The following is a 57,671-nucleotide window of genomic DNA, read 5'->3' on the forward strand; positions in this document are numbered from 1 at the left end:
GTGATAACTGTTTTTTTGTTGGACAATGTTCTTGAAAGATTAGGTAGAATACCTCTAAGACTCAAAGGAGGCTATTTACATGAATGTCAGAAAGGTTCAAAAGGTTTTTTTAATCACAACCACGCTAGCTTGTCTGTTCTTCGTTCCTGCTGCGAAATCGTATGCTGACTCTAAAATTATTCTTGGATATTATACTGGTGATTCTACAATAGAATTTCGCCAATTCCATACATACATGAATCAAATTTCTACTGATACGCTGAATACAGATAGTAACGGTAATATTGTAGGAAATGTACCAAAGCAAGCTGTCTCCTACGCAAATTCGGTAAACGTGTTACCATACGCTCTGGTGTCCAATTATGGAGCAAAAGGGTGGGATAGTAACATTGCACATCAAGTGCTCACTAATTCCAAAGCGAAAAACACCCTCATAAAAAATATGCTGTCTCTTGTGAAAAAAAATAAGTACAAAGGCATTAACATTGACTTCGAAGCTGTTTTGCCAAAGGACCGTACGGCATTGACTGCGTTCGTTAAAGAGGTTTCGAAAACGATGAAAGCCAACAACCTTCTAACGATGGTCTCCGTTCCAGCAAAATCCACAGACGATCCTTCAGATGACTGGACTGGAGCATACGATTATGAGGCACTAGGAAATGCTGCTGATTATATACAGGTAATGACTTATGATGAGCATGGGGTATGGAGTGATCCAGGTTCTGTAGCAAGTGCTCCGTGGATAGAATCTTCTCTCCAATTCTCAATTGATTATATTCCTTCCGAAAAGGTAATCATGGGTATTCCAGAATACGGAAATGATTGGAACTTATCTGATCCTACAAATAAAAGTAATTCTGTAGTAGAGTGGAAAAATATTTCGGAACTAATTGCCACGACTGGAGCAACACCAGTTAGGGATGAGGTTTCTGGTTCAATGTATTTCAATTACACGGATTCTGATGGATGTAAACATGTCGTATGGTATGAAGACGAAACAAGTATAAAAAATAAGACGCATTATACGCAAACATATGAGTTAGCTGGTGTATCGACATATGCGATCGGTATGGAAGATCAAAAATTCTGGGAAGCGATCTCTTCTGGTCTAAAATAAATCCATTTACTTACGTCGAATAAAACAAGAAGAAAAATGATGAACCAATTTCTTGCCTCTTGTTCACTGACTCCATGTATTTTTTGATAGGCGTGACAAAGAGTATTTTCTACATCCGTAGCCATTCGACTTCCATCCCCACATATATAAAGGTGGGCACCGTCATCTAGGTGAAGCTTAAAACAAGATAAACAATTTATAAAAATCCCGTATTTTTTATTGAATACGGGATTTTTATTTCCTGAATTTTAATAAGCTGGACCGATACCTTAACGAGACATTAAATGAAAAGCCTACATTCAAGCAGTAGAGATTGGCTCTTTGCTCGAAGATTATTCCTTTCGCAGCAGTTGAACTCTTTGTCGTAATTCCTGGTCTGTTAACGGCTCCAATTGCAACAAAGCCTCGTATGGATCATCACCCGGGATATGAAAGTATCGAGCAAATGCAGGCTCTGTCTTGATGCCGCTTTGCTTCAGAGTCCTGATATGTTTATACGCATCCAAGCCTCCTATGTCTAACAATCGTGCTTCGATGTCCATATGACGATAGGCGTTTTGCTTTTCGACAGCTACCTGTTGAGCAAACAATTCAAACCAAAAGCCAGCTGTGAAAAACGAGATAACGCACGTGGGAGTACTATTTACATCTAAGTGTGTCACTTCAAATCCGGGCAAGCAGCCAAATGCTGTACGAACAGCCTGCTCAAACTGCTCCAGATCATGACTCTCGCAAATAATATCCAGATCGCTTTGCACAACATCAATGTCCAATGGGATGGTTCCGGCAAGCACTGGGTGGTAATCGGATAGTACTTCCATGATGTTCGTCTGTTGAATCGCTTCCAACGCTGCTTTTTGGCGAATCGTCCCTCTGCCCAAGTAGGAGAGATCATGCCAATTTCTCATGAGACTACCTCCATGTCTGCTTTCTTTTAAAATAGTTTAGACAAAAGTGAATAAGTACGCAACGAAATCGATAATCACTCGTATACCTAAATGAAGGGAGTGTAGTAGATGGAAATATTTTTGTGGGTAGTGGTTGTGTTATTGTTCTTGCTAAGCATCGCAGGAATTTTCTTACCCGTTTTACCTGATACGATATTACTGTGGGCGGGCTTTTTGCTCTATCACTTTTTCATTGCAGATCCGGGAGCGGGATTGCCGGCATCCTTTTGGTGGGGAATGGTCGTTCTAAGCATTCTGCTTTACGGTGCTGACTTGCTGACAAATATGTACTTCGTAAAAAGGTACGGAGGGTCCAAATGGTCGTCCATCGCTGCTGCGATCGGTATTATCCTCGGGATTTTCGTTTTCCCACCGTTTGGTATGCTGATCTTGCCGTTCGTATTCGTCGTTCTTGTAGAGTTGATGGTACAGAAGCAGTCGATGGAGAGAGCAGTGAAAGCGGGCGTAGGCTCACTGATCGGATTTTTGGGTAGTGCAGTCGTAAAAGTCATCTTGCAAGTTACGATGATCATCTGGTTTTTTATCGCCAGATAATAGACAGAAAACAAAAAGGACAGCCTCGGCTGTCCTTTTTTACGTGGGAACTAGTGAATGAGTCGATAAACACCGATGACTTTACCGAGAATAGTGACATGCTCCAGGATGATCGGTTCCATCGTGGCATTTTCCGGTTGGAGACGGAAGTGATTCTTTTCTTTGAAAAATCTTTTAACGGTCGCTTCGTCTTCTTCTGTCATGGCTACGACGATGTCACCATTGTTGGCTACGTGCTGTTGGCGAACAATGACGTAGTCTCCGTCGAGAATCCCGGCATCAATCATACTGTTCCCGGAGACGCGCAGCATATAGACCTTGTCAGAAGTCACGATATTGTCTGGAAGCGGGAAGTACTCTTCTACATCCTCAATGGCAGTAATCGGTTGTCCAGCGGTTACTTTTCCGATTACTGGCACACGGACGACAGAGTCTTCGAAATTGTCTTGAAAACGATCTTCATCTGATAGCAATTCGATGGCACGAGGTTTGGTAGGATCTCGACGAATGAGGCCTTTTTTCTCTAAGCGTGCCAAATGCCCATGTACAGTTGAGCTGGAAGCTAGTCCAACTGCCTCCCCAATTTCACGTACAGATGGCGGATATCCTTTATCACGAACTTCCTTTCGTATGAACTCGATGATGGCTTGTTGTCTACTCGATAATTTTGACATAGAAAGACACCCCTGATTTCTCGAACATATTTTCCTATATTATACCATGGGAGCTTGCGTTCGACAAACATAAGTTCGATTCATCGTTGACATGAACATATGTTCTCATTTATTATGAGGCTACAAGTGATCAGAACGTATGTTTGCGAGGAGGCTATCATTATGAATTCATTGACAGTACGTAATCGTTTCGAGAAAAAAGAAGAACGTCGTGTTCGTTTTGGTATCACGAGAGGACAAGCTCTCTTGTTTCTTATTACATTTACTCTCTTTTTTTACCTGTTAACCGAACTAGTGTTTGCTTCTTCGCCAATGGAGGAGCCACAAGGCATAGAAGTAACTGTACAATCTGGAGATAGCCTATGGTCGTTAGCTGTTCAATACAATACAGATCAGATGGATGTTCGGGACTATATAATAGAAATTAAGGATGCGAACGGTTTAGAGAGCAACAGGATTTACCCAGGTCAGACTCTCATCCTTCCTGATACTCCGTAAGTGTTCGGCTGTCTTGCGGGATCATTCGAATGTGGTATAATGAAGCGGCACTACTACAGAGTGGGAGGAACCAGCAGTGGTATCTGACGCAGAAATTAAACGCATCAACGAATTGGTCAAAAAATCGCGCGAAGAAGGTTTGACCGAAGAGGAAAAGCTCGAACAAAAAGCATTGCGCCAAAAGTACATTGACGCCGTTAAGCTTTCATTGAGAGCAAATTTGGATTCCATCCGTTATGTGGAAGACCTTGAAGAAAATAAGCCAAAACAGTAAGATAACAATTACTGATACGACAGACATCCTCGCTTGACGCTAGGGTGTCTTTTTCTGTGACATACATAAGCTGTGATAGCCAGGGAGGGAAAGCGATGGCGTGGATAGCTGTGGCGGTTGGAGGAGCAGTTGGCTCTCTTTTGCGCTACCTATTGTCTTTGCTCGCGAATCAGCCGGGATGGCCGTGGGGAACCTGGATCGCCAATGTTTGTGGATCTTTGATCATCGGCATCTTGTTCGTGCTGGGGAAAGAACGTGGCTTTTTATCTCCGACACTCTACCTCTTATTTGCAACGGGGGTCATGGGAGGATTTACGACTTTCTCAAGCTTCTCCTTGGAAGTAGTCTCTTTTTGGGGAGAAGGCCAACTGTTACGTGGCACTTTGTACGCTCTGCTTAGTTTGGGAGTCGGTCTACTTTCTTGTGCGGTTGGAATATGGTTGGCCAGGCAATGGTCCTGAGTCGTTCAATGACACGATACATGTGAGGGGGAATGAATGTGAGTACACAGCATCGTGATTATGAATTGGAACAAAAAAAGCTGGATGAAACAATTTCAGCGATCGACGAAGAAATGGAGCAGCTTCGCAATGATATTCGCGAGGCAACAGATGATTATGTCAAACAGGTTGTTAACTATAAAAAGGCTAAGGAATTGAGCTACCTGGAAGATCAGGGTCGAGAGAAGCCATATTTCGGCAGAGTGGATTTCTTGAAAGATGAAATCTACGAGCTGGATGAGGTCTACATAGGAAAACGGGGAATTGTACGCAGCGATACGTTTGATTCTGTCGTCGTGGATTGGCGCGCGCCTATCGCCAGTCTTTATTATTCCGGTGAGAGCAAAGAAGCGTTTTACCGGATGGGACGCGAGATCGTGCGTGGTGAAGTTCGACTAAAGCGTAATTTTGCGATCGAAGACGGAAAGATCGTCGGCATCTATGATGGAGCGGTAAAAGAAACGATTAACCGCGAGATGGGGCATCCCGACGAATTTTTGCAAGAGGGCTTCATTGATGAATTCTTGGCAGCCAATCTGAATCAGGCAAACGATAGTAGGCTAAAAGACATCGTCGCTACGATTCAATCCGAGCAAAATGATATTATCCGAGCGGAAAAAGAACGGCCGATTGTTGTGCAAGGAGTAGCGGGGAGCGGAAAAACAACGATTGCTCTGCACCGACTCTCTTATTTGATTTATAACTACCAGGATTCCATGATGTCCAAAAAGTTCATGGTTTTTGCACCTAACCGGATGTTTCTTACCTATATATCCGAGGTTTTGCCTGAGCTGGGAGTCGATGATGTTCAACAGTCTACTTTTGTAGATTGGGCAGCGCGTCTTGTGAAGCCTCTGCTGCCAAAAGGATGGAGAATCGTGAGTCCTGATAAGCCTCTTCAATTGTTCTTCGAAGAGGGGCAGGATGAGCGCCAGCAAGAAATGACACGAAACAGGCTTCGCTTCAAAGGATCGCTCGCTTGTCGGGAGGCCCTGGAGCAATACATTCGGCATATCGTCGAAACAAGAATTCCTTTCAAGAAGCTCAGCTTTTTATACAACAAAACGAAGCAAGTATTTTCAATTCCGGGTGATTTTATTCGCCAATGCTTCTTGGAGCAATTCGCCAATATGCCGTATCATCGGCGGGTAGAAGCGCTTCGCAAGCATTTGAAACAAGAAATGAACAAGCAATTGTTTGCCCATTTGCGAGAGCGAAAAGTCGATTTGGACAAAGAAGGCTTGTACAAATTCGAGAAAATGCTGGAGCAGATACTAGATACGTACCTGACTTCGTTTCCGAGACTGGAAATCTTCGCAGCTTATCGCGAGTTGATTGCTGACGAGGAATTGCTGCGCAAGCTCGTACCTGCTGACATTTCAGACGAAGTTGTCCGTGATGTGACTCAGTCTAGCGCTGCATTGTTTGCAGAGGAGAGATTGGAGCCGGAAGATATCGCGCCATTGCTATACTTGCAGCATATTGTTGAAGGAATGAATAAGGCAGAGCATTTTGATCATACGGTCGTGGATGAAGCACAAGACTTGAGTGCGTTAGAAATAGCCGTCATTGCATTGGCAACTAAGCGAAACTCGCTAACGATCGTGGGAGATATTGCGCAAGGTATTCATAGCTACCGGGGGATTCATGCCTGGGAAGAGTTGACGAAGGGGATTTTTGCACAGCTATTTCCTTCCTATTATACGTTGTCACAAAGCTATCGTTCGACCATTGAGATCATGCGCTGTGCCAATGAAGTGTTGCGGCAAATTGATTTGCCCGAGACGGTATTGGCAAAACCGGTTTTGCGACATGGTGAAAAACCAATCATGGTCAAGGCTCGCTCACGAGCGCAACTGTGGGAGGACATCTCTTCGCGTGTGGTAGCCTACCAGTCGGAAGGCTTCAAAACGATTGCGATCGTAGCGAAAACTATTCAAGCGAGTAAAAAAGCACATAAAGGCCTGCAAGACAAAATAGCTGATTTAACCCTGTTAGGAACGAAAGATAACCAATTTCCGGGTGGCGTAACCATCATGCCTGCTTTCTTAACAAAAGGCTTGCAGTTTGATGTGGTCATTCTACTGGATGTAGACGCGTATCAAAATAATGAATGGGACGCAAAACTGTTGTATGTCGCGATGACACGTCCTGTCCATCGTCTTGTTATGACGCAGGTTGATGACGTATCTTCACCGTTGCTGAAAGATTTACCGACAGCGCTGTATAGTATGTCTACTGACGAATAAGATTCTCATCATCAAAGAAAACCCTCTGCCTGTAAAAAAGCAGAGGGTTTATCTGTATCATGCTTAGTGGTCGCCTGTGTTACCTTTGGAAGGGTTGGTAATAACAAAACCTTCTTGTGGCAAGAAAAGGTAATCAATGATGATGCCATCCAGCAATGGCTCATCCTTTTTCACAATCACATCGATCTCTTTGTCGGTCGAGATCACAACATCTTCTTCTGTTGGCTTGTCCAGAGCGAGTCCGTAGTGTGCATGATCACCGTGAGAGTGAGTAATATAAACGCGCAGTTTCAATTCTTTGTCTTCTTCTGCCTCGATGATTGGAGCCAATTGCTTGGCAGCGTTACGAGTGATTTTTAGTTTCACAGGTCAAATCCCCTAACTGTATGTAAGTTACCCCTCCATCTTAGCAAGAGGGAAAACAGGATGCAATGTTGAAAGTGTTACGATATGTCTAGAGAATGACAATACGGTGGAAGGAGAGTCATCTATGAAAATCGATTTGCGCAGCGATACCGTTACGAAACCAACCGAGGAGATGCTTCGAGCAATGGCGGAAGCGGAGGTTGGTGATGATGTTTATAGAGAGGACCCAACTGTCAATCGTTTAGAAGCGATCGCGGCTGAAATACTCGGAAAGGAAGCTGCTCTGTTCGTAACAAGTGGAACGCAAGGCAATCAGGTCGCTGTTTTGACGCATTGTGTTAACGGAGACGAGGTCATTGCGGAAGCGGATTCACACATTTTTTACTATGAGGGCGGCGCTATGTCGGCATTGGCTGGCGTACAAACAAGGACGCTGGTTGGAGAACGTGGTGCTCTACGTGCAGAAGATGTAGAGAGGGCGATTCGGGGCAACAATATCCATTTTCCTCGCACAAAATTGATCTGTCTCGAAAATACGCATAATCGCGCTGGCGGGGCGGTAATCTCTGTTGCGCAAATGAAGAGTGTCTATGATACAGCACAAAAACACGGTATTCCCGTTCATTTGGACGGTGCTCGTCTCTTCAATGCGGCTGTGGCTCAAGGTGTTGCAGTCAGTGAGCTAAGCGCTTTTGCCGATACCGTTCAGATTTGTTTGTCCAAAGGGCTGAGTGCTCCGGTGGGTTCCATTTTGGCTGGAGATCGTGCGTTTATCGAAGAAGCGAGATGGTGGAGAAAAAAAGTAGGAGGCGGGCTGCGTCAGGCAGGGTATTTGGCAGCACCAGGCATTATCGCTCTGACACAGATGGCCGAACGATTGGCAGAAGACCATGAACGGGCACAGCAATTGGCAAAAGGCTTGCGCCAGCTATCGCTTCAGGTCGAGCAAGTCGAGACGAATATCGTGCTGGTGAATACAGACTCGATTGGACAAACAGCTGTCGCCTTCTTGGAGCGTTTGGAGGAAAAAGGAGTGCTCGCTGTTGATTTTGACGAGTACGTCATTCGCTTTACGACGCATCGACACATTAGCGATCAACATATCGAGACCGTTGTGGAAGCAGTTGAGCAATTATTGGAAACGGTGTAATCGTTTCAACCGCTTGTAGCCAGTCGAAGGGAAGACTGGCTTTTTTATTTGTATCAACAGTTAATTCTAAATAGTTAGACAATTTGTACAAAATAAGAGTCTATATGCGCTCTGTTTTTCGCCATACCGTCTGATTTGTTTCGTCTACACTTGCGTTATCATGGTAGTGTGATAAAGCGATAGCGTTTACTGGTGTATGGAATCGAATGGAATCAAGGGGGATGGTCTCAATGAGAAAGAGGATGAGCTTCGTTTTGAGCTGCTTCTTGCTACTTCAAGTTTTAGCGGGCTGTAGTACAAGTGAAACGGCGGTAACGAACAAACCGAATGATCAGGCATCTCAACCAGCGCAGCCAACAGGAAAAGAGAGGGTACTGAATTGGAATGCAGACGGTGGAGAGCCTCCGACAGCAGATCCTGGACTTGCTTCCGATGGCACTTCCTTTGATGTCATTACTGCCTGTTTTGAAGGATTGACTCGCTATGGACCGGATGGGAAAATAGCCAACGCAATTGCCGACAGTTATACGGTATCCGAGGATTTGACGACGTACACGTTCAAATTGAAGGCGAATGCGTTATGGAGCAACGGAGATTCGGTAACCGCCCATGATTTTGAGTTCGCCTGGAAAAGAAATCTCGATCCGAAGACAGCATCCGAATATGCTTACATGCTTTATTTCATTAAAGGAGCAGAGGAATTCAACACAGGGAAAGGATCGCATGAAGACGTAGGGGTCAAAGCGTTAGACGATTTTACACTAGAGGTCAAGCTCAATTCGCCAGCTCCGTTTTTTTACGAGCTGACGGCTTTCCCGACATTGTTTCCTTTACATAAAAAGACCTTGGAGGCACATCCGAATTGGGCAGCGTCTCCAGACAACTACGTGGGCAACGGCCCATTCAAAATGGAGCTGTGGGAGCATAAAAACAAATTGGTTCTTGTGAAAAACGAGAAGTATCATGACAAAGATACCGTGAAGCTCGACAAAATCGTGTGGAGCATGATTACCGATACCAACACCGCTCAAGCGTTGTTTGATTCTGGTGATTTGGATTGGGGAGGGCATCCAACCTACGTGTTGCCCGTCGATGTGATCCCCGCTTTACAGGATGAAGGAAAAATCGTAATGGCGCCGTATCCGAATACAGTTGCCGTCACCTTTAATACAACCATGCCCCCTTTTACGAATAAAAAGATTCGACAAGCCTTCTCGTATTCCATCCAACGGCAGCCTCTCGTAGACGGAATCGTACAGACAGGGGTGCCTGCCGCTTTTGCATGGGTTCCGCCCTCTATGCAACTCAGCGTAAATGACTATTTTCAAGAGGATGTAGACAAAGCCAAACAGTTATTGGCGGAAGGGTTAAAGGAGCTGGGGCTTTCGACGATGCCAGAAGTGACTTACACATATGGATCAGGTGACGATCGTCAGAAAAAGCTGGCTGAAGCTCTTCAGGATCAATGGAAAAGAAGCCTAGGTGTTGATGTGAAAATCAGTGGCTTGGAGGAAAAAGTTTTTTTACAAAACAAGCGCTCCAAAAACTATCAGTTTGCCTACCGAAATTGGGGTGCTGATTTTAACGACCCCATCAATTTCTTGGAAATTTTCAAGGACAAAACAGTGGGGACGAACGATGCTGCTTGGGAAAATGCTAGATACCGAGAGCTAATCGTACAGAGTTACTTGGAAAAAGACCCGACGAAGCGTAATGCGATCATGCGTGAGGCAGAGACCATCTTAATGGAGGAAATGCCAATTGCCCCTGTGTACTATGGCGCAAGACCCTATATAAAAAATGACAAGGTCAAAGGATTTTTGATCAACCCGTTTGGTGGTAGAGATTTTAAATATACAACCATCGACCAATAAAAAAAGACGTAGTAAAGTCTTGCCGTGTCCGGAAAATGGGAGAGCGGCAAGGCTTTTTTTGGTTCCATTCGGTTGACTCGCTTGTGTGTAATTCAGACCCGCCAATGAAATACTATAGCTATCCAACATAGGGGAAAAGAGGGATGGATATGATCTCGGCTAAAGAGCGAGAACGCATTCTCAATCAAATGAAACGGGACGAGAGCAAGATTGTCAACATCGTCCTAAACGACGCCAATCAGGTTGCGGGCGAAATTGAAAAAGCCAACCACCAAGGTATTTTCCTGGTGGATGGCCGCTACTACGGATACGAGGATATTAAAGAAATCAATGGCTCGTAATGGTTACAGACGGGGAGGGGGGAAGAAGTAACGCAAGGCGTCAGGCAGCTCTTTTTGCCACAAACCCCAGACGTGATTCCCTGGTTTTTCTCGGTAGGACAAGGTAGCTTGTTTGTCCTCAAGAATCTGTTTTGCCTCGCGATTCCATTGCACGAAATCGAAGGTACCCGCACTTGTTTCCACAGCTGTCTCATCGAGGCCAACGACCATCCAGATTCGCAGCCAGGATAAGCTGGACTGATTCAAAAGCGGGTCGAGTGTCGTTTGGAAAAACGCCCCGGATAGCGCGAGTACCTGTGGAAAGAGGTCGGGGTTTTCCAATGCGAGATGCAAAGAAACGGTTCCACCTAAAGAGTCTCCTGCCAGCACACGTGAAGCAGGATCACGGCGTACAGGATAATGCTCCTCTATGTAAGGAATCAGCTCTTCAGTGAAAAAACGCTGATAAGCTGCGTTTCTCGACCCCGATGGAGAATACTCGCTCGTGCGCTTGTTGCGATCGACTGAGACACCGACGACGATGTAGGGTTCGATACCTTCTTCCAGAATCAATTGATTGGAGATGGTCGCGATTCGCCCCATCGTAAAAAAGTCGTTCCCATCCTGGCAATACACAACAGGGTAAGAAAGAAGCTCATTGTACCCCGGTGGTAGGTATACTTTGACCGAGCGGGGAGTGTCCACGTGGATGCTGGGCACTTCTTCTTTCATTATGGTTCGCTTTACATAGTCAGACATCGATTCACACTCCCTGTTTGCTCAATTGAAAAACTAAGCCTTGAAAAAAACTGATACAGCTTATATAGTAAATGATAACAGAGAGGAAATAAACCCTGTAATATCAATACTATAACACGTTAAACAGGTATTTTGACTGCAATATAACAGGGTGTTGCAAACGGGCTGTAAGCCCTTTCTTGCACCAGGCAACTTTCTTCTGGTTTTTATCAGGGTCACTTCCGCCGCGAATTGTACTCGTCGCTCATCGAGCAGATGCTCAGATTAAGGCGACAAAGGGCAACTCGGGAAAAGGAAGTCCCTTATTCTAGTGACGAGGTGAATGTGATGAGCGTATCCACTGCTGTTGAACAAACAGAGAACAACGCCCCGCTGCAAATTCTTGCCCCGGATGGTACGGTTGTTCGTCCTGACTTGATGCCTAAGCTCTCCGATGATGAATTACGTGAACTGATGCGTAAAATGGTATTTACCCGTGTATGGGACCAACGCGCAATTAGCTTGAACCGCCAAGGCCGTCTTGGTTTCTATGCACCAGTAGCTGGTCAAGAAGCAAGCATGATCGGTTCCGAGGGTGCTCTTTCCAAAGAAGACTTTGTCCTGCCTAGCTACCGTGATATTCCACAAATGGTATGGCATGGTTACCCTATGCACAAGGCATTCCTGTACTCCCGCGGACACATCGAGGGCGGCAAAATTCCTGAAGGTGTAAACGTATTGATGCCACAAATCATCATCGCGGCTCAATGTACACAAGCAACAGGTGTTGCAATGGGTTACAAGCTGCGCGGTGAAAAGAAAGTTGCGATCAACTACTTTGGTGACGGTGCGACCTCCCAAGGTGACTTCTACGAAGGTATGAACTTTGCAGGTGTATACAAGCTGCCTGTTATCTTCTTCTCCCAAAACAACGGTTATGCGATCTCTCTGCCGTTCGAAAAACAAACGGCTTCTGAAAATATCGCAGTCAAAGCAGTTGCGGCTGGTATTGCTAGCGAACGCGTTGACGGTATGGATATTCTCGCAGTTTACTACGCGGTTCAACAAGCAAAAGAGCGCGGCGTGAATGGCGAAGGTGCGACTCTGATCGAAGCAATGACGTACCGTTATGGTCCTCATACCATGGCTGGTGACGACCCAACTCGTTACCGTACAGGTGAAGAGCAAAGCGAGTGGGAACTGCGCGATCCACTGATCCGCTTCCGCAAGTTCCTCGAAGCGAAAGGCCTCTGGAGCGAAAAAGACGAAGAAGCTGTAATCGAAGAAGCGAAAGCAGCTGTTGCGGACGCAATCAAAAAAGCGGACGAAACACCTAAGATGAAAGTTAGCGAACTGATCGATGTAATGTTTGAGACACTGCCGCCTGCACTCGAAGAGCAAAAGGCAGAATTCCTGGCGAAGGAGTCGAAATAAGCCATGGCACAAATGACAATGGTTCAAGCCATTACGGATGCAATGCGCGTAGAGTTGAAGCGCGATGAAACCGTTCTTGTCTTCGGTGAAGACGTAGGTAACAACGGCGGGGTGTTCCGTGCAACAGAAGGTCTGCAAGCTGAGTTCGGCGAGCAACGCGTTTTCGATACGCCACTCGCTGAGTCCGGAATCGGCGGTTTGGCTGTTGGTCTTTCCGTAAACGGCTTCCGTCCAGTAGCAGAAATTCAGTTCTTTGGTTTCGTATTTGAAACATTCGATGCTATTGCATCTCAAGCTACTCGTATGCGTTATCGTTCCGGCGGTCGCTTCACGAGCCCAGTTACATTCCGCTCCCCATTTGGTGGCGGTGTGAAAACGCCTGAGTTGCATGCTGACTCTTTGGAAGGCTTGATGATGCAAACTCCGGGTCTGAAAGTAGTTATCCCTTCCAACCCGTATGATGCAAAAGGACTGTTGATCTCCGCGATTCGCGACAACGATCCAGTTGTATTCCTCGAGCACATGAAGCTGTACCGTTCCTTCCGTCAAGAAGTTCCAGAAGGCGAGTACACGATTCCACTCGGCAAAGCAAACGTAGTAAAAGAAGGTAGCGATGTTACCATCATCACCTATGGTGCGATGGTGCATACCAGCCTGAAAGCAGCAGAAGAAATCGAGAAAGCGCGTGGAGCAAAAGTAGAAGTAATCGACCTGCGCACCATCAGCCCACTCGATATCGATACCATCGTGGATTCTGTGAAGAAAACAAACCGTGCGATCGTCGTTCAAGAAGCACAAAAAACGTCTGGTGTTGCGGCAGAAATCATCACGCAAATCAACGAGCGTGCGATCCTGCACCTCGAAGCACCAGTACTGCGTATTACAGCACCAGATACCGTTTACCCGTTTGCACAAGCAGAAGATGTATGGCTGCCTGACGTAAAACGCGTAGTAGATGGTCTGACTCAAGTCCTCGATTTTTAATTGAGAAACGGACATAATGGCGGAAAAGTTGAAAGCTTTCCGCCTTCTTTCTAGCGATATTAAGTAAAAATTTATGATAAATGCTTACAAGGAGGAGATACTGTGAGTCGTTTTACATTCAGACTCCCGGAGCTCGGCGAGGGTATCCATGAAGGCGAAATCGTCAAATGGCACGTACAGCCCGGAGATTCCGTAGAAGAAGACCAAGTCATCATGGAAGTACAAAATGACAAGGCGGTTGTAGAAGTACCGTCGCCTGTTAAAGGGAAAGTTATCGATCTGAAAGTAACTGAGGGTACGGTTTCTGTAGTCGGCGATCCACTGATCGAGTTTGACGTAGAAGGCGAAATTCCGAACCTGCCAGACCATGGTCATGGCGATTCCCACGCTGCTGAAGCGGCACCAGCGCCTCAAGCTGCAGACAAAATGGAGCCAGGTTGCGACATCGGTTCCCAAGTGAGTGCAAATGCGAACCAAGCTCTGGAAACGCCAATGGCACAAGCAACTGCAACAGCAGTAGCGGCACCAATTGACCGTAAGCATGTGTTGGCTACACCTTCCGTTCGCAAATACGCTCGCGAAAAAGGCGTTCAATTGGCTAATGTACCTGGTACAGGCAAATTGGGTCGCATCACACGCGATGACGTAGATCGCTTCGTATCTGGCGGAGCAGCAGCACCAACTGCACAAGCAGTGGCAGCTCCAGTAGCAACTGAGGCTCCTGCAGCAGCAGCTACAGGTGTAGCACAAGCAGCAGCGGCTCCAACTGTTCACCACACTCCTCAAGCAGGCGAACTGGAAGAGCGCGTTCCACTGAAAGGTATGCGTAAAGCAATCGCGAAAGCAATGGTGAAATCTGCTTACACAGCACCACACGTAACGATCTTTGACGAAGTGGATGTTACAGCGCTCGTCGCTATGCGTAAAGATGCGAAGCCACTTGCTGAAGAGCGTGGTGTGAAGCTGACTTACCTGCCTATGATCGTGAAAGCAGTTGTAGCTGGTCTGAAGAAATTCCCAGAACTCAACGCTTCTATTGACGATGAAAAACAAGAAATCATCTTTAAAAAGTACTACAACATCGGTATTGCTACCTCGACAGAAGACGGCTTGCTCGTTCCAGTTGTGAAATCCGCTGACAGCAAATCCATCTTCCAAATCGCAGGTGAAATCGGCGACCTGGCGAAGAAAGCACGCGACCGCAAAGCGACTGCAGATGAGTTGAAAGGTTCCACTTTCAGCATCACAAACATCGGTTCTGCTGGTGGTATGTTCTTCACGCCTATCATTAACCATCCAGAAGTAGCTATTCTGGGTGTTGGCCGCATCAGCGAAAAACCAGTTGTGAAAAACGGAGAAATCGTGGTTGGTCAAATGTTGCACCTGTCCTTGAGCTTTGACCACCGCTTGGTTGATGGCGAACCTGCACAGCGTTTCGTCAACTACGTGAAGCAGCTCCTCGAAAACCCAACGCTGCTCGTCATGGAGGGATAAGAGACAATGGTAGTAGGTGAATTTACTACAGAAGTAGACGTGCTTGTAATCGGTGCGGGTCCAGGTGGATATGTTGCGGCGATTCGTGCTGCTCAAATGGGCAAAACAGTAGCTGTCGTGGAAAAAGGTGAGCTGGGTGGCGTATGCCTGAACGTAGGTTGCATCCCTTCCAAAGCGATGATCCACGCTGCACACACATATGAGCACACACAACATACAGAATCCATGGGTATCACCATGGAAAATGTAAAAGTGGATTTTGCCAAAGTACAAGAGTGGAAAAGCGGCATCGTGAAGCAACTGACTGGTGGCGTAGGCTCCCTCTTCAAAGGCAACAAAATCCAGGTAATCCCTGGTGAAGCACTGTTCGTAAGTGAAAATGAAGTACGTGTATTCCACGGTTATGATGTCAACCGTTATCGCTTCCAGCATTGCATCATTGCAACTGGTTCGCGCCCAATCGAGTTGCCTGCATTCCCGTTTGGCAAACGCGTAATGTCTTCTACTGAAGCGCTGTCCTTGACTGAACTGCCGAAGAGCCTCGTGGTAATCGGTGGCGGATACATCGGTATCGAGCTTGGTACGGTGTTTGCGAAGTTTGGTACAAAAGTTACGATTTTGGAAGGTTCCGATCAAATCTTGCCAGGATTTGAGCCAGACATGCCACGTTTGGTGGAACGCAAGCTGAAAAAGCTCGACGTTACCATCCATACAAAAGCACTGGCACAAGGAATGGAAGAGACAGAAAACGGCGTGATCGTGACTGCAGAAGTAAAAGGCGAGCAACAAAAAATCGAGGCGGAATACGTACTCGTTACTGTTGGACGTCGTCCGAATACAGATGAACTCGGTATTCGCGATATCGGCATGAACGTGACTGACCGTGGTTTGATCGTTGTCGACAAGCAAGGTCGCACGAGCATTCCTAACGTTTACGCGATCGGGGATATCGTAGCAGGTCCTGCGTTGGCTCACAAAGCTTCCTACGAAGGCAAGGTTGCTGCTGAGGCAATTGCTGGCCATCCAGCTGAAGTAGACTACAAGGCGATTCCAGCGGTTGTATTCTGCGATCCAGAAATCGCAAGCGTAGGAATCAATGAGAAAGAAGCAAAAGAAAAAGGCATCGATTACGTTGTAGGTCGTTTCCCATTCGCAGCAAACGGTCGCGCTCTGTCTGTAAATGCAGGCGAAGGCTACGTGAAGCTGATTGCAGAAAAAGAAACGAATCTCGTATTGGGTGCGCAAATCGTTGGTCCAGAAGCATCCAACATCATCGCAGAGATCGGATTGGCGATCGAAATGGGCGCAACACTCGAAGATATCGAGCTGACCATCCACGCACATCCAACACTGGGTGAAGTAACAATGGAAGCTGCTGAATTGGCTCTGGGTCGTCCGATCCACGTCATGAAATAGGAAGTGGGAAAAGCCTTGTGCCGGAAATGGGTACAAGGCTTTTTCTTCCACATCTTACCCTTTCCACCTGTTCTTATATAATGTAAAATAGTGGGAGACAACGTTAGGTGGGGGTCTGCAGCATGGAAATTACGAGTCAGATGATTGATGACTTGCGACTAAAACTAGAGCGCGCAGCAAAAGATGCAGGTTACAATTTTCTTGACCCTGAAATCGTGAGAATCAGCCAACAATTAGATAAATTGATTGTCGCTCATATGCAACATGAAAAACGCCCTTCATGAGGGCGTTTTTGGTTGAGTGGGAACTTCCGAGATGGAATACAGCAAATGGGCATTCCAGCCTTTTTTCGTAAGCGTGGGTTCTTGGGCATAATAATAGCTCGGATAAAGAATGAGATGCTGCGCATCGTAGCTTGGACCATTACTCGGACAGGTTAGCTGATGAGTTTCTGTGTCATAGGTAATTGCGGGAGAAATGGATTGCAGATAGGTGGTAAGGGATTGGATTCCTTGTAAAGAGTAATAAATCCGTTCTGCTTCACGCACAAATTTTGGAGCAATCGCCTCCCAATTCGCCTCAAAAAATAACTGCCAATAAGATGAAACGAACAGGCTGAAACGGCCTTTCACATAGTCGGCATCCTCTTCTAAATCGAAGGCAACCACAGGAGTATCGTGATGCGATATCCACTCCTCCAAGATCGGTTTCATGCTACGCACAAAATGATCAGTGGGAAGTGTTACGAAGTACTCATACTGATCATCGACAGCCATCACACCTTTTGTATGTAGGGGGTCAAATGAGTCTGGGATCCCATATCGAAAGAGGGGGACAAAATAACCCCATTCTTTTAAAAGACGGGCTGACTCAAACTGCTCTACCTTTTCTTCGGTCCAATACGCAAATCGCTCGGGAGGTGTCTCTTGGGCGAGTGTATGCAAACTAGCAGCCATCTCGTATAGCGGGGAAACACTATAGCTGATCAAATTGGAAAGAGGGCTATGGTTGCCCGGAAGTGGAATGGTGATCATCTTCACTTAACCTCCATCAAGGATACTAAATTTATCATAGTGCATCCTTGTGGGACAATTCAATCTTTTTCGATGTAAAAAAAAGGAAGGGCAGTAGCACCCGACTGCAATGGAGCCGGGTGCCATTCTTTATCCTTCGCGTGTTTGAATGGAACGTGAATGATTTTGCTGCTTCACTTTTTTAGATCCGGGCTGGGGTTCGCCAGTCTGTTCCAGCGGCCGAGCTACATTATTGTAAGTTTGATGCGGATTTTCATCTAGAATATGGTCCTTTTCCATAAAATCAACTCCTTCTTTACCTAGTTTGGCGTAAACACATGATGACGAATCATAGGAAATGCTGGTATTCTATAATGAGGTTGTTCCAAACTCGTATGGTGAGGAAGCATGTCCACATTTAGAAGGAATTGATATGTTGTCAAAACTACAGAATGGCACGATACTGTTTATAGAACATAATATTTATTATGTAAACAATAAACGAGCTCTGCTGGTCTGGAAGGAGCGAGAACTATGCCGGTCTTAATCGCCCCCGTATTCAATTCAACAACAGCACAGCCCGTTCGGATCGATTTGCCTAATTCGTACACGCTCATATCAGGCGCAAAGAAGCCATATGAAATCGCGTCTCGTTTTTTGCGCAATGAAATGGACGAGAACAAGCGAACCTTTGATTTGCGTGTAGATCCCAACAGTTTATTTTTAGTTGGGGATCACCAAGAGATGAAAATAACGGATGATCGGGTATGGATTGAAGAAATCGAAAGTAAGCTGAATCTAGCGTCTACAACGGGGACTTGTTCGATTCCTTACATCATCACCGTCAATGGCAATATGTATGGCATTACGTATTTGAAGCGATCGCTTGATGGTGACAAGTACACATTTGATGATGAAACTGCGGGCATTTTTCATTCATTAGTCGAACAGAAGCTGCCATCCCTTGCTTTTCGTCGCTATTCGCTTTCACTGGAGAAGAAAAACTATGAGGATCAGCTGTTGGATCTGTGGATTGCATTGGAATCATTGTTTGTTCCCGATGGCAAAAAAGGCGAGATTACCTATAAATTGCGTGTCCGAATGGCGTACTATTTTGGAGAAACCGCCTTACAGCGTGAACGGATTGCACAGTTTGTAAAAAAATCGTACAATCATCGCTCAGAGATTGTGCATAGTGGCAAGTTGTTCGGTGACAAGCTGGCTACAGAAGTCAATATTCTGAGGGTGATGACACGAGCCGCGATTTTGAACATCGCCGGGGAACGTGTCAACCTCCAGGATATGCGTGTCCGGCTGGACGAATTGGTATTTACGGGCGAATCTTATGTGGCACGGTACGCTCCTGCATTTTTTGAAAGAATTTTGTTGTAAGCCTCATAGAGGAAACAGATCAGGAGGAAGAATAGAGCATGAGTGTTTTGATTGTAGAGAATTTGTCCCATGGTTTTGGAGACCGAGTGTTGTTTCGCGATGTGTCTTTCCGTTTGCAACCGAATGACCGTGTCGGACTCGTAGGCGCAAATGGTACAGGAAAATCAACGATGATGGGGATTTTGACAGGCCAAAACTTGCCTGATAATGGTCGTATTGAATGGATGCCCAAAATCGAATACGGATATTTGGATCAGCATACCAAGCTGCAAGCTGGTAAAACGATTCGTGACGTACTGAAGGACGCTTTCCTGCCGCTGTTGGAGCAAGAGGCTGAACTGATGACGATTGGTGAAAAAATGGCCGAGGCAACTCCTGAGGAACTGGAAGAATTGCTGGAGCGCATGGGCGAAATTCAAGACAAGCTGGAAACAAGCGGCTTTTATTTGATCGATGCGAAAGTAGATGAAATCGCCAACGCTTTGGGTTTGAGTGCAATCGGTTTGGAGCGCGATGTAGCATCGCTCTCTGGTGGTCAGCGTACCAAGGTTCTTTTGGCAAAATTGTTGCTGGAAAAACCAACTGTTCTTTTGCTGGATGAGCCGACGAACTACTTGGATGAAGAGCATATCGTGTGGCTGAAAAACTACTTGAAGGAATATCCTTATGCCTTCATGCTGATTTCCCATGACACGACCTTCATGAACGAAGTCGTGAATGTGATTTATCACTTGGAATTTACCAAGCTGAATCGTTACACAGGGAACTACGAATCCTTCCTGGCTCAGTCCGAGACGAAACGCAGCCAGCATTTTGATGCGTTCGAGAAGCAGCAGGAAGAAATCGCGAAAATGGAAGACTTTATTGCGCGCAATAAAGCTCGTGCTTCTACTACCGGTCGCGCGAAGAGCCGTCAAAAGCAACTTGATAAAATGGACAGAATCGACAAGCCGGAAACAGCTGCCAAACCTTCGTTTATCTTTAAGGAATCCAGAGCAAGTAGCCGTTTTGTCATCGAGGCTGAAAACTTGGAAATCGGGTATTCTCATCCTTTGCTGCCGAAGCTGAGTGTGAAGCTGGAGCGCGGTGAAAAAGTAGCAATTGTCGGCATGAACGGTGTCGGTAAGTCTACCCTGTTGAAAACGTTGCTGGGTGTGATTCCTCCGTTGGATGGAAAGCTGGAGAAAGGCGATTTCCTCCATCCTGCTTACTTCGAGCAAGAGGTAAAGGCGAAGCCAATTACCGCACTCGATGATGTATGGCATGATTTCCCTTCCATGAATAACCATGAGGTTCGCGGAGCGCTTGCACGTTGTGGCTTGAAAAACGAGCATATCAACCGGAATATGAATGCTTTGTCCGGGGGAGAGCAAGCAAAAGTTCGTCTCTGTAAATTACTGCAGCGCGAAAGCAACTGGCTGGTATTTGACGAGCCGACGAACCACTTGGATGTCGTCGCCAAGGAAGAACTCAAACGCTCCTTGAAGGAGTTCAAAGGGACCGTTCTTCTCGTATGTCACGAACCTGAATTTTATGAGGATTGGGTTACGCAGACGTGGGATGTTGAGAAATGGAGCTTGGAGCAGGCAAAAACACCGATTAAATTGTAAACGCAAAAACAGGCAGCCACCAATGGGTGAGACTGCCTGTTTTTTATGTGAGCGACGCATTTCGCATACGAATCATGGAAAAGTGCAGACTGCTTTGTAGCAATGAATCTCGAAGCGGCAACAGCGAAGGAGTGATTCTCAATTCAATATCCGCTTGGCTAAGGCAGTGCACGAGGTCTCCTAATGGTCTTACTTCTAGTGGCGTAACGGTTTCCTTTGACAAATAGTAGCCGGCGCCTTCGTCCCAGCAATCAAAAGATTCTGGTGAGAAGGTATATTCATATAGCTTTGTTTGTGTAAGCACGGAGTACCATTTACTTTCGATAGCCATAACCATGTTGGCGCTCGTCAAGCCAAGAAAGCGCTCAACGTCTGCTGACTCGGAATCTGCTTTTTTGTAAAAGCAAATCCTCGGGCAATCTCGCGGTAAAAAATACATCGGCGCTCGTGCTTCATCAATCGCCCATACAGCGGGAGCAAGTGTGGGGTGGGAGGGATGGGCGCGAGGCTGAAATATCGTAATAGTCGGATCTTCACTATAATGAAAAAGTCTTTGCATAAATCAGTGACCTCCTCTATCCCCTCAACACTTCCTTAAAAAACAGCCCATGCATTTGGCAAATAGCGGCCTCGATGATAAGGAGAAGATGTCTTCGTGATGGCTTCACCGTTGTGCAGCATCATGGAGCTGGAACCGCCATCCATGGCCATTGCCGTTACAACGCCACGCTCTGCCAATACTTCCGCCATGTCGTTCATGCTTGCGCCGATGGAATGGCCGGGCTGGCGTCCGTCAATGACAGCAAATACGATCGTCCCGTCTTCTTTTTGTCCAATCGCGGTACGCGGTTGAATGCCCCAGCTCTTGGCAGGCTTTCCTTCAAACATATTTTTTCCGTTTACGATCAACTGCGGACGGAAGCTCACAGCGTCACGTACGCCCATCTTTACGAGTTGTTCAGCCGAGTAGCTGCCTGTAATGAGTTTACCGTCATAGGTAAGCCCTAACGCGGTTTCTCCGCTTTTCGGATTGTAACCCTGCAAAATCTTCCCGTCGTGGATGACAACGCCGTAGGCACGCGCACCTTTGCCGTAGCCGTCTGGATCAGCGAATCCGCTCGCATTGACGATCCCGATGGCGCCTGTTTTCTTTACAAACTCATCGAGCAAATCTCCACGGTCCTTGCGATTCGTGACGACAAGCCGTACTCTGCTTGGGTCGCTAATGTACATGATTTTTCCTTTAAAGTAATAACTGCCTTTTGAGACGTCTATTTCCTCAATCTCGATTAGTTCCTTTGGTTTCTCCGGAAGTGTGACGGTTACCAGATTCGATTTCGGCGGAACAGGAGGTCCTGCCGTGCCTGTGCCTTCGGAATTGATAACGGTCGGATGTGTAATTTGCTGTTTTAGTTCTTTTAGTTTTTCATCAGGTAAAAACGTATAGGGGGCCCAGTAATCATGCTGTGTTGTCAGCAAAGTGCCTGCCGCCCACTCACGTAATTCTTCTCCGTTTTTCGTTCCAAATAAAAAAATAATTCCTAGTAGAGCTAAGGTTGTACAGGTTAAGGCCGTGCCGAGCATCCATTTCTTAACCCAACGCCATGGTCTCTTGCGCTTGGCTCGCTTGTGTGTGCGAGTGCGAGTGCGCGATAACGTCTCCATTCCATATTCACATCCATTTGACAAATTGTACGAGGGTTATCATTCCTATATGAAGAGACGTATGACCGGGAAAAAGGTTTCAGGAAAATAATATGTGATCACCCTGGTCAAAATAAAGGACAGGAGGTGATAGGTGTGCGTGACTATGATGAGGCGTTTCAAAAGGAAGTAGAGGAGTACATGGAAAGTCCAAAAGGGACACGTAACCAAACCACCAGCCGGGACCGTCAAGACCAGGGTGAGAAGCAGGAAACCCGTATCGATTCCAATAACGGGTAGATGGAAGGTCAGGCGAAGTCCATTTCGGATTTCGCCTGTTTTTCTCTATCTCTGACGGACCTTACCTCACGAGGACTGGCTTACCTCTGTTTTCTACCTGCAAAGTGTGGTAAGCTTACCCAATGCACGAATTTATGCCAGGAGGGTTTTTGTGAGCACCACGTTTGCAGATTTACAAATTAGCGCACCGCTGTTGACTATATTGCGAGAGCGAAAAATGGAAACACCGACACCTGTTCAGAGTGAAGCCATCCCGTTGATTATGGCTGGTCGAGATGCTTTGATTGAATCACCGACTGGGACAGGCAAGACGTTTGCTTATCTATTGCCGATTTTATCGAAAATCAATATGGAGCAAAAAGATGTACAGGCCATTGTACTCGCACCGACGCATGAGCTCGTTGTTCAGATTGCGCGGGAAGCAGAAAGTCTTCTGCCAGGGAAGGACACGGCCGTGATGTCCATTATTGGCGGAGTCGATGTGAAACGCCAAATCGAGAGACTGAAAAAGAAGCCTGTATTGATCGTAGCAACACCAGGTAGACTGCTGGAGCTGATTGATCAGCGTAAGCTAAAGGTCCATGAAGTGAAGACAGTTGTGGTCGACGAGGCTGACCGGATGCTGGATGCGGGCTTTGGCAAGCCAGTTCAAGAGGTCATGAAAAAAACACTGCGTGATACACAAAGATTGTTATTCTCAGCGACAATTGCAGAGGAAGTCGTACATACGGCTGAAATTTTCACAAAAGATGCTGCTGTTATCCGCGCAGCAGCACCAGAAGGCGCAGCAGGAGTAGCACACATGTATTTGGTCACCGACCCACGCAAAAAGGTGGACACGCTCCGTCGTTTGTTGCGCCTCGTCAATGTTCGTTCTTCGATTGTTTTTGTCAATCAAATCGAAAAAGTGGACGAGATTGTATCGAAGCTCAACTACCACCATTTGCCGTGCAGATTCCTGCATCGTGATGCTTCAAAAGAAGAGCGTGCCCGCACCCTGCAACAATTCCGAGATGGAGCATTCCCCGTGTTGATTACGACAGATGTATCGGCACGTGGCATTGATATTCCAGGTGTGGAATGTATTGTTCATTACGATCCTGCATCGGACGCTGACACGTACATTCATCGTAGTGGCCGAACTGGGCGAATGGGGCGTGCCGGACTGGTATTTTCGATCATTACGACACAGGAACGTTTTATCATCGAAAAATTTTCCAAGCAAACAGGCTTGCCTATTGCTGAAAAATTCATGACGCACGGAGCACTGGAAGATCCGCGTCCTGTACGAAAACCCGCGCCAGCACAAAAGTCAGGAGCTCCAGCCAAAAATACGAGCCCTGCAAAACGGAATCAAAATCGTGCACATAAGAAGGGCGGCTTTGGAACAAAGTAGGACAAGAAGTACACAACTTGTCTGCAGGAGGTTTCCATGCGCAAAGATCGCTTATATGAAGAGGATTTGCTGGTAAATGGCACGGTTGGTGGAGAAGTTTTGACGAAACACGAAAGACAAGTGCTGCGCCAGGAAGCAGGGGAACTGAAAGAAAAGATGGAACAGGCGAAACAAGAGCCGATTGCAGAATGAATGACGAAGAAGAGCAGGGAGAATCCGTGAAGTCTACGGATGCCCTGCTCTTTTTTCTTGGTAGTGGATCAAATAGAGGTCCAGGTCTGTTAGCCAATCATGTACGCTTTCATAAGGGGCGTCCATTTGTAACAAACGCCGTATCATCATGCGAATGGAAGGGGATATCGAGAGCTCCTCTTCCCAGCTTTTTTCAGGTGCGTCCGGTTCCGATTCATACCCGGAATAGAGCAAGAATAAAAAGAAATGCCCTAATGCATACAAATCACTGGAAGGAGCAACTTCTCGCTTCAATTGTTTTTCAGACGGATAGGCGGAAAGGGTATCAGCTGTGTAAGTCGGGCGATCACCAACAAACCGTGCGAGGCCAAAATCAATCAGGTACGGCTTGTCCTCTTTCCAGATGACGTTGGGGATGCGTACGTCGCGGTGAATCACATTTTGCTCATGGAGGTTAGCAACGAGTTCCCCGATTTGGCGGATCCATTCGGCGCATTTTTGCTCATCAGCCACGATGTTTTGATCAAACAACATGTCTTCGAGTGTCGGGCCCGCAATATAAGTCATAACCATAAACGAGTCTTGCCGATACGTGAAGGAATCCAGACAGCGAGGGATTTGCGGATGCGAGAGGGACATCAGCACCTTTTTTTCATATTCTTGCAAGGCTTCTCCTTTTGGAGTGTGCCGCAGGCTTGGTTTCACTTGTTTCAGCACAACCTGATTACCTGTAGGGGTGTGCGTGGCGAGATAAGCGATCCCGTAGCTTCCCATCCCTAACACTTTTGTTATTTCATACTGACCTGCTAGGTGGCCGGGCTGATACGGTTTATCGCGTATCGTTTCGTTCCACCATGACTTCATACGAATCCACATTGTGTGATTTTCCCCTCCTCCCTTCATCTTATCATGATTTGAAAAAGCTGACCTTTTTTTCAATAGGTTTGCTATAATCAGTTCGTTACATGCAGACAGGAGCGAAGGGTATGAATTTTACAATTGACTGGTTATCCTTTTATCTAATGGAACAGCCTGAAGAAGAGGATGGCATTAAACAAGTGCGGATGACGCGCTATTTGAGCCATGATGAATATCAGAGAAGCGAGCTGAAAGATTTTCTCGATGGGGAATTCGCCCGGATTGCGAAAAGAAAAGTCGAGATGAATCCGAAGACAGAAGGCACGCCGACAAAACTGGGTCAATTTGTGTTGGAGCCTGGACATCCATTGGACTCGAACCCCAACTATGCCCTCTTGAATCGATTGTTGGCAGCGGAAACGTCAGGGGAGAGCAAAGAGCCCTGTCAGGAGCTGATTCAGTCGTACTTGCGAACCTCTCAGGTGAGAGGCGGGGTCATGATTGTGGTCCGGACGAGGTTAGAGCTGATTGACGAGCGCTACGTCTTTATTTTAAAATGCGATTTCGAACAAAAAACAGCGGTCATCACAGATGAGAAGAGCCTCATATCGAATGTACGCATGGCGATTAATGCCAAAAACATGAAATCGCTCATGTATCCGTACATGATCGAATCGGGGATGAATGACCCGTATCACGTGAAAATTCATCAGTTCTCCCACGCGCGGTATTTCGAGGAATTTTTGCGTTTTATCGAGTATCCACAGACGATGACACAGATCGTCTCTGAAGAAGTCATTTCATTGGCGAGACAGCACATCGAATATACCTATCCCGAAGAGTCCGAAGAGCGGATACGGGAAGAGGAAGCAATCGAACTCATTGCCGCAAGTCCTAAGCGGGAGCTCGCAGAAAAATGGGAGCATGAGACCGTGATGGAAGCGATGCAAATCATTACAGATCGCCAACCAGAGGTCGAGCTGAAGTTCAAGCTGGATCATATGCAGATCCGCACGTTATTGGCCGATTACGGCACGAGCCTGCATATTGCCAAAGTGAATGGGCGTTATTTGGTGCTATTAGAAGGCGAGCAGCTACAGTTCGAGCGTGGCATGTCCCCTGTTGAGTTTTTAAAGCCAAAGGCATTGACGGACATCGTGAAAGAAATCGAAGAGAGAAGCCAGAACGTTGCCTATACCCCGGTGAGCACGCCTACAGAGGACGATGATAATCCACCTTGGTAATAAACGAAGGGAAGGGAGTGATGGAGTTGGATCGACAACTAAGAGTAAGCGGCCAAGAGCATAACATCTATCCGGTTTTGCGTCATGCCTCTATGATCAACAAGTACCCGGAGCGGTGGGTGGTGAAGGAGCATACAGCTGATACGCACGTGCTGTACGCCCTAGATCAAGGAGAAGGCTACGCATTGATTGAGAAGCGGATGCTACAGGAAGTAGGCTGGACGAGCGAGCAGCTTCATTCATACGCGATGGAAAACTTGCGAAAGCTCCCCTTTTCAGTGAAGTCACAAGAGGTAGGGGGTCAGCGCATCCATTTTATCAGTCCGACAGATGGATACGCGGCCAGCCGAATTTTGCTTGATTCATTTCTGGCGGAGATGGATCAGAAGAAGCAAGGAGACTCGCTCGGTGTCGCGATTCCGCATCAGGATGTGCTGATCGTGGCGGATATGACAGGAGAAGCCGGGGCACACCTGTTAGCGCGTCTCACCTATGATTTTGCATCGAAAGGGCAAGTGCCGATTTCTGTCTTGCCTTTTTATTGGGAGGAAGGGGAATTGACCCCATTTCTCGTGGTGACGCACGACTCGGGTACGAAAATTGAAAGAAAGTAGAGCAAGCGCGGGGATAGTCTTCCCGCGTTTTCTATACCGCCGGTAAAGAGGAGGAAACCCTCGAATGAAAAATTTCATGATTGGTCAATATGGAGGTTTTGATCAGGCAAAATACGCACGAGATTTTAAAGAGGGCTTTTACGGAATAGAGGCATGTTTGTTTGAATCGGAGGAGGATATCCAATTCCTACAGCGTGAATCTCAAGCAAAAGGATTTGCGATTGGTGTTCATTTTTCGCTCCGTGCAGGTCAATCCGAACTGCGGGATGCCCTCTTTATGGATGCGAATGATCAGACGAGAGCAGAGGCTTTTGAATGGATTGACAGGGAATTGGCGTATATGGCGTCACTACAGCCAACCTATGTCTTATTCCATTATCCGAAGCCAGTCATCTTGGACGATCGCATCGACTGGAGTGTATGGCGCTTTCATGATTCACGAGACTATGTATGGGAGCATGCCTACACGGAAGCAGAGTTTCAATATCGTAGTGAGCAGCTGTTTGCGTGGTTGGCTGAGAAAGGCAAGGATTTTCGCTTCACACCTGTCCTTGAATTCGATGCACTCAACCGATATGTGTATGAGACAGAATTTTTAGAGCACTTGCTACAGAAATATCCAACGATCAAGCTCTGTCTCGATACCGGCCGATTATTCCTACAAGAAAAAATCGACCCGTTTTTCAATGCCCGTCAAGTCATCCAAAAGTATACGAAATATGCGTGGAGCATTCATTTGAAGAGTATGAAGGTGGCTGCTGATACGGTCGAATTCGTTCACTATCCGGTTCTTCCCGAATGCAAACCGGATGAAGGCTGGGCTCCGATCGAGGACTACCTGACGATTATCCGCCAGGAAAACCCTCATGTTAAGATCATGTTCGAGCATCGCTCCGAACAAGTAACGGACGAACAACTGGAGAGTTGCTATCGTTGGGTAAAGCAACTCCTAGAAAAACCTCACGATTGCCTTTCCAATAATAACTCAATATAGCGCCCGGCATCTTGAATCAGCCAGTACGGGTACCTAGGACCGTGTATGTACAAGTCTGTTGCGGTCACGAGCATTGTCTTCACTCGTGTCTTATCACCCATCAACTGCGCGCATACCCCCATCGTCATCCATGGATATAAATCACCAGTCTGAAACGTATCAAATTGCGGGAAAGCGGCTGTGATCCTCTGGTAGAGCAGCGAGGCGGTGTTGGCATCTGTCAAGCTGTAGACAATGGGAAAAGCCTGCGAGGTGACGTCCGGGTACCATTTTCGCCAGCCGGGGTACGTACGATCATACATTGCATACGACTTGCGAATCCGACTGTACATGCCACTGATGCCGAGCTCGCAGGATTTGGCGCGTGCAGCTGCTTCCTCGGCAGCCTCCACATTTCCGATCAACGAAAATAAATACGAAGCATCTGCCAGCCCCTTGGCCACCTCGCAATTGTCCATCAAATATTTGACTCGATACGAATGCTTCGCCCAGGTCAGGCCGTCCTTTTGTTGAAGGCGGGCAACTGCTTGGAGAAGGGATAAGAGCTTCGCGTGGTTGGCATGTAACCAGTCCATACGCCCCGTTGCTCGTATCCATTCCGCAAGCAGGCTGAAATAGGTGGTGTGGTAGCTATCTTCGCTATCATTTGTGCCGGTATCGATTTCTCTGCCTTGTTCAAGTCGAAAATCATTGATATAGCCGTCCGCATTCAGGTTCCGCAAATACCAATCGAGATAACCGCGAACAGCCTCTACCTCCTTCATGCGGATGAGGGAATTAACTCCGAGGTTGGTGAAGTACGGATTGATTTGATCACGTTTGGGACTAAGGCGAAAGGTACCGCTCGGCAATTGGCAGGATAGCAAAAAACTTGTTTGATTCAACGCCATTTCTTGCATCCATTTTTCCATGGGGCTGCCTCCTTCCAAGCTACGTAATTGCTGAAACGAGTTTGACACCGTATTCGATCCATTGCAAGGAACGCACATAAGAATCACTATCGATGGAAGGCAGTGAAGCTGGTTCTTTCACGACCTTGTGCCATTTTTCGTCTCGAAACCAATCTACCCCATCTGCCGGATCGTGTCCATAATCAGCCCATGCATCTTGAAGACGTGGGCTATATATCTTCGGACTTCCTTCTAGCAACTCATGTCCATCCAATCGCAGCTGATACTCAACTTCTGCGGTGAGCGGAGTATGATGAGGTGTGAACAAATGCGGCCAATAATCCGCTCGTGAACCTGTATGAGGGATGCGAGAACAATAGGAGAGCATTTTCTCAAAACGAAAACGATCCCCAAACATTAGCTGATACAAAGTCTTTCCGACTTGAATGCGGTACAGGACATCGGGAAAATGATGGACATTCAATCCGATCAAGCTAAGTCGACGGTCAGTAAGATGCGCTTTATAAGGAATGAGCACTTGATTCATCGAGAGAGCTGATTGGGCGACGAAGGCAAACGAAGCGAATATACGATTCAGTGTAAATGGCTTCTGTACGACGCGTTGTTCGATATACTGCTGTTCATTGACGATGAGTGCATGTGTAATGCGCGCACTGTCTTTAGATGCGAGGAACTCTTGCCAATACGATTGCATAAAGACTGAAACACCAAGTGGCGCCAAAAGCTTTGTTAAATCTGTCCCCGTTCGTTTCATCTCCGCATACAGTAGTAATTGCGGATAGGCATCGTGAAAAATCAGCCAGTTACATCTTTCCAAAAACCAAAAAAAGGGCTCGATTGCTTGTGCATCCATGATAAGCGGTAGCCACTCTCCTTTTAAATCCGTCATGTTCCACCCGCCATTTCGTGAGACCAGATGGGCCAATAACGCCCAGTGAACCTCTTGGTGTTCGAGAAAAAAGGCGAGGTATGCTTGTGTGCGGGTGACATTGTTGCGATTGGCTTTGGTTGTTGCTTGTCTGATTTGAGCAACTAGGTGCTGCTCGTCGATTGTCGTAGTTGTTTTGTATGCCATGGATAGCTCCTTGTGGTTTCGGGATTGAAAAAAGCAGGTCCAGTTGGCGACCCGCTTTTCATTCAACCAATCATTTCTAGTACCAGAAGCCGAACGAGTAGTTTTTCTTTGGCTTCCTCCCATGTATTCGCAAAAATGACAACGTGCTCCGATTGGAACTCCGTTTCAGCGACAAAAATCCCATCTTGTTCGTAGATGTTCATAGATGATCGTCCTTTCTGCTGCCTTTCAAGCATTGTATGCTATCATGGAAGAGATGATGCATTCAGCATATTGGAAAATCATGAGAAAGGTGGCACCAAGAACATGATCGTGAAAGTAACAAAAGAGGCAGCAGAACGCATGGCCAGTACAGACAAGCCTATTCGGATCAACGGTGAGCTAGTCGGTGGCTGCGGGATGAATGTAGAGTATGCGTTGTGGTGGGATACCCAAGGTCCAGAGGATGAAGTCTACCAGGTCGATTCTTTGACATTTGTGATAGATCGCGAAACCATTGCCTATATCGGGTCTGAATTGCTTACGATTGATTATCGTGCGCAGCAAGGCTTTCGTATGGTTACGCCACAGCAAATTTTGGCTTATGGCCTTCAGTTGAAAGAGCGCTGGAGCTAATCACTTCGGGAGAAATTGCAAAATAAAGGCGAGAATTCCTGCTGCAATTAATGGACCGACTGCAACACCGCGGAAAAAAGTGACACCAGCGATCGTACCTAGCAGCAAGCCTGTAACGATCAAAGGGTTTTGCGACATTAAAACCGTTCCTTTTCCAGCCAGATAAGCGACAAACATACCGACAGCAACCGCGAGTATCGAACGCCAATTCGTAAAAATTTCAAGGATAGAGGACGGATCGATTTTGCCGCTAGCAAGCGGAGTCATGATTCCAATCGTCAGTATTATGATCCCAAGCTGTAGGCCATGCTGCTCGAGCAGTGGGAAATATCGGTCCAACGACAGGAGCCTCATTAACAGAAGGATCGCAACTGCAATGGAGACGGTGGCGTTGTTGCCAATGACACCGAGCGCCAATAGTACCAAAAGGATGATAGAAATCCAGTCCATATGCGGGGTGGCTCACTTTCGTTTTTCTTAGTATATCCATGCTGCTGCGGCATGTGTACGGGCAAGAAAAAAGAGATCGGCATGCACAAGAGTGCGAGTGCCGATCTCTTTTTTCTAGTCGAACCACAGTTCCAGCATTCCGACTGGAAAACCTGTCTGCTCGTCCGAATCAGGGAAACGTCCCCAAGCAAATACGCCGTTGAAATAATCAATTGTAAACGGCTGATCGTAATCAGGCACGCTGTATTTGCTGCCGATTCGGAACTCATCCGTTCCTAAATAGTACGATTTCGCCATAAAGTACTTTTGTGTAATGATCGCAAGCTGTGAGTGATCACCAAGCTTCTTTTTCTCTTTCGCTTCGACGTGCAGGCGCTCCATTTCCTCCTGCAGCTCGGCGAGTGTCATTTGACTGTACAAACGCAACGGACTGCCCCCTTTCCATACAGGTATATTGTAGCAAAAGACAAGGGAAAAGGCGATGGATGCAGAATCCTCTAAAGAAACGAAAGGGGAGTCGGTTCGAAAATGACACGTTTTGATTTGCATGGAAAGAAAGCAATCATAACAGGTGCTGGAAGAGGAATTGGGAAGGCACTAGCATTGGGAATCGCAGAAGCGGGTGCGGAAGTTGCGGTAGTCTCGCGAACAGCTTCCGATTTGCAAGAAGTGGTATCGGAGATTGAAGCAAAAGGTGGAGTGGCTTTTCCAGTCGAGGCTGACCTGACTGTGTCTGATGCAGCGGACCGTGTTGTGAAGCAAGCAGTCGAAGAGCTAGGGGGTGTTCATATCCTGATCAACAATGCAGGAATGAATATCCGCAAAAAAGCACATGAAGTAACGGAAGAAGAGTGGGACAGAGTAGTGGATTTGAATTTGAAAGCAGCATTTTTCATGAGTCAAGCTGCTGGCAAAATCATGTGCGAGCAGCGCTATGGCAGAATCGTCAATATTGCTTCGGTCGCAGGTGTAGTAGCACTTCGTACGGGTGTCGCGTATGGTGCCAGCAAAGCTGGACTCATCCAGATGACGCGAGTGCTGGCATTAGAATGGAGCAAGTTTGGTGTCAACGTAAATGCGATCGCGCCGTGGTATTTCCGTACACCACTAACGGAGAGCTTGCTTAGCGACGAAGCGTTCGTCCAAGAGGTGTTGCAGCGAACGCCGAGTGGACGAATCGGGGATGTGGAGGACTTGGTAGGACCAGCGATTTTCTTGTCCTCTGATGCAGCTTCATACATATCGGGGCAAACGATTTCGGTTGATGGCGGTATGTCTATATACGGGTTCTAATAAAAAAAGGGGCATTCCCAGTTGGGAATGCCTAATTATTGGGGGCGATTGAGAAAAAGAACGACTGATTGTTCTATGACTGGTTTGCTCTCACCCAAAACAGTCAATCAATCAAAGCTATTAGCGTAGGCATACTCAGATTGAATGATCGATCTAAACATGCTTACGTTAAAAAGTCATCCAAAGAAGATAATCGAACTTTTTCTCAATGCGTTGAAAAAGTGCTTACACCTACAACATAGCAAGCAAAAGTAAAACATCAATAAAATAAAAATAAAGTATTATTAAATCTTTTTCTGTAAGTATCGCGTTAACGAGCAAAACGATGGTTACCGATCTCAACCGTTACAGGACGTGACCAAATCCACTTGGATGTAGCCGTATCCGGATTGAAGAAGTACAGGGAACCATTGCTCGGGTCCTTTCCATTCACCGCGTCCTGGACCGCTTTTCTCGTACTTTCATTTGATTTATGTGTCAAATTGCCGTCATGGACAGGCGAAAACGCATTGGGAGCATAAATAACCTCCCGTACCGTATTTGGAAATTCATCTGAAGCAACCCGATTCAATACAACGGCAGCAATCGCTACCTGTCCTTCATACGGTTCTCCCCGGCCTTCCGCATACACTAACCGGGCGAGCAGTTCCATATCCCTCTGTGAAACCTTCACTTTTCCATTGCGAACCACTTTTGGGCGACTATCACGACTAACCTGCACAGACTCGCGTTTTACTGCTGTAGCAGATAGGGTTGATTTCTTTTCCTTCTTTGAAACTTGTTCCGATGGCGCCTGTGCACTACCGAGAACAGGGAGGAATTGTACTGGTTGTGGTGCCATTGCACTTGTCGGTGTGACAAATAAGCATAACAACATCAAGCCAAAACTGTTCAAAAAGAAGAAAAAGCGCGTTGGCGCTTCTCGTGTCAACATGGTGTGAACCACTCCTTTTCGCTTTTTGCGTTTTGATTGCGGAAGCGAATCAGGTCTTTTGCAAGTCTATCGGTCTTATCGGAATGGTTCAAGAGGGAATTGGTTCCATAGAACTATTTACAATATCACGCAATTTATGAAAGTGTTTTCATGAACGGATGTTTCTAAATAAAAAAAGCCACTTTCCCGTTGAGAAAGTGGCTTTCGTGTGCAGTTTGAGGCTGCTCTTATTTTTCCGTAATCGTAATGGATTTAATGGTAATCGTTTGCTCAGGAACACTTGGTTCACCCGTTTGTGGGTTTTTCTTTACTTTCGTTCCTGCAATTTTTTGAACGACATCCATGCCACCCGTAACTTTTCCGAAAATCGTGTAATTCGGAGAGTTGTCCAATCCTGTCACGTCAGGGCCAGAACCAATGAAGAATTGGCTACCATTCGTGTTTTTACCGGAATTCGCCATGGCAACTACGCCTGCTTCATATTTATGACCATTTTTCAATTCGTCTTCAAACGTGTAACCAGGGCCACCCATGCCAGATCCCAATGGATCGCCTGTTTGAATCATGAAGTCTTTGATGACGCGGTGGAACGTGATGCCGTCATAGAACTTGTCCTTTGCGAGGAAAACAAAGTTATTGACAGCAATTGGGGCATCTTTTTCAAACAGATCGATCGTAATGTCTCCCATAGAAGTAGAGATTTTTGCTTGATAATCCTTTGTTTTGTCAAGCTGCATAGCCGGAGCCTTCTCGTATTTCTTCTCTCCCGTTGGACCCGGTGGGTTAGCTGGCTCTTTGGATGCTGGTTTCTCTGCTGGCGTAGTCGGCTGATTAGGAGCAGCTTCATTGCTTCCTGTAGAACAACCCGTAACCAAGGCGATTGCCGTCAGACATGTAAACAGAGTAGTGATCAACTTTCTCATCTTATGCACCTTCCTTTGTTTCATACTGTTGGGTGGTTCGGTTTCGAATTATAACACAAATCGTCGAGCTTTTGCCAATCCGCTAGTTTCCTTTCCAATCTCGCGTGGTATGATTGGGAGAAAAGGGTGGATCAATGTGGCAGAGCGATTTGAGACCAAAACGGTACATATTGGACATGACCCTTTGCGGGGAGTAAAGAGCAAATCTACACCGATTTATCAAACCTCCGTTTTTGCTTTCGATGGTTTGGAAGAAGTAGAACAGTACTACGTCGGCGAGGGAGAATACTTGTACACCCGAAATGGCAATCCCAACCAAGCGGAGCTGGCTCGTGCAATCGCTGTTTTAGAAGGCGCAGAAGCAGGTGTCAGTGCTGCCTCCGGTATGGGAGCAATCATGGCGGGTTTACTTGCCGTTCTTTCTCCTGGAGATCACGTGCTGGCTTCCCATGAAATTTATGGTGGTACCTATGCTCTACTGCACAAGGAACTGTCGCGATTTGGAATCGAGCTCGAGTGCATCCAGCTTGGTCAAATGACAAAGCTTGCTGATCATGTTCGCCCAACTACGCGGCTATTTTTCTTGGAGACCATCACCAATCCGTTATTGACAGTTGCGGATTTGCCTTACTGGATCAAGAAAGCAAAAAGTCTTGGCTTAACCGTCATGGTGGATAATACGTTTGCGACCCCGTATTTGGTACAACCCATTTCATTCGGAGCAGATCTCGTGGTACATAGTGGAACCAAATACATAGGTGGACATAGCGATGTGACGTCAGGTGTTCTGGTTGGATCACAGGCGACAATCAAGCGTGCCACAGAGGTCGTAGCCAACTATGGTGCATCGCTCAGTCCTTTTGAGGCCTGGTTGACATCACGTGGTTTGAAAACGTTGGCAGTGAGAATGGAGCGTCAATGCGATAATGCCAGCCAGATCGCTGCGTTTCTTCGTGAGCATACCGCAGTTGGACAAGTGTATTACCCAAGTCCTACGGATACCTTCTTTTTTTCACGGCAAAAACAGGGGGCAATGGTATCCTTTGTTCTGGCAGACGAGACGAAGATCTACGACTTTTACCGGGCACTTGACTGGATCAAGTTGGCTCCGTCCCTTGCAGGTGTGGAGACGAGTGTATCTCATCCTGTTACGACGTCTCACCGTGCTTTTTCTGAAGAGCAGCGCAAGGAAACGGGAATCACGATGGGATTGGTACGTTTATCGGTAGGAATCGAGGCTGTTCAAGACATTCAGTCAGCATTAGATGCCGCATTAGGGAAATAATTCAAAAAACTTTGCCACATTATGAAACTTTCTACCTAAGAAATACGTAATACTTAGTTAGAGTAGTCTCAGGATGTAGTGGAGAAAGTCCATTCTGAGAGCATGCTTCAGTCTGGAAGAAACCGAGGAAAACGCAAATGGGAATGGCTATGAAGCAACCGTCGGGGCCATCATCCGGAGATTATTATGAATCTCGTCCATTTACGGAACTGTATGACGAATATTTTGATCGCGTCAACCGGTATTTACGATGCCGGGTTCAAAGTACGTGGGATGCCGATGATTTGACCACCGTGGTCTTTTTAAAAGCGCTAGAAAAATTCGAGCAATATAGCAGAACAAGTCCTTTCGCATCATGGATTTTTCGTATTGCTCACAATACATATGTGGATTTTATGCGGAAAAACAGGGAGTTACCGGTCGACCAGGAAGATTTTTTAGGAGCAGAACCGGACGACACATGGCAGCCGGAACGGCAGGCGCTGACGAATGAAGAGGTTCGTCTGCTTCGTGATCGTCTGGACTTGTTGTCGCAGGATCAAAGAGACGTGTTGATGCTCCGGTACTTTGCTGACCTCAAAATTAGTCAAGTAGCTGAGGTGCTCGGCAAAACAGAATCGAGTATCAAGATGATTTCTTATCGCGGATTACAAAAACTTCAGAAGATGTATGAGAGGGGGGACTCCGAATGAGAGAAGAGGAGAAGCACCCCCATGATCATCAATCGGATGATCAGACCGTAACCCAACTCCTAGCCCATTTGAAGCAGATGCGCGGATCGGTTCCTGTCAACTATCAGTTAAAAACAGACCTCAAAAAACAATTGCTTCAGAAAATGAGAGAACACGAAGCCAAACAGGCAAAAGTTCCAAGTGCCGCACCCAAAAAATGGGGGAGGTTGGTTTGGAGTGGAATCGCTGCTGCTGCTCTCACCCTTGCCATAGGCGGATTTGTGTGGTGGAACAATTCCTCTCTTGCTGTTCGAGAGAATGAAATATTTAAGTTGCCAGCACAAGCAACTGTGGAGCTTGTTGATATTGATCGGAAAGCCGCTCAGCTAGCATACATCAATAACAATGCAGAGCTGAAAACCGTTCCCATTGATGAGGAATTAAAGCCAGTCACGATCAAGCTGCCACAAACCGAAGGAAAATACACCGGGGTAGCGTGGTCTAATTCTGGGAAGCAAATTGCAGTCGTCGAGCAAGGTAAAAAATTATCACGGATATGGATTGTGGAGATGCCAACGGCTTACAGCATGGGAAGCAGCCGATTGCTGAAGGAAGAAGAAGGGGTATTATACTCTTCACCAAGCTGGTCTGAACATGATGATTCGCTTGCCTTTACCCGCTCTAAAAATGGCGTCGAAGAAATTTGGGTGAGCAGCACAGTATCGTTCCAAGAATGGAAGCTTGTAGAAGGCTCTCAGCCTGAATGGTCACCAGATGGTAGCTTGCTTGCTTTCAATAAAGCCGGTGAAGTACAGCTGATGGAAATGCGGACGGGGAAAGTCACCTCGCTTGCAGTGGGACAATGGGCATCGTGGAGCTCCGATACGAGATTAACCTATACACACCCAAATGGAATGCTGATGGAAGTAAACGTGAGTGAAGAGCCTTTTGTGACACGCGAGCTACCATTGCGAAACCAGTCATCTGAAGAGTTGATCAAAGGCACCTGGGCAAACAAAGGTAAGCACTTACTGCTTATCTCCCGCCATGATCAGTTGCAACAACTGGTTATCTCTTTGGCGTCACGAAAATGAGCGGAGGAACAAGCATGAGATGGAAATGGGTGTTAATCTTTGTCATCACATGGCTTAGCTTTTCGATACGCCCAGCTATGGCAGAGAGCAACGTCGACATACAATTCGAGATACCTTTAAGTGGTATCGTCAAATATGAATCATGGATGAGACTAAACGTAAAGGTAACCAGCCAAGAACAGGATTTCACAGGGGCTGTAGAGTTGTCGCAGCGACAAGTCAAAAAAAATAATGAATTTAAGCTTCGGCGTCCTATAAAGCTCGAGCAAGGAAAGAGTACAACCATGTACTTTGATATGCCTTCCCAAATATTGCTCGATGATTGGTACGTCCAGGTGACGCAAAACGGTCAAGTTATCAAAAGCGAAAAGCTGCGTATCCCTTATCCAACAGACGGGCGCACCATTGGGGTGATCAGCGAAGAGGGCAATGCGTTTCATTTCCTTGCCATCAATCAATCACAATCCAAAATGAATCGACCCTTGTCTGTTCAAAATCTCACGGAACAAATGCTGCCTGACCAATCGTGGATTTACGAAAACATAGACATGTTAGCACTGGCAGGCAATAGTGGTTCCACGATTAATGATCAACAGATGGCAGCGATCAAGGAGTGGATCCAGTTAGGGGGGATCGTGGTTGTTTCCGCAGGTCCCAATCAAGATGGGATGATCCAGCGGTTCGCTGATATACTCCCTGTAGAAGCCGGAAAAGCTGGTAATAGAGAGCTACAGCAAGCATTAAGTGAGTATGACATTGCGAAAGTCGCACCGAATGGCAGTATCGGTGTATACAACCGAGATTTGCCCTTGTTTGTGTCAAAATCGTACGGTAGAGGGCTACTTCTATTTGTCAACTATGATGTGACAGCAGAGCCGTTGGCATCGTGGCAGTTTAATGCCCAACTGTGGCAGAATGCAATGATCCAGCATGGTGCCAAGAAGATTTTTGAAGAGAAGCTTTATATGGATCAAATGACACGGCCTTTTCTTGACTTGAGCAAGAAGATTCCTGAAGTACAGACTCCTCCACCGATCTGGATGGTGGCGTTGTGGGGCGGATATGTAATTGTACTCGCACCATTGACTTACTTCGTTCTGAAAAGATTGAGAAAACCTGAATGGGCGTGGGGGGTCATCCCAGTTGGAGGAATTTTCTTGACCGTCGCTATATTCGCGGTTGGAAAGCCTGCTGTTGTGAAAACGAGTACCAGCTACGCCGTAACCAAGATCGACATATTAGATGAGTCTCTGGCTCATGTTCGCTCAGCCGCAACGTTTTTGGGGGTGGATCAAAGCGAATACGATGTTCAACTTGAACCTTCGATCGTTGCTTTGCCTTTGACAGTCGGGCGAAATGATTATCGACCAGAGGGACTCATGGAGGGCGATGAGGTTCTGTCTTTCCGTAATCTCCCTTATTTGACACCAAAACAGGCAATCGGTATCGGGGTAAAGCACGACATGGGGGCTTTTGATGCTTCCTTACGAATTAATGAGAATCGTCTGCAAGGGCACGTGAAAAATAATACGGAGTTTGCCTACGATCAGACCTATATTGAAATTGGTTTTCAGCGAATTCCGCTTGGGCCATTGAAAAAGGGAGAAGAAAAGCAGATTGACAGTGTGCTTGAGCCCTTGTTTATGCCAAGAAAACCACAAACAACAAACGAATTGCAAACGATGGAAGAACGAATCAAAGAAATGCAGGAAAGAGTCGTTGAATATGAAGAGGGGAATCAAGCAAGTATCATCGGTACAACGACAGAGCCTCTTCCTCTGATGACGATGCAGGTGCCTCACCAAGCGCATTACTGGAATGTCATCCAGCAGCCTATTCAATTCCAGCCGAATGAACAAGGGCTGGTGACTTTTCCATATGGTCTGCTTGATGCCGAGATGTATGAAATGACAGGAGACTTCGACAGTACAGGTTACATTTGGCAGCTTGGGAAGGGCAGCATTACGTTTGAATTGCGTACGGATAAAGCGGCGATCAATATGAAGCGATTAACGGTACCGCTGAATCATAGCTCATTCAAACCTTTCCGGATCGAATACTTCCACCAAAAGAGCGGTAGGTGGATATCTGTTGAGCGCGGGACGAGACTTGTCCTCGATAAGGAACTCCAGCAAATATTGACGCCAAATCAAACATTATTGCTTCGCTTTTCCCACAATGGAACGTCGCGATTAGCTCTACCAGAGCCAATTTTCCAGGTAGAGGGGGTGCAGAAATGGTAATCGAAACCGTTCATTTAGGAAAAAGATACGGCAATCTACAAGCGTTGGCGGATTTGAACCTTACCATCGAGCCAGGTAAGGTGTTCGGTTTCATTGGTCCAAATGGTGCCGGAAAATCTACCACGATGCTTATCTTGTCTACCCTTCTGGAACAGAGTGAAGGGGAAGCATTTGTATGTGGCTACAATGTTCGAAAAGATCCTGCGAGTGTACGCCAGTCTGTTGGCTACATGCCCGATTTTTTTGGCGTATATGACAATTTGACAGCCGTGGAGTATTTGGAGTTTTATGCCGGAGCGTACAAAATTCCAGCCTCCAAAAGACGGGCACTCGTTGGTGATCTTTTAGAACTGGTGAATTTGTCTCACAAAGCAGACGCTTTCGTCGATTCTTTGTCTCGAGGCATGCAACAGCGCCTGGGGCTAGCACGTTGTCTCGTACATGATCCGGCCGTGCTGATTTTGGATGAACCTGCGTCAGGACTGGACCCGCGAGCCCGTATCGAATTGCGCGAGATTATGAAGCAACTACGCGAAATGGGCAAGACGATTATTATCAGCTCCCATGTTTTGCCAGAGCTAGCCGAGCTGTGTGATGATATTGGTGTCATCGAAAAAGGTAGATTAATTGCGTATGGTTCTGTGCATGAGGTCAGCAATCGAGACACAGGACAGAGCCGGATGCAACTAAGAGCCCTGCGGAACTTGGACAAAGCGGGACTTCTGTTAGCGAGCTCTCCGTATGTACATCAATTGACAGAGTATATGGGAGGCTATCGCTTCTACTTTCAAGGGACGGAGCAACAAAAAGCTGAATTGCTTCAAGAACTGCTGGATGAGCAGGTCGCAGTCGTCTACTATGGCGATTCCAAGAAAGATTTAGAAGACGTCTTCTTAGCGATTACGGAAGGAGTCGGTATGGAGTGAGCGACTTCTTGTTCAATCCTCTTTTGGTAAAAGAAATGCGGGACAGATTCCGCTCGAGAAAGACCATGCTCATTTTAGCGGTTTACTTGTTTGTCATGGGGGGAATACCGATGGGCTTTTTGCTCATGGACCCCTTAAAGGCCGAATCGTTAGGGGATAACCGGGATCTGTTTCTGATATCCGCGGGGATACACTATGCGATGGTTTGCTTTGTGGCACCTGCTCTGACTGCTGGAGCGATTAGTGGAGAGAGAGAACGCCAGACCTTGCATATTTTGTTGACGACCCAGCTGTCAACGCGCACGATTATTTTGAGCAAGCTGATTACGTCTTTGGCGTTCTCCACACTGCTCTTGGTTGCCTCGATGCCTTTGTACAGTATCGTAATGCTGTACGGAAGCGTCTCCCCGGAACAAATGGCCCAGCTCGTCCTTTTTCTTGCGGTGAATATGTTTTTTCTTGGGTCGTTGGGGTTGTTTTGCTCCACTTGGATTAAACGAACGTCGATCTCGACGGTCACCACATACGGCATTGCCTTCTTTTTTGTGGTAGGTACTGGATTGCTGTTCTTTTTCATCGGTGAGTCTTTGCAACAGACGTATCCAGAGCAATACGTCAATTCAAATGTTTGGAGCATGTATGAGCTACAGATGCTTGCAGGGACGAACCCTATTATCGTTTTGTCCGATATTTTAGGCGAGTCATTCGATCAATCGGATGACATCACTTTTGCACCGTGGCTGTTTTTCTCATGTGTGTACGTGGTTCTTTCCTTTGTGCTCGTTATCTGGAGCGCTTATTTGTTAAAACCAATCCGCCGAAAATGGTGGAGTTGGAAGAAACGACCTGTTCGTGTACAATGAAAAAGGTGCATGGGAAAAGGGAGGTTTTTTTGTGAGTGATCAAGATGTACAGATCATTGATTTTGAAGAACTGCTTCGTGCGATTGAGAGCCGTCTGGCATCTGCGGGGATGTATGTCAAACGCGAAGCGATCGTGACTATTCTTCAGGCAGAAGAAGCATTTTTGCTTGAAAAAGGTGTTCTTCAAGAGTATAGTGAGTAATCAGCTAACAACCTGCCTAAAGTGGTAGGTTGTTTTTTATGGACAGGGAAGGCATAAAGTCATTCGCCTGTTTGCTTCTCCCGGAAAAAAACGGTATGATGGAACAGAGTACGAATATCAGCATAAGGACGTGAACACATTGACAGAAGAGAACAAAGACCTCGAATTGGGCGATATCATTACATTGGACGATGAAAATGGTGAACCGTTGGGGGATTTCGAAGTATTGGCTATGTTCGACCTGAACGGTAAAGAATATATTGCCTTGGCTGAAGCTGTGGAAGATGAAGAAAGCGAAGAAGATGAAGAAGTGGATATCTTCGTATTCCAAGTAGACGGCGGCGAAATGGTACCATTGGAAGAGGACGAGGAGAGCACTGTTTACGCGAAGCTGAACGAAGTGCTGGAAGGCATCGAACTCATTAAAGAAGACAAGTAATCCCCGGATGAATGAAACAAGCCACTGCTGGCGTTAGAACCCAAGCAGTGGCTTTTTCTTGCTGTCGATCAGTCATTCATTTTAATAATGTTATCCTTAAGGTCTCGTACAACGAGAAGGCATGTATAGTCCGTATCTTGCAGTTCCCGAACCAATGCCGAGCACTCATCTTTGGTAAGACCTAGCTTTTCGAGACGAGTACGGAGTTCTTTACCGCCATTGTCAAAGAAATGCGCCATGCTGTCAATGTGACCGACGGCACTTTCAAAGTGGGTACTGTATTTATAAAAATTGTTTCGTTGATTTGAGTGATTTTTATCAGGATTCCATTTCAAAACCCAGATGTCATCACTGTTGTATCCAGCAGAATTTAACGCATGAACGTCAGAAGCTAGCTCAGCATCATACTTATGGAATTTGACAAACGGCTTGGTAGCACTGATCAAAAGTATTCCCCCCTTTTTGGCCTCAGGAATCGATGCCTTACTAGGATGCCCAAAGCCAAAGCGCGGATGAATGGAAATACCTGAGGCATATTTTCCTTATTAGTAGCAGGATTTACGATTGTGTGGGAAGAAATAGAGAAAGGGAAACAGATGTTTTGGTTTTTCGTTTTGACCAATCTTCACCATTAGTGCTACACTAATTAATGGAATATGCATATCAAGTACAGTTCGAAATGAGAAACGAGGAATACTGAGAAGAATCGGCCATCTCGCTAGGGGCGAGGTGGCTTTTTTGCCCCATTTTGCTACTGGCGTTGAATACTATGGGAACCATACGGTACAATAGCGATTAAGTGTTCGCTTTTATTAGGAAAACGTTCCTCTCATGGGGATTGAATCATCTCGGCGTTTTTCAAAAAAGGTGAATACGACGCTAGCCATCAGTAAAAAAGGCATGATCGTTTTTCTACGTGTCCGAAGAGTAGAGGGGAGAGCGCGATTGAAGGAAACAGAAACACAGCAAACACTAACGTATACGGAAGAAGATATTCAGGTCTTAGAAGGCTTGATTGCCGTTCGAAAGCGGCCTGGAATGTACATAGGCTCCACGGGCTCGCGTGGCCTGCATCATCTGCTGTGGGAAATTGTAGATAACGCCAAAGACGAGGCGCTTGCCGGCGTTAACGATAGCATCATCGTCACTTTGTACAAGGATGGCAGTGTCAGTGTGGAAGACCATGGACGCGGAATTCCAACGGGTATGCACAAGACTGGCCGACCTGTACCAGAAGTTATTTTTACGACGCTCCACGCTGGTGGTAAATTCGGCGGCGGCGGATATAAAAAAAGTGGTGGCTTGCACGGGGTAGGTTCCAGTGTCGTTGTCGCCTTGTCCAAATGGCTTGAGGTCGAAATCCACCGGGAAGGCAAAATTCATAAGCAACGCTTTGAATATGTGCTGGATGCAAATGGAATTGAGCATGTCGGTAAACCGGTTACCGGTCTTGATATCACAGGGAACACCAAACGTACAGGAACAACCGTACGTTTTCTGCCGGATGACGCGGTGTTTGGCAATGCTCGCTTTGATTATGAGACGATTCGTGATCGTTTTCGTGAGACGGCATTCCTTCTGAAAAAGCTGCGCATGGTTTTGATTGACGAGCGTGGGCCTGAAAAGAAAAGGGAAGAGTTTTACTTCGAAGATGGCTTGAAATCCTATGTTTCTTACTTGAACGAGGGGAAAAATACGCTCCATCCGATCGTTTACTTCGAAGGGGAAAAGGACAATATCTACGTCGAGCTGGCTTTTCAGTACAATGACGGCTATGCAGAGACACTGGTGTCCTATGTCAACTCGATTGTAACAACGGACGGCGGAACTCATGTCACGGGCTTCCGCAACGGTACGACCCGGATCTTTAACGAATTTGCCCGGAAAAAAGGGTACTTGAAAGATAAAGACCCGAACTTGACTGGAAACGATTTGCGGGAAGGTTTCCTCGGTGTATTGTCATTGCAAATGGCTGACGTCCAGTTTGAGTCCCAAACAAAAGACAAGCTGGGGAACGAAGAAGCACGGGCAATCGTAGAACAGATTGTTTCCGAAAAGCTAGGCTTCTTCCTCGAGGAAAATCCGGAAATAGGCAAGCTGCTGATTGACAAGGCATTGCGTTCTGCTGAGATTCGCGAAGAGCTGCGCAAACAACGTGAAGCACTGCGCGGCGACAAGAAAGGCAAAACCGCGAAAAAGCGCAAATCGATTTCAGAAAAGTTTACTCCACCACAATACAGAGACTCCAAGCGTAATGAGCTCTTCCTCGTCGAGGGGGATTCCGCGGGTGGCTCTGCAAAACAGGCGCGTAATTCAGAGTTCCAAGCCTTGTTCAGCCTGCGCGGGAAGCCGTTGAACACGGAAAAAGCAAAGCTTTCCGAGGTATTGGCGAACGAAGAGTTCCGCACGATTCTAGAGGTGCTTGAAACGGATATTGGCGAAGAGTTTTCCATCGAAAACTGTGCATTTGACAAAGTCATTATCATGTCTGACGCGGACGTGGACGGCTCGCACATTCAAACGCTGCTGCTGACCTTCTTCTTCCGCTACATGCGCCCGATGATTGCAGCTGGTCACTTGTATATTGCCCAACCGCCTTTGTATCAGGTGAAAAAGCAGAGCAAGGGTAAGCAGACAGAGGGGATCTACTGTTGGAACGATTACGAGCTGGAACAGGCATTGAAAAAGGCTGGACGCGGTGCTGAAGTGCAGCGCTACAAAGGTTTGGGTGAGATGAACGCCGATCAGCTCTGGGAAACAACTATGGACCCTGAGACGCGCAAGCTCATCAAGGTTGAACTGGAAGACCTCGCTCACTGTGAGAAGCTGGTAACCGTTTTGATGGGTGACAAAGTCCCACCACGGCGTGAGTGGATCGAGAACCACGTCACCTTTGAAGTGGGGGAGGATGAATAAGCATGCTGTCCAATCAAATTATTAATCAGAGCTTCGCGGAGATTATGGGAAAGCGCTTCGGGGACTATGCCAACCTGGTTATTCTCTCACGCGCGATCCCGGATGCTCGCGATGGACTAAAACCGGTACAGCGCCGTATTTTGTATGCCATGTACCAAGAAGGCAACACGAACGATAAACCATACCGGAAGTCAGCGAAAACGGTCGGGTATGTGATGGGTACCTATCATCCGCACGGTGACTCGGCGATTTACGAAACGATGGTACGGATGGCGCAATGGTGGAAAATGCGGCAGGTGCTTATTCAAGGTCACGGAAACTTTGGTAGCTTGGACGCAGACCCACCAGCCGCTATGCGTTATACCGAATCCAGACTGTCGGCATTGGCCAATGAGCTTCTGCGTGATATTGAAAAGGATACGGTTACATTTATCCCGAACTACGACAACTCCGCTCAACAACCGGCAGTATTGCCTTCACGGTTTCCTAATCTTCTCGTGAATGGTGCGGCCGGGATTGCGGTTGGTTTTGCAACGGACATCCCTACTCACAATTTGGGCGAGGTCATCGATGCGGCTGTTGCACAAATGAAGAACCCGAATATCTCGCTGGATGAGCTGATGCAGCACGTCAAAGGTCCAGATTTTCCGACAGGCGGCATTGTTCAAGGGCTGTCCGGAATTCGCAAGGCGTTTGAGACAGGCCGTGGTCAATTCATCATTCGCGGGAAGACCCATGTAGAGGAGCCAAAAGGCGGCAAAGTCAAAAAAATCGTCATTTCCGAAATCCCTTACGAGGTGGTCAAGTCGAAGCTCGTCGGCCAAATCGATGAGCTTGTGATGGAGCGCAAAATCGAGGGGGCGCTGGCGGTTCGCGATGAAACTGGTCGCAAAGAGGCTGAGCAGAAAAAAGTCCGTATCGTAGTGGATATTCGCAAGGAAGCGGATGAGCAGGCGATTCTCAACTACCTGTACAAAAATACGGATCTGCAAATCTATTACAATTACAACATGAACGTGATTCATGAGGGGACCATCCGCCAGATGGGACTCAAGGCTCTGTTGGGAGCGTACATCGACCACCAAAAAGAAGTCGTCACGAATCGCTGTCAATATGATCTGAATCGTAAGCAAAGCCGCGAGCATATCGTGGAAGGCTTGATTCGTGCCAAGTCCATTTTGCGTCAGATCGTCGATACGATTATGGATTCGGAAGACCGTGCAGATGCCAAGAAAAACATCATGGAGAAATACGGCTTCACCGAAAACCAAGCAGATGCGATCTTGAACATTCAGCTCGCTTCCTTAACTCGCTTGGATATCGTCAAGCTGGAAAAAGAATTGGCTACACTGGCAAAAGAAATCGAGGAATTGAAATCGATTTTGGCAAGCGAGAAAAAGCTGATTCAAGTCATTACAGGCGAGCTGAACGAGATCAAGAAAAAATACGCAGAAGAGCGCCTGACAGAAATCCAGGGCGAGATCGAGGAAATCAAAATCGATATCGCGATGCAAATCAATGCTGAGGATTGCATCGTAACTCTCACAAACGAAGGATATATCAAGCGGACGAGCCCGCGCTCCTTCAAATCAGTGGGGGGAACGTTGGAGACATGTGGGGTAAAAGAAGGAGACCGTGTCCGCTATTTCATGGAGGCGAATACGTCTCACACTGCTCTCTTCTTTACCCAGGACGGTAAATACTTCGCCACATTGGTCAACGCCTTCCCAGACGATAAGTGGAAGGATATTGGTTCCGCCCTCGTCAACATTATCCCGTTGGAGAAGAATCAGCGGATCGTTGGCTTTACGATCGTAGAAAACTTCAAACAACTGCTATATGTATACCATGTAAGCAAAAATGGTTTGATGAAAAAGACGGCGTTGTCCGAATACGAAACGAATCGTTCGAGTGCGTTGGTAGCTGCGAAGCTGAAAGCAGACGATGACGAGTTTGTAAATGTATTTGTGGCTGACGAAGCTGGGGCGATTCTCGGTGCGACAAAAGATGGCATGGGCATTCGATTCCAGCGCAGTGAAGTCAGCGCAACGGGTAGAGCATCGAGCGGGGTAAAAGCAATCGCACTTGCTCCTGGCGACGTTGTCATCACGATGCTTCCGATTGAGGAAGTCGATTCACGTGCCTTTAGCTTGTTGACGGCTGAAGGGGTTGTAAAACGCACAGCCATTGCTGCAATCCCACTCCAGGCTCGCGCAGGCAAAGGCGTACAGTTGATTCGTAAACGAAAAAATAATCCGCATGAGCTTGTTGCGATGTTCATCGAGGAAACGGTTTATGCCTGGACGTTGCAGAACGAATGGACCCCTGTCGAGACAGAGCAAGTGATCGTCAACGAGCAAGGTGGCATCGGCCGACAACTGGTGGAGGGTGGGGTAAAAGCAGTAGCTTTTGAAACCATTTTGCCGTCAGATGAACCGAAGGATGAAGCGACTGCAAAAGGCTCCGGAGACGGAGCTGGCACAGCAGGACAACAGAAAACGCCTAATGCCCAGGCTAGCCTGTTCGATGGAAATCATCGTGAATAAAAGGAATGATGAATAGATGGCGTTTGAAGCCTTTGTTTCACCGCTAAGCTGGCAGCAGGTTTCTCTGCTCCTCGATACTGTGCAATATTTCGAAGACGCTCCGAAACTGCTCTCTCTTCCACAAGACCAAGGAGCAAGTGTGCCTGTGCCGATTACGTCTGACACATTGACGACGATGCTTAGTTGTCTGGACGAAGAGGATGCATTTAGCCGGAAAGCTTTTTCATTGAGTTGGGAAGCAGCTGAGGACGAAGGGAGTGGCTATCTCGTTGTCGAGCTCCCGAATGGAGACACCGTGAGACAGCCAGCCGTTCTATCCGCTTTTTCTCCGGTTTAACAAATAAACGCTTTGGTGACGCGCTTGCATTTATGACAGGATGTGAGTCGTTTTGCCAAAGCGTTTTTTTGCATACAAAAAGATTGCCAGCGAATTGGAGTATGTGATACAGTTTGAACACGAGTTGTTGTGTAATAAAGTTAGTAACTTACTGGATTTGCATACTTACCACTGGAGGATGGAATCATGGAAAAAGTCATCGACCAAAAGGCTTTTATCGACGTCATTCGGGAGCGTCGTTCCGTACGTCATTACGATTCAACAGCAAAAATCTCGCGGGATGAGCTAAAGGAAATGCTTAAGGAAGCGACCTTGGCACCTTCAAGCTCCAACCTCCAGCCATGGCGGTTTTTGATTATCGATGAACAGCCATTGAAAGAGAAGCTGCTCCCCATCGCATTTAACCAAAAGCAAGTGGTTGAGGCTGCGGCGATTATTGCAGTCCTGGCAGACTATGAGGGCTACAAGCAAGCCGGGAGCATTTACAAAAAAGCCGTCGAAGCAGGCTACATGACAGAGGAAGTAAAAGCTACACTCATCGACAACATCAACAAGCGCTATGAGAATCGGGATCGAGCCATCATCAAGGAAATTGCTTTGGTAGACGGAGGTCTCGTCTCGATGCAATTGATGCTCGTTGCCAAGGTAAGAGGGTATGACACGGTGCCAATGGGAGGCTATAACAGCGAGAAATTCAAAGAAGCTTTCCAAATCCCGGATCAATATGAAACGGTCATGTTGATTGCAGTTGGCAAAGCGGCTGAGCCTGGTCATCCGACTACTCGCCTGGATGTAGAAGAAATTACGTTCTGGAATGAAATGCCGAGTAAATAAGCATGGAGAAATGGAATAGCCTTGGCCTGATATATGATTTTGGGCCTGGGCTTTTTTCACGTTTACAAGCTTTCGAGGGACAGACATGCTGGCAATCAGGTGAAATGGGGCGTACAATAGGGTGATGGGACAGTAACGAAAGAGAAGCCGCAGACGAGCGAAAGAAGGGTGTAGGATGAAAAGATTGTTGGCAATCAGCGATATTCATGGGGAATTGGACAAACTGGAATCGTTGATGGAGCAAGTTCAGTACGATCCACAAGACGATCAATTGATCCTGCTAGGTGATTATGTAGACCGTGGACCAGAGTCGAAGGGGGTCGTCGACAAGGTAAAACAGCTCCATGCAGAAGGAGCAATCGTGTTGATGGGCAACCATGATCATATGATGGTTAAATCATTCGAGCAAGACCCTGTCTTTATCGAACGATGGTTCCGAAACGGCGCACAAAAGACGTTGGCGAGCTATGGTCATGCCGCAGCAGATACGGAGTCTGGTGCACCGGAGGCCTTGGAAATCACCTCTTCAGTCAAAGAGCATCTGGAATTTTTGGCTGGCTTGAACTGCTATTATGAAACCGATGATTATATTTTTGTTCACGGGGGTGTACATCCCGAGACTCCAGTTGCAGAGACTGACCCGTACCTGCTGATGTGGATACGTGATGAGTTCCATAAAGGTTACCAGGGTGAGAAGACTGTTATTTTTGGTCACACGCCAACCAGTTACTTGCACGGTAAACATGATGTGTTTTACGGAGAAAATAAAATCATCGGCATTGACGGCGGGGCCGTATACGGCGGCCGTCTGCATTGCTTGGAACTGCCTAGCCGAAAGGTTTACTCGGTAGAGTAATAAAACAAGAACGAAGGCTTCCACCTCTCTTTCCAAAGAGCGGGTGAAAGCCTTTTTGATATGCGTCAAGATAAGTTCAGAGTAAGATTGTAATGAATTTTTATTCAAATAAATTGCAAAAATTAATAATTTAAGGCTTGTATTCCAATATATGGGATAGTAAAATATTCCCAAATCACTCATATTCTTATTGTTCACCATCATATTAGCCCACGTGAATATTTGCAAATCAATGACCAATTTCCCCTGCTATACTCGCTGCAATGTGACCGTTACTCTAATCATCGCCCTTATTCCACTCCTAGAAAAGACAAAAGAACCAGCCATTTAAAAAAATGATTGATCGATACATCTATTCCTGGAAAAAGGTAAGAATCACCCATCTCATTATGACGATGGTTTCTTACTGGTTGACTCTTCAATAAAAATCAATAAATGGGATAAAAGTAAAGTGTGTATATCCTTTCGTTGCATTCCAAAGTACTGAAAGAAAAAAATGGGCTGCCCTTTTTTTCCGGGTAAGTGGCGATATGGTTCCGGGCAAAAGTTCCTAATATTCAGAATGAAATAACTGTTTGCTTATATCGGGTACGAGCCTAAGTGAAGCCCGGAATAGAAAGCGGGAGACAGGCGATTCGTACAGCGAGTCACAGCTTGGGGAAATTCACTTCTCTTGTATGCACGTGGGGAGCAAGAGGGAGCATTTGGAGTGGTTATGCTCACCAGGCAAGTGTGAGAAACTATCAAACACGGGACAAGGGAGGAACAACGCTTTGCATATTGTTCAGACATTAGTAGAAGCGCTGGAATTGTGGAAGAACGAGGACCATAAAGGCGTTACCTTCATTTTGGGAGACCAGAATGAGGTGTTTGTTTCCTATAAAGAATTGTATGAAGAAGCCCTCGGATATTTATTTGTCCTCCAAAAAAATGGAATCAAGCCTGGTGATGAGGTCGTTTTTCAAATTGAGGATAGCAATCTCCGAACTTTTGTCTGCCTTTTTTGGGGATGCTTACTCGGTGGAATGATTGCTGTTCCTATCTCTGTAGGGGATAACGAAGAGCATCGTCTTAAGCTGTTGAAGGTTTGGCGGACATTAATCAATCCGTATCTCATTACAACCGACAGTGTCTGGAAACGACTGGAGGATTTCTTTAGTAAACACAACTACCTGACGGAAATGGAATCGTTGAAGTCGAAGTCCTTCCTGCTTGATGAGACCGTGAAAACAGAAGAGAAGGGCACCATCTATTACCCTTCTGCTGATCATGTGGCCTTTATTCAATTTTCATCGGGGTCTACAGGGGATCCAAAAGGGGTTACCCTGACGCATGAAAACCTTGTCCATAATGTGCTTGCGATTAATAACAGACTTGAAACGACTGAGTCTGACTCATTTCTAAGCTGGATGCCCTTAACTCATGACATGGGGATGATCGCGTTCCATTTATCCCCGTTGTACGCAGGAGTTCAGCATTATTTTATTCATACCTCACTGTTTATCAGGCGACCTACGCTATGGCTGAAGAAAGCAAGCGAGCACAAGGCGACAATTACTTCTTCTCCGAACTTTGGGTATAAATATGTGTTGTCTAGGTTTAAACCAGAAGTGGCAGAAGAGTGGGATTTGTCAACGCTCCGCGCGATTCTAAATGGTGCAGAACCCATCGCTTCAGAATTAATTTATCACTTTTTGGATCAGATGAGCCCTTATGGATTGAAGAAAACAAGCATGCTCCCATGCTATGGATTGGCTGAAGCCTCTGTGGGAGTATCGATACCTGATCAAAACTTGCATTTTACAACGATTTCTCTGGATCGTAGGTTTATCCAGATAGGAAAGCCAATCAAGATGACGGATCAAACAAATCCAGAAGCGCTCACCCTAGTAGAAGTCGGTTACCCCATTGATTTTTGCGAGGTAAGAATATGTGATGACGAGGATCGGGAGCTGCCAAGCGATTCGGTTGGCCATATCCATATTAGAGGGAAGAATGTAACCGCTGGATACTACAACAACCCTGTTGCCACCGCAAATGTAATGACGGCTGATGGATGGCTCAGAACAGGGGATCTGGGTTTTATGCGAAACGAACGTCTTGTCATTACGGGGCGTGAAAAAGACATCATCTTCGTGAATGGTCAAAACGTTTATCCGCATGATATTGAGCGGATTGCTGAGGAAGTTGAAGGAGTCGAGCTTGGGAAGGTCGTTGCTTGCGGGGTATTTAACGAGGAGAGCAAAGAAGAAGACATTCTCGTGTTTATCCTTCATCGGAAAAGTGTAGAAGACTTCATTGCGCTTTCTAAGAAAGTGAAAATGCATTTGAACGAGCGAACAGGGTGGAGAATAAGCGAGGTCTTGCCGATTCAGCGCATCCCCAAAACCACGAGTGGAAAAGTCGAACGATATAGAGTGGCTAGGGAGTATCAGTCTGAAGCATTCCGCGATGTTACCGAGGAGATGCAACGCCTAATCACCGAAGAGGTAAAAGAGGAGAGAACCGATCAATCACCTCAGTTACGTGAAGAATTAGAAAAACAATTGCTTACGATTTGCCGCGAGGTGCTTCAATCAGACAAATTGGGACCAAACGACAGTTATTTTGACGTAGGCGTGTCCTCTATGCAGTTGACCCAGTTAGCAGGGCGGATAGAAGAAGAGATGGGGATCACATTGGCGGTTACCGATTTGTTTGCCTATCCGACGATCTCCAAGCTTTCTCGCAGTCTCTTCCATGACGATCAAGCGACTGATCGCATAAAAGAGACAGATACGAGCCAACAGAAACAAAAGGATATCGCGATTATCGGTATTTCTTGTAAGTTCCCGCAGGCTCAGGATGTGGATCAATTTTGGCAAAACATCCGGGGAGGAAAGGATTGTATTCATGAGCTTCATGGTCAGAGACGAAAGGACACAGAACAATATGTATCGCTAGTCAGAAGCGAGCAGGGCAATCCTAGCCTTGTGGAGGGTGGTTATTTAGAGGAGATTGATAAGTTTGACTATTCGTTCTTCTCGATCACCCCAAAAGAAGCGAAGCTAATGGACCCCAACCAAAGACTGTTCCTTGAAAATGCTTGGAATACGCTAGAGGATGCAGGCTATGGCGGACACAAGCTTTCAGGGGAAAAAGTAGGGGTGTATGTCGGATTCTCCAAGTTGGGATACGATTACGAACGCCTTTTGTCAGTGGTAAGTCCCAAGGATTTGCCCTCTTATGCAGTAGGCAACCTTCCTTCCATTATTGCAAGCCGCATCTCGCACTTGCTTGATTTGCGTGGCCCTGCTGTCACCGTGGATACAGCCTGCTCTTCTTCCTTGGTTGCGGTTCATATGGCGTGCAAGGCTATCCAAAACGGAGATTGTGAGATGGCATTGGCAGGTGGAGTCAAAACCATCCTGCTGGCGCTGAAGGCTGGAATTGGAATGGAATCCTCTGACAACCGTTCAAGGGCGTTTGACGATCAATCTGATGGAACGGGTTGGGGGGAAGGCGTAGCTACTGTTCTGTTAAAACCTTTGGAAAAAGCCATCGAGGACGGGGATCACATCTATGCTGTGATTAAGGGAAGTGCTGTGAATCAAGATGGCGTTACAGTCGGGATTACCGCACCGAACTCACAGGCCCAGGCAGAATTAATCGTAGACGCTTGGGAGGATGCGCAAATCGACCCTGAAACGATTAGCTATATAGAGGCGCATGGAACGGGTACAAAACTAGGGGACCCCGTTGAGCTTGATGGAATTCAGAGAGCATTCCGACAATATACACAGAAAAAACAGTTTTGTGGAATCGGCACTGTCAAAGCAAATATTGGACATTTATATGAAGCAGCGGGAATCGCTGGATTGATTAAGGCTGCTTTACAGTTAAAACACAAAGAACTGCCGGCCCTCGTCCATTTCCAGAAACCGAATCGGAATTTCGCATTTGAAAAGTCGCCAGTCTATGTACAAAACAGACTGGAAAAATGGGAGACAGATGGACATCCAAGGAGATGCGGGGTTAGCTCGTTTGGATTTAGCGGGACCAATAGCCACGTTATTTTGGAAGAGTATGTGCCAGTTAATGAAACGGAGATGACAGTCTCAGACGAGGTGCAAGTATTTACCTTGTCGACCAAATCCGAGTCAGCCCTTCAACGTCTGATTCAAAAGTACCGGGAGTTTCTTTCTTCCAGCGGACCGCTTTCTCTGTCTGATTTGTGCTATACGGCAAATACCGGGAGAGAAACGCTTCCCTATCGGATTGCACTCATTTTGCATAGTCGCAGCGATTTCGAACAAAAACTCGACCGATTGGCGGTCCGGCTTGAAAATGATCGAGATGTTTTCGTCTATTCACCTAGTAAAAAGCGCGTTCCAGAAGAAACCGTTCATCTGTTGAGTCAATCCGCTCGGGATGTGCAAGAAAAGTACCACAAGGCGAGTACAGAGATGAAGTATTCGTATGCCACGACATTATGTGATTTGTATGTACAGGGGGCTACGGTTGACTGGGATGAGTTCTACAGAGATGGCAAAAAGAGAAGAAAAATGCCACTGCCGGTCTATCCTTTCGATCAGCATCGCTCTTGGATTACAGATGATGTGATCAGCATCATTCCAGAACAGACGAATACGATTAGCGGAAATAGAGGTGCTACTGTGTCAGAGATAGGAACTGCGCCAATCGCAAAAGTACTGAAAGAGTTGGTTCATCATGCTTCTGGTTTTGCTGTAGATGAAATTGATCCATCCCTTCATTTTCTGGAGCTAGGCTTGGATTCTATTATGCTCGTACAAATCAATCGTGAAATTCAAGAAAAGTTTGGAGTGGTCATTCCTGCCCAAGAATTGTTTGAAACCATTACCAGTGTGGACAAGCTAGCGGCCCACATCGCCCAGGAGCTATCCAGTAGCCCCGCTGTGGCTTCTGCCAAACAAATGGAATGGATGGCAATCGAGCAACCGAGAGCAAGCATGGTTGTGGAACAGAATGACGTTCACAATATTCAACAATCAGAGCCGATTGAACAAACCATGAAAATGCCAGTCTCGAGAAGCACAGGGGCGGTTGAAACCATTATCGAAAAGCAGATTTCGCTGTTGTCTGAACACCAAAACCAAATGGCTACGCTGTTACAAAAGCAATTGGAGCTGTTGAATCAAGAACAAAGCTTTGTACCAAAGCAACAAGTTGAATCTGTGCCTGTAGCTCCCGAGAGCAAGAAACCCGAAGGTAAACCACCCGTCAAGGTGAATGAAGAGGAACGCCAGAAGCCATTTATACCGTATCAGCCACTGATGATCGGTGAACGAGGCAATTTTACACCGACACAAAGGGCGTATTTGAACACATTCATTCAAAGCTATACGGAAAAGACAAAGCACTCCAAGAAGTATACGCAAGAGCACCGATTTGTTCATGCCAACAATCGCAATGTGTCTGGATTCCGTTCTTATTGGAAGGAAATGGTCTATCCGATCATTACACAAGCATCAGCTGGTTCAAAAATGTGGGATCTGGATGGGAATGAATATGTCGATTTGACGATGGGTTTCGGTGTAAACCTGCTCGGTCATAATCCCGCATTTATCATGAAAAAGCTGGAGGAACAGATTCAATCTGATCTGCCTCCGCTGGGTCCAATGTCGGATGTAGCTGGAAGGGTAGCAGAATTAATCAGCGAGCTATCCGGAGTAGAGCGTGTCGCTTTTTACAATTCGGGGACAGAGGCAGTAATGGTGGCACTGCGCTTGGCTAGAGCTGTTACAGGCCGTTCGAAAATCGCATTATTTTCCGGCTCCTATCACGGTACATTTGACGGCGTTCTGACTGTTGCTGATCCTGAGTCCCAGGACGGGAAGGCCATACCAATGGCACCAGGTATTACCCAGCATACGGTGGATGACGTCCTAGTCTTAAACTACAACCATCCAAAATCAATCGAGCTGATCAAAAAACATGCACATGAACTGGCCGCAGTATTAGTCGAGCCTGTTCAAAGCCGCCGTCCAGATCTGCAGCCAGTGGAATTCTTGAAGGAAGTCAGAGAGATTACAAGCCAATCAGGCACTGCCCTTATTTTTGACGAAATCATTACAGGATTCCGCATACATCTTGGTGGCGCACAGGCGTGGTACGGAATAGAAGCAGACCTCGTTACGTATGGAAAAGTTCCGGGTGGTGGCATGCCGATCGGTGTTGTAGCCGGTAAAGCTGCGTTCATGGATGCAGTGGACGGGGGAATCTGGAATTTTGGGGATCATTCTTACCCGGTAAATGCCGAGAAAAAGACGTTTGTGGGCGGAACGTTTTGTACGCATCCACTGACGATGCACGCTGCGATCGCTACTCTGGAATATTTGAAGGAACAGGGGCCGAAGCTTCAGGAAGCGTTGACTCAAAAGACCCTCTACTTGGTAGAAACACTTAACGCGTATTTTAAGAACGAACAGATTCCAATCCAGATGATTAATTGCGGTTCCTTGTTCCGCTTCGTATCGTTTACCGATATAGAATTGTTCTTCTATCATCTGATTAGCAAGGGCATTTATATATGGGAGGGCAGAAATTGCTTCCTTTCCACAGCCCATTCTGATGAGGATATTGAGAGACTGATCCATGCGGTGAAGGAAAGTATTGATGATCTGAGGCGAGGAGGTTTTTTGCCAGAGCCACCCCCAACTTCTCCGAATGGTGGACGGAAACAAAACCAAGTCGTCGAAATGACAAACTTTACGAGAACGGATGGACAAAAGCCAGAGGCAACGCCTGTGGAAAGTGTGGGGGAACAACTGAAGCTTCCTCTTAGCCCTGAACAGAAACAAATGTGGTTTGCAGTCAAATATCGCGTGGAAGCATCCGCCGCTTTTAACGAGACTATCTCCCTTCAGGTGGAGGGTGAGCTTGATATCCCTGTGTTTGAGCGGGCAGTCCAAACCATGGTGGATCGTCATGAAGCATTGCGGACCATCATTGATTCAAACGGGGAGTATCAGGTGGTACTTCCCAAGAGGGACATACGTGTTCGATTCGTGGATTTGAGCAATCTTTCATCCGAGGAACAGGAAGAAAAAAGGAATCAGCTATTGGATGAACAAACAGGCACGCCATTTGACCTGTCTTCTGAGGCCCCCCTGTATCGGGTAAGTGTCATCAAGCTGGCTACCGCCAAATTCCTGACTTCCTACACCTTCCATCACATGATTGCGGATGGGTGGTCCATGGCTGTTTTTATAAAAGAGCTGGATGATATTTACTCGGCCCTTACACAGAAACGACCAATATCGCTCGAGCCGTCTACACCGTTTTCTACGTACCGAAATTGGCAAGAAGATCAGATGCAGAATCCAGCGTTTCAGGACGCGCTCACGTACTGGAACGAAAAATTTGCAGATCCAATCCCCAAGCTCGTTTTTCCTTTAGAGCAACGTGAAGTGGGAAAACCAACTTTTACAGGCGAGCGAATTACCTTCAAGATCGACAGTAACATCACAAGGAAGGCAAGAAAAAGAAGCATTCAAAACAAGAACAGTCTGTTTATTACCTTACTGGCTTCTTTTAACCTCTTCCTTCATCGCATTCTTGGGAATAGAAAAATGGTTGTTGCGATTCCTACTGCGGGTCAATCCCATATCGGCAAAATGTCCTTGATCGGAAACTGCGTCAATCTGTTGCCGGTTTGCACGGAGATTGACGGCAATGATACGGCAGCGGATTATTTGTCCCAGGTGAAACAGGCGGTTGCGGAGATGGAAAAGCATCAAGCTTACTCCTTTGCAGCATTAGCTGAGAATTTGCCGCATCAGAACTTGCCAGAGCTTTCTGTGTTGTTCAATATGGATCGACCGCTTCACAACCTGACTTTCGCTCAAATGAAGGCTACGCTGTTGCCCAATCGGATCATTTACAGCAAGTACGATCTTTTTGTCAACGTGACAGAAGTGGGCGGAGAGCTTGTGGTGGATGTGGATGCACGGAGCGGGGTAGTAACCACGGAGATTCTTCGCAAGTGGGGCGTCTACTTTGCCAATCTTTTGCATCGTATTGCAGAAGACGATCAGGAAAAAATTCGTGCACTGTCACTTTTACAGCCCAATGAGATGGAAAGAATGATACGCGAATCCAGTGGCAACCTGGGCAAATATGCAGCGGAATGGACAGAACTTTTGCAGGATGTGCCAGATGATCGAGTAGGACGAGCTTCCCTCTATGTCCTGGATCAATATCAGCAATTGGCCCCTGTGGGTGCGGTCGGACAGGTGTATCTGGCTGATGGGGGATTTGAGCATGCTGACCCGTCTCATTGGCAGCGAACAATGAAAACGGCTGTTCCCCTAGGAAATGGAGAAATCCAAATCATCCATTTATCCGATCGTCTTGCAGGGCAAAGAAGTACGAGAGACAGAGAAGTAGAG

55 protein-coding genes and 1 pseudogene (1 of these 56 running past the window's edge) are annotated in these 57,671 nt (G+C 46.6%); 38 read left to right on the top strand and 18 right to left on the bottom strand.

What is annotated here, in order from left to right:
• The first annotated feature begins 79 nt into the window (after positions 1 to 79).
• Positions 80 to 1,117, top strand: coding sequence for a glycosyl hydrolase family 18 protein (locus POF51_RS00005; protein WP_069844724.1), 1,038 nt, complete (start codon positions 80 to 82; stop codon positions 1,115 to 1,117).
• Here POF51_RS00005 and POF51_RS32140 read toward each other — a convergent pair.
• Both POF51_RS32140 and POF51_RS00010 read right to left on the bottom strand, forming a co-directional pair.
• Positions 1,078 to 1,287, bottom strand: a pseudogene (locus POF51_RS32140) (hypothetical protein); the annotation flags it as partial. The gene POF51_RS00005 and the pseudogene POF51_RS32140 sit on opposite strands and share 40 nt — an antisense overlap.
• Positions 1,288 to 1,449: 162 nt before the next feature.
• The gene (locus tag POF51_RS00010; RefSeq protein ID WP_271753016.1) at positions 1,450 to 2,025 is read right to left on the bottom strand and encodes a DUF4269 domain-containing protein; all 576 of its coding nucleotides are present in this window, start codon (positions 2,023 to 2,025) and stop codon (positions 1,450 to 1,452) included.
• A 108-nt stretch (positions 2,026 to 2,133) separates the two neighbouring features.
• Here POF51_RS00010 and POF51_RS00015 point away from each other — a divergent pair, with 108 nt between their 5' ends.
• On the top strand, positions 2,134 to 2,619 hold the full coding sequence (locus tag POF51_RS00015) for a DUF456 domain-containing protein (RefSeq protein WP_069844726.1): 486 nt from the start codon (positions 2,134 to 2,136) through the stop codon (positions 2,617 to 2,619).
• A gap of 50 nt (positions 2,620 to 2,669) precedes the next feature.
• On the opposite strand, the gene lexA is transcribed toward POF51_RS00015, so the two are convergent.
• Positions 2,670 to 3,293, bottom strand: coding sequence for a transcriptional repressor LexA (gene lexA / locus POF51_RS00020; RefSeq protein WP_007718939.1), 624 nt, complete (start codon positions 3,291 to 3,293; stop codon positions 2,670 to 2,672).
• 162 nt (positions 3,294 to 3,455) lie between these two features.
• On the opposite strand from lexA, the gene yneA reads away from it, so the two are divergent.
• The 4 genes from yneA (at position 3,456) to POF51_RS00040 (ending at position 6,814) form a co-directional block, all read left to right on the top strand.
• Positions 3,456 to 3,791 carry a cell division suppressor protein YneA gene (gene yneA / locus POF51_RS00025; protein ID WP_017249167.1) on the top strand — a complete coding sequence of 112 codons (336 nt, stop codon included), beginning with the start codon at positions 3,456 to 3,458 and terminating at the stop codon, positions 3,789 to 3,791.
• Positions 3,792 to 3,867: 76 nt separating this feature from the next.
• Positions 3,868 to 4,065 carry a DUF896 domain-containing protein gene (locus POF51_RS00030; protein WP_007718933.1) on the top strand — a complete coding sequence of 66 codons (198 nt, stop codon included), beginning with the start codon at positions 3,868 to 3,870 and terminating at the stop codon, positions 4,063 to 4,065.
• A 95-nt stretch (positions 4,066 to 4,160) separates the two neighbouring features.
• Positions 4,161 to 4,526, top strand: coding sequence for a fluoride efflux transporter CrcB (gene crcB, locus POF51_RS00035; RefSeq protein ID WP_069844727.1), 366 nt, complete (start codon positions 4,161 to 4,163; stop codon positions 4,524 to 4,526).
• A 38-nt stretch (positions 4,527 to 4,564) separates the two neighbouring features.
• The gene (locus tag POF51_RS00040) at positions 4,565 to 6,814 is read left to right on the top strand and encodes a HelD family protein (RefSeq protein WP_271753040.1); all 2,250 of its coding nucleotides are present in this window, start codon (positions 4,565 to 4,567) and stop codon (positions 6,812 to 6,814) included.
• Positions 6,815 to 6,877: 63 nt separating this feature from the next.
• Here the strand turns inward: POF51_RS00040 and POF51_RS00045 are convergent, their stop codons facing one another.
• Positions 6,878 to 7,180, bottom strand: a complete 303-nt coding sequence (locus POF51_RS00045; RefSeq protein ID WP_173623618.1) for a HesB/IscA family protein — start codon at positions 7,178 to 7,180, stop codon at positions 6,878 to 6,880.
• A 124-nt stretch (positions 7,181 to 7,304) separates the two neighbouring features.
• On the opposite strand from POF51_RS00045, the gene ltaE reads away from it, so the two are divergent.
• From ltaE to POF51_RS00060, 3 genes are all read left to right on the top strand, one after another.
• Positions 7,305 to 8,330 carry a low-specificity L-threonine aldolase gene (gene ltaE, locus POF51_RS00050; RefSeq protein WP_271753057.1) on the top strand — a complete coding sequence of 342 codons (1,026 nt, stop codon included), beginning with the start codon at positions 7,305 to 7,307 and terminating at the stop codon, positions 8,328 to 8,330.
• Between the two features lie 230 nt (positions 8,331 to 8,560).
• Positions 8,561 to 10,204, top strand: coding sequence for a peptide ABC transporter substrate-binding protein (locus POF51_RS00055; protein ID WP_271753060.1), 1,644 nt, complete (start codon positions 8,561 to 8,563; stop codon positions 10,202 to 10,204).
• A gap of 143 nt (positions 10,205 to 10,347) precedes the next feature.
• Positions 10,348 to 10,545 carry a hypothetical protein gene (locus tag POF51_RS00060; RefSeq protein ID WP_015891590.1) on the top strand — a complete coding sequence of 66 codons (198 nt, stop codon included), beginning with the start codon at positions 10,348 to 10,350 and terminating at the stop codon, positions 10,543 to 10,545.
• A 3-nt stretch (positions 10,546 to 10,548) separates the two neighbouring features.
• Here POF51_RS00060 and POF51_RS00065 read toward each other — a convergent pair whose 3' ends face one another.
• Positions 10,549 to 11,283 (bottom strand): alpha/beta hydrolase, encoded by a 735-nt coding sequence (locus POF51_RS00065; RefSeq protein ID WP_017249161.1) that lies wholly within the window; start codon positions 11,281 to 11,283, stop codon positions 10,549 to 10,551.
• A 327-nt stretch (positions 11,284 to 11,610) separates the two neighbouring features.
• On the opposite strand from POF51_RS00065, the gene pdhA reads away from it, so the two are divergent.
• The 5 genes from pdhA to POF51_RS00090 all read left to right on the top strand — a co-directional run bounded on the left by pdhA (position 11,611) and on the right by POF51_RS00090 (position 16,874).
• Positions 11,611 to 12,696, top strand: coding sequence for a pyruvate dehydrogenase (acetyl-transferring) E1 component subunit alpha (gene pdhA, locus POF51_RS00070; protein ID WP_069844732.1), 1,086 nt, complete (start codon positions 11,611 to 11,613; stop codon positions 12,694 to 12,696).
• Positions 12,697 to 12,699: 3 nt separating this feature from the next.
• Positions 12,700 to 13,680 carry an alpha-ketoacid dehydrogenase subunit beta gene (locus tag POF51_RS00075; RefSeq protein WP_047067643.1) on the top strand — a complete coding sequence of 327 codons (981 nt, stop codon included), beginning with the start codon at positions 12,700 to 12,702 and terminating at the stop codon, positions 13,678 to 13,680.
• Between the two features lie 102 nt (positions 13,681 to 13,782).
• Positions 13,783 to 15,174, top strand: coding sequence for a dihydrolipoamide acetyltransferase family protein (locus POF51_RS00080; RefSeq protein ID WP_069844733.1), 1,392 nt, complete (start codon positions 13,783 to 13,785; stop codon positions 15,172 to 15,174).
• 6 nt (positions 15,175 to 15,180) lie between these two features.
• Positions 15,181 to 16,590 carry a dihydrolipoyl dehydrogenase gene (gene lpdA / locus POF51_RS00085; protein WP_017249160.1) on the top strand — a complete coding sequence of 470 codons (1,410 nt, stop codon included), beginning with the start codon at positions 15,181 to 15,183 and terminating at the stop codon, positions 16,588 to 16,590.
• 122 nt (positions 16,591 to 16,712) lie between these two features.
• Positions 16,713 to 16,874, top strand: coding sequence for an aspartyl-phosphate phosphatase Spo0E family protein (locus tag POF51_RS00090; protein ID WP_017249159.1), 162 nt, complete (start codon positions 16,713 to 16,715; stop codon positions 16,872 to 16,874).
• Here the strand turns inward: POF51_RS00090 and POF51_RS00095 are convergent.
• Both POF51_RS00095 and POF51_RS00100 read right to left on the bottom strand, forming a co-directional pair.
• Positions 16,869 to 17,624: a hypothetical protein gene (locus tag POF51_RS00095; RefSeq protein WP_069844734.1), complete on the bottom strand. Its 756-nt coding sequence runs from the start codon at positions 17,622 to 17,624 to the stop codon at positions 16,869 to 16,871. The genes POF51_RS00090 and POF51_RS00095 overlap by 6 nt on opposite strands.
• A 129-nt stretch (positions 17,625 to 17,753) precedes the next feature.
• Positions 17,754 to 17,903: a hypothetical protein gene (locus POF51_RS00100; RefSeq protein WP_015891582.1), complete on the bottom strand. Its 150-nt coding sequence runs from the start codon at positions 17,901 to 17,903 to the stop codon at positions 17,754 to 17,756.
• Positions 17,904 to 18,137: 234 nt separating this feature from the next.
• Between POF51_RS00100 and POF51_RS00105 the strand changes: the two genes are divergently transcribed.
• A complete protein-coding gene (locus POF51_RS00105; RefSeq protein ID WP_271753075.1) occupies positions 18,138 to 18,995 on the top strand; it encodes a HEPN domain-containing protein in 858 nt (285 codons plus the stop codon).
• Positions 18,996 to 19,033: 38 nt separating this feature from the next.
• A complete protein-coding gene (locus tag POF51_RS00110; RefSeq protein WP_271753077.1) occupies positions 19,034 to 20,605 on the top strand; it encodes an ABC-F family ATP-binding cassette domain-containing protein in 1,572 nt (523 codons plus the stop codon).
• A gap of 43 nt (positions 20,606 to 20,648) precedes the next feature.
• On the opposite strand, the gene POF51_RS00115 is transcribed toward POF51_RS00110, so the two are convergent.
• Entirely contained in the window at positions 20,649 to 21,164 is a 516-nt protein-coding gene (locus tag POF51_RS00115; RefSeq protein ID WP_271753079.1) for a DUF6886 family protein, read from the bottom strand.
• A 35-nt stretch (positions 21,165 to 21,199) separates the two neighbouring features.
• A complete protein-coding gene (locus POF51_RS00120) occupies positions 21,200 to 22,270 on the bottom strand; it encodes a phosphodiester glycosidase family protein (RefSeq protein WP_069844737.1) in 1,071 nt (356 codons plus the stop codon).
• Positions 22,271 to 22,405: 135 nt separating this feature from the next.
• Here POF51_RS00120 and POF51_RS00125 point away from each other — a divergent pair, with 135 nt between their 5' ends.
• From POF51_RS00125 to POF51_RS00135, 3 genes are all read left to right on the top strand, one after another.
• A complete protein-coding gene (locus POF51_RS00125; RefSeq protein ID WP_007718864.1) occupies positions 22,406 to 22,549 on the top strand; it encodes a hypothetical protein in 144 nt (47 codons plus the stop codon).
• 151 nt (positions 22,550 to 22,700) lie between these two features.
• Positions 22,701 to 23,945, top strand: a complete 1,245-nt coding sequence (locus POF51_RS00130) for a DEAD/DEAH box helicase (RefSeq protein WP_069844738.1) — start codon at positions 22,701 to 22,703, stop codon at positions 23,943 to 23,945.
• A gap of 36 nt (positions 23,946 to 23,981) precedes the next feature.
• Entirely contained in the window at positions 23,982 to 24,137 is a 156-nt protein-coding gene (locus POF51_RS00135) for a hypothetical protein (protein ID WP_007718860.1), read from the top strand.
• Positions 24,138 to 24,170: 33 nt separating this feature from the next.
• Here the strand turns inward: POF51_RS00135 and POF51_RS00140 are convergent, their stop codons facing one another.
• Positions 24,171 to 25,013 (bottom strand): serine/threonine protein kinase, encoded by an 843-nt coding sequence (locus POF51_RS00140; RefSeq protein ID WP_069844739.1) that lies wholly within the window; start codon positions 25,011 to 25,013, stop codon positions 24,171 to 24,173.
• A gap of 110 nt (positions 25,014 to 25,123) precedes the next feature.
• Between POF51_RS00140 and POF51_RS00145 the strand changes: the two genes are divergently transcribed.
• From POF51_RS00145 to POF51_RS00155, 3 genes are all read left to right on the top strand, one after another.
• A complete protein-coding gene (locus POF51_RS00145) occupies positions 25,124 to 26,239 on the top strand; it encodes a DUF3900 domain-containing protein (RefSeq protein ID WP_069844740.1) in 1,116 nt (371 codons plus the stop codon).
• Between the two features lie 20 nt (positions 26,240 to 26,259).
• Positions 26,260 to 26,853, top strand: coding sequence for a DUF1444 family protein (locus POF51_RS00150; protein WP_271753086.1), 594 nt, complete (start codon positions 26,260 to 26,262; stop codon positions 26,851 to 26,853).
• A 64-nt stretch (positions 26,854 to 26,917) separates the two neighbouring features.
• A complete protein-coding gene (locus POF51_RS00155) occupies positions 26,918 to 27,847 on the top strand; it encodes a sugar phosphate isomerase/epimerase (RefSeq protein ID WP_271753088.1) in 930 nt (309 codons plus the stop codon).
• Here POF51_RS00155 and POF51_RS00160 read toward each other — a convergent pair.
• From POF51_RS00160 to POF51_RS00170, 3 genes are all read right to left on the bottom strand, one after another.
• Entirely contained in the window at positions 27,814 to 28,758 is a 945-nt protein-coding gene (locus tag POF51_RS00160; protein ID WP_271753093.1) for a hypothetical protein, read from the bottom strand. The genes POF51_RS00155 and POF51_RS00160 overlap by 34 nt on opposite strands.
• 19 nt (positions 28,759 to 28,777) lie before the next feature.
• Positions 28,778 to 29,833: a DUF2515 family protein gene (locus tag POF51_RS00165; protein WP_271753095.1), complete on the bottom strand. Its 1,056-nt coding sequence runs from the start codon at positions 29,831 to 29,833 to the stop codon at positions 28,778 to 28,780.
• Between the two features lie 62 nt (positions 29,834 to 29,895).
• Positions 29,896 to 30,036 (bottom strand): hypothetical protein, encoded by a 141-nt coding sequence (locus POF51_RS00170; protein ID WP_007718846.1) that lies wholly within the window; start codon positions 30,034 to 30,036, stop codon positions 29,896 to 29,898.
• A 103-nt stretch (positions 30,037 to 30,139) separates the two neighbouring features.
• Between POF51_RS00170 and POF51_RS00175 the strand changes: the two genes are divergently transcribed.
• Positions 30,140 to 30,448 carry an iron-sulfur cluster biosynthesis family protein gene (locus POF51_RS00175; protein ID WP_026043130.1) on the top strand — a complete coding sequence of 103 codons (309 nt, stop codon included), beginning with the start codon at positions 30,140 to 30,142 and terminating at the stop codon, positions 30,446 to 30,448.
• On the opposite strand, the gene POF51_RS00180 is transcribed toward POF51_RS00175, so the two are convergent.
• Together POF51_RS00180 and POF51_RS00185 are read right to left on the bottom strand one after the other, a co-directional pair.
• Positions 30,449 to 30,898: a DUF441 domain-containing protein gene (locus tag POF51_RS00180; RefSeq protein ID WP_069844745.1), complete on the bottom strand. Its 450-nt coding sequence runs from the start codon at positions 30,896 to 30,898 to the stop codon at positions 30,449 to 30,451. It lies immediately after the preceding gene.
• 114 nt (positions 30,899 to 31,012) lie between these two features.
• Positions 31,013 to 31,324, bottom strand: a complete 312-nt coding sequence (locus POF51_RS00185; RefSeq protein WP_017249145.1) for a YfhH family protein — start codon at positions 31,322 to 31,324, stop codon at positions 31,013 to 31,015.
• A 102-nt stretch (positions 31,325 to 31,426) separates the two neighbouring features.
• On the opposite strand from POF51_RS00185, the gene POF51_RS00190 reads away from it, so the two are divergent.
• Positions 31,427 to 32,191, top strand: a complete 765-nt coding sequence (locus POF51_RS00190) for an SDR family NAD(P)-dependent oxidoreductase (RefSeq protein WP_069844746.1) — start codon at positions 31,427 to 31,429, stop codon at positions 32,189 to 32,191.
• A 310-nt stretch (positions 32,192 to 32,501) separates the two neighbouring features.
• Here POF51_RS00190 and POF51_RS00195 read toward each other — a convergent pair whose 3' ends face one another.
• Together POF51_RS00195 and POF51_RS00200 are read right to left on the bottom strand one after the other, a co-directional pair.
• Positions 32,502 to 33,125 (bottom strand): cell wall hydrolase, encoded by a 624-nt coding sequence (locus POF51_RS00195; protein WP_069844747.1) that lies wholly within the window; start codon positions 33,123 to 33,125, stop codon positions 32,502 to 32,504.
• A 227-nt stretch (positions 33,126 to 33,352) separates the two neighbouring features.
• Positions 33,353 to 34,048 carry a peptidylprolyl isomerase gene (locus POF51_RS00200; protein ID WP_069844748.1) on the bottom strand — a complete coding sequence of 232 codons (696 nt, stop codon included), beginning with the start codon at positions 34,046 to 34,048 and terminating at the stop codon, positions 33,353 to 33,355.
• A gap of 109 nt (positions 34,049 to 34,157) precedes the next feature.
• On the opposite strand from POF51_RS00200, the gene POF51_RS00205 reads away from it, so the two are divergent.
• From POF51_RS00205 to POF51_RS00240, 8 genes are all read left to right on the top strand, one after another.
• Entirely contained in the window at positions 34,158 to 35,333 is a 1,176-nt protein-coding gene (locus POF51_RS00205) for a trans-sulfuration enzyme family protein (RefSeq protein ID WP_069844749.1), read from the top strand.
• A gap of 137 nt (positions 35,334 to 35,470) precedes the next feature.
• Positions 35,471 to 36,025 (top strand): RNA polymerase sigma factor, encoded by a 555-nt coding sequence (locus POF51_RS00210; protein WP_017249140.1) that lies wholly within the window; start codon positions 35,471 to 35,473, stop codon positions 36,023 to 36,025.
• Complete coding sequence (locus POF51_RS00215) at positions 36,022 to 37,098, top strand: TolB family protein (RefSeq protein WP_069844750.1); 1,077 nt, start codon at positions 36,022 to 36,024, stop codon at positions 37,096 to 37,098. Before POF51_RS00210 ends, POF51_RS00215 begins: the two co-directional genes overlap by 4 nt.
• Before the next feature lie 14 nt (positions 37,099 to 37,112).
• Complete coding sequence (locus tag POF51_RS00220) at positions 37,113 to 39,341, top strand: hypothetical protein (protein WP_271753114.1); 2,229 nt, start codon at positions 37,113 to 37,115, stop codon at positions 39,339 to 39,341.
• Positions 39,335 to 40,267, top strand: a complete 933-nt coding sequence (locus POF51_RS00225; RefSeq protein WP_069844752.1) for an ABC transporter ATP-binding protein — start codon at positions 39,335 to 39,337, stop codon at positions 40,265 to 40,267. Before POF51_RS00220 ends, POF51_RS00225 begins: the two co-directional genes overlap by 7 nt.
• On the top strand, positions 40,264 to 41,130 hold the full coding sequence (locus POF51_RS00230; protein WP_017249137.1) for an ABC transporter permease: 867 nt from the start codon (positions 40,264 to 40,266) through the stop codon (positions 41,128 to 41,130). Before POF51_RS00225 ends, POF51_RS00230 begins: the two co-directional genes overlap by 4 nt.
• The gene (locus tag POF51_RS00235; RefSeq protein ID WP_017249136.1) at positions 41,120 to 41,332 is read left to right on the top strand and encodes a hypothetical protein; all 213 of its coding nucleotides are present in this window, start codon (positions 41,120 to 41,122) and stop codon (positions 41,330 to 41,332) included. Before POF51_RS00230 ends, POF51_RS00235 begins: the two co-directional genes overlap by 11 nt.
• Positions 41,333 to 41,471: 139 nt before the next feature.
• Positions 41,472 to 41,771: a DUF1292 domain-containing protein gene (locus POF51_RS00240; RefSeq protein WP_007718819.1), complete on the top strand. Its 300-nt coding sequence runs from the start codon at positions 41,472 to 41,474 to the stop codon at positions 41,769 to 41,771.
• Positions 41,772 to 41,839: 68 nt separating this feature from the next.
• Here POF51_RS00240 and POF51_RS00245 read toward each other — a convergent pair whose 3' ends face one another.
• On the bottom strand, positions 41,840 to 42,217 hold the full coding sequence (locus tag POF51_RS00245) for a general stress protein (protein WP_016743484.1): 378 nt from the start codon (positions 42,215 to 42,217) through the stop codon (positions 41,840 to 41,842).
• A gap of 499 nt (positions 42,218 to 42,716) precedes the next feature.
• On the opposite strand from POF51_RS00245, the gene POF51_RS00250 reads away from it, so the two are divergent.
• From POF51_RS00250 to POF51_RS00275, 6 genes are all read left to right on the top strand, one after another.
• Positions 42,717 to 44,687: a DNA gyrase/topoisomerase IV subunit B gene (locus POF51_RS00250; RefSeq protein WP_026043128.1), complete on the top strand. Its 1,971-nt coding sequence runs from the start codon at positions 42,717 to 42,719 to the stop codon at positions 44,685 to 44,687.
• Positions 44,688 to 44,689: 2 nt separating this feature from the next.
• Positions 44,690 to 47,233, top strand: coding sequence for a DNA topoisomerase IV subunit A (parC, locus tag POF51_RS00255; protein ID WP_069844753.1), 2,544 nt, complete (start codon positions 44,690 to 44,692; stop codon positions 47,231 to 47,233).
• A 16-nt stretch (positions 47,234 to 47,249) separates the two neighbouring features.
• Positions 47,250 to 47,570, top strand: a complete 321-nt coding sequence (locus POF51_RS00260; RefSeq protein WP_069844754.1) for a hypothetical protein — start codon at positions 47,250 to 47,252, stop codon at positions 47,568 to 47,570.
• 186 nt (positions 47,571 to 47,756) lie between these two features.
• Entirely contained in the window at positions 47,757 to 48,404 is a 648-nt protein-coding gene (locus POF51_RS00265; RefSeq protein WP_271753131.1) for a nitroreductase family protein, read from the top strand.
• Between the two features lie 175 nt (positions 48,405 to 48,579).
• Positions 48,580 to 49,260 carry a metallophosphoesterase family protein gene (locus POF51_RS00270; RefSeq protein WP_069844756.1) on the top strand — a complete coding sequence of 227 codons (681 nt, stop codon included), beginning with the start codon at positions 48,580 to 48,582 and terminating at the stop codon, positions 49,258 to 49,260.
• Between the two features lie 773 nt (positions 49,261 to 50,033).
• On the top strand, positions 50,034 to 57,671 hold the beginning of the coding sequence (locus POF51_RS00275) for a non-ribosomal peptide synthetase (protein WP_271753133.1). The gene runs 7,923 nt beyond the window's last position; the window shows 7,638 of its 15,561 coding nt (coding positions 1-7,638); its start codon is at positions 50,034 to 50,036; its stop codon lies beyond the right edge, outside the window.

The sequence above is a fragment of the Brevibacillus sp. AG genome, from assembly GCF_028369215.1.
In the GTDB taxonomy this organism is placed as follows: Bacteria; Bacillota; Bacilli; order Brevibacillales; family Brevibacillaceae; genus Brevibacillus; species Brevibacillus porteri.

Coding starts and splice junctions, on each gene's coding strand:
- POF51_RS00005 (WP_069844724.1), top strand. CDS start 80: ATGAATGTCAGAAAGGTTCAAAAGGTTTTTTTAATCACAACCACGCTA.
- POF51_RS00010 (WP_271753016.1), bottom strand. CDS start 2,025: ATGAGAAATTGGCATGATCTCTCCTACTTGGGCAGAGGGACGATTCGC.
- POF51_RS00015 (WP_069844726.1), top strand. CDS start 2,134: ATGGAAATATTTTTGTGGGTAGTGGTTGTGTTATTGTTCTTGCTAAGC.
- lexA (WP_007718939.1), bottom strand. CDS start 3,293: ATGTCAAAATTATCGAGTAGACAACAAGCCATCATCGAGTTCATACGA.
- yneA (WP_017249167.1), top strand. CDS start 3,456: ATGAATTCATTGACAGTACGTAATCGTTTCGAGAAAAAAGAAGAACGT.
- crcB (WP_069844727.1), top strand. CDS start 4,161: ATGGCGTGGATAGCTGTGGCGGTTGGAGGAGCAGTTGGCTCTCTTTTG.
- ltaE (WP_271753057.1), top strand. CDS start 7,305: ATGAAAATCGATTTGCGCAGCGATACCGTTACGAAACCAACCGAGGAG.
- POF51_RS00055 (WP_271753060.1), top strand. CDS start 8,561: ATGAGAAAGAGGATGAGCTTCGTTTTGAGCTGCTTCTTGCTACTTCAA.
- POF51_RS00060 (WP_015891590.1), top strand. CDS start 10,348: ATGGATATGATCTCGGCTAAAGAGCGAGAACGCATTCTCAATCAAATG.
- POF51_RS00065 (WP_017249161.1), bottom strand. CDS start 11,283: ATGTCTGACTATGTAAAGCGAACCATAATGAAAGAAGAAGTGCCCAGC.
- pdhA (WP_069844732.1), top strand. CDS start 11,611: ATGAGCGTATCCACTGCTGTTGAACAAACAGAGAACAACGCCCCGCTG.
- POF51_RS00075 (WP_047067643.1), top strand. CDS start 12,700: ATGGCACAAATGACAATGGTTCAAGCCATTACGGATGCAATGCGCGTA.
- lpdA (WP_017249160.1), top strand. CDS start 15,181: ATGGTAGTAGGTGAATTTACTACAGAAGTAGACGTGCTTGTAATCGGT.
- POF51_RS00090 (WP_017249159.1), top strand. CDS start 16,713: ATGGAAATTACGAGTCAGATGATTGATGACTTGCGACTAAAACTAGAG.
- POF51_RS00095 (WP_069844734.1), bottom strand. CDS start 17,624: ATGATCACCATTCCACTTCCGGGCAACCATAGCCCTCTTTCCAATTTG.
- POF51_RS00100 (WP_015891582.1), bottom strand. CDS start 17,903: ATGGAAAAGGACCATATTCTAGATGAAAATCCGCATCAAACTTACAAT.
- POF51_RS00105 (WP_271753075.1), top strand. CDS start 18,138: ATGCCGGTCTTAATCGCCCCCGTATTCAATTCAACAACAGCACAGCCC.
- POF51_RS00110 (WP_271753077.1), top strand. CDS start 19,034: ATGAGTGTTTTGATTGTAGAGAATTTGTCCCATGGTTTTGGAGACCGA.
- POF51_RS00115 (WP_271753079.1), bottom strand. CDS start 21,164: ATGCAAAGACTTTTTCATTATAGTGAAGATCCGACTATTACGATATTT.
- POF51_RS00120 (WP_069844737.1), bottom strand. CDS start 22,270: ATGGAGACGTTATCGCGCACTCGCACTCGCACACACAAGCGAGCCAAG.
- POF51_RS00135 (WP_007718860.1), top strand. CDS start 23,982: ATGCGCAAAGATCGCTTATATGAAGAGGATTTGCTGGTAAATGGCACG.
- POF51_RS00140 (WP_069844739.1), bottom strand. CDS start 25,013: ATGTGGATTCGTATGAAGTCATGGTGGAACGAAACGATACGCGATAAA.
- POF51_RS00145 (WP_069844740.1), top strand. CDS start 25,124: ATGAATTTTACAATTGACTGGTTATCCTTTTATCTAATGGAACAGCCT.
- POF51_RS00150 (WP_271753086.1), top strand. CDS start 26,260: ATGGAGTTGGATCGACAACTAAGAGTAAGCGGCCAAGAGCATAACATC.
- POF51_RS00155 (WP_271753088.1), top strand. CDS start 26,918: ATGAAAAATTTCATGATTGGTCAATATGGAGGTTTTGATCAGGCAAAA.
- POF51_RS00160 (WP_271753093.1), bottom strand. CDS start 28,758: ATGGAAAAATGGATGCAAGAAATGGCGTTGAATCAAACAAGTTTTTTG.
- POF51_RS00165 (WP_271753095.1), bottom strand. CDS start 29,833: ATGGCATACAAAACAACTACGACAATCGACGAGCAGCACCTAGTTGCT.
- POF51_RS00170 (WP_007718846.1), bottom strand. CDS start 30,036: ATGAACATCTACGAACAAGATGGGATTTTTGTCGCTGAAACGGAGTTC.
- POF51_RS00175 (WP_026043130.1), top strand. CDS start 30,140: ATGATCGTGAAAGTAACAAAAGAGGCAGCAGAACGCATGGCCAGTACA.
- POF51_RS00180 (WP_069844745.1), bottom strand. CDS start 30,898: ATGGACTGGATTTCTATCATCCTTTTGGTACTATTGGCGCTCGGTGTC.
- POF51_RS00190 (WP_069844746.1), top strand. CDS start 31,427: ATGACACGTTTTGATTTGCATGGAAAGAAAGCAATCATAACAGGTGCT.
- POF51_RS00195 (WP_069844747.1), bottom strand. CDS start 33,125: ATGTTGACACGAGAAGCGCCAACGCGCTTTTTCTTCTTTTTGAACAGT.
- POF51_RS00200 (WP_069844748.1), bottom strand. CDS start 34,048: ATGAGAAAGTTGATCACTACTCTGTTTACATGTCTGACGGCAATCGCC.
- POF51_RS00205 (WP_069844749.1), top strand. CDS start 34,158: ATGATTGGGAGAAAAGGGTGGATCAATGTGGCAGAGCGATTTGAGACC.
- POF51_RS00210 (WP_017249140.1), top strand. CDS start 35,471: ATGGGAATGGCTATGAAGCAACCGTCGGGGCCATCATCCGGAGATTAT.
- POF51_RS00215 (WP_069844750.1), top strand. CDS start 36,022: ATGAGAGAAGAGGAGAAGCACCCCCATGATCATCAATCGGATGATCAG.
- POF51_RS00220 (WP_271753114.1), top strand. CDS start 37,113: ATGAGATGGAAATGGGTGTTAATCTTTGTCATCACATGGCTTAGCTTT.
- POF51_RS00225 (WP_069844752.1), top strand. CDS start 39,335: ATGGTAATCGAAACCGTTCATTTAGGAAAAAGATACGGCAATCTACAA.
- parC (WP_069844753.1), top strand. CDS start 44,690: ATGCTGTCCAATCAAATTATTAATCAGAGCTTCGCGGAGATTATGGGA.
- POF51_RS00260 (WP_069844754.1), top strand. CDS start 47,250: ATGGCGTTTGAAGCCTTTGTTTCACCGCTAAGCTGGCAGCAGGTTTCT.
- POF51_RS00265 (WP_271753131.1), top strand. CDS start 47,757: ATGGAAAAAGTCATCGACCAAAAGGCTTTTATCGACGTCATTCGGGAG.
- POF51_RS00270 (WP_069844756.1), top strand. CDS start 48,580: ATGAAAAGATTGTTGGCAATCAGCGATATTCATGGGGAATTGGACAAA.